Raw genomic sequence first — 57,671 nt, 5'->3', positions numbered from 1 at the left:
GGCTGATGGTCAGGTAGCGGTTGGCGCCCTCGTCCGGCTTGCGCTGCGCGCGCAGCAGCAGCGCGGACATGGGCTGGCCGGACAGGCGGCAGATTTCCAGCGCGCGCTGGATCCGCTGGCTGTCGTTGGGCGCCAGCCGCGCTGCGGTGACGGGGTCCAGCGTGGCCAGTTCGGCATGCAGCGCCGGCCAGCCTTCGCGGGCGGCGCGCGCTTCCAGCTCGGCGCGCAGCGCCGGGTCGGCCTGCGGCAGGTCGTCCAGCCCGTCGCGCAGCGCCTTGTAGTACATCATGGTGCCGCCGGCCAGCAGCGGCACGCGGCCGCGCGCGCGGATCTCGTCGATCAGGCGCAGCGCGTCGGCGCGGAATTCGGCCGCCGAGTACGACTGAGCGGGGTCCAGGATGTCCAGCAGGTGCTGCGGCACGCGCGCCTGCTCGGCGGGCGAGGGCTTGGCGGTGCCGATGTCCATGCCGCGGTAGATCGTGGCCGAATCGACGTTGACGATCTCCATCGGCCAGCGCTCGGCCAGCGCCAGCGTGGACGCGCTCTTGCCGGCCGCGGTCGGGCCGGCCAGGCAGATGACCGGCGGCAGGCCGGATGCGGAAGCAGAAGGCAAGGTTATTGTCCGCGCAGGAAGAGCTTGTCCAGGTCGGACACCGACCATTGCACCCAGGTGGGGCGGCCATGGTTGCACTGGTCCGCGCGTTCGGTGGCTTCCATCTGCCGCAGCAGCCCGTTCATCTCCTCGATGGTGAGCTTGCGGTTGGCGCGCACCGAGCCGTGGCAGGCCATGGTGGACAGCAGCTCGTTGCGCTGTTCGGTCAATAGGCGCGACACGCCCACGCCGCCCAGGTCGCGCAGCACGGCGCGGGCCAGCGTCTCGATGTCGCCGCGCGCCAGCATGGCGGGCACCGAGCGCACCGCGATCGAGGTGGGGCCGGACGGGCGCAGCTCGAAGCCCAGCTCGGCGAGCTGTTCCTCGAATTCCTCGGCGATGGCCACGTCCTTTTCCTGGGCGTGGAACACCACCGGCACCAGCAGGTCCTGGCGCGGCAGGCTGCGCGCGTCCAGCGCCTGCTTGAGCTGTTCGTAGACCACGCGCTCATGGGCCGCGTGCATGTCCACCAGCACCATGCCGCGCTTGTTCTGCGCCAGGATGTAGATGCCGTGGACCTGGGCCAGGGCCATGCCCAGCGGGTGTTCCTCGTCGGCGGGCAGAACGGCCGAGTCGCGCAGCGGCGTCGCGCGCGGCGCGGCCTCTTCGTTCAGCGGGCGGTACAGCGACTGCCAGTCGGCCGCCGGAATGCCGGCGGGTTCGGCGTGCAGGCGGAACGGCACCTGCGTATGCGGCCGCTGCGGCGCGGGCGAGGGGCGCAGGCCGTAGGGCGCGGCGTGGCCGTTGCTGGTGTAGCCGGGGCGCGCGGAGGACGGCTGCGCGCCGCTCTGCGAGGCGTGGCCAGATGCGGGCATGCCGGCTTCGGGCGTGCCGGCTTCGGACGCGCCCGAGGCGGGCGATTGCCACGCGGTCCGGGCGGCATTCGCGTTCGGCGAGGCGGATGCATCCCCTGCGCCGTCCGTGTCCGTGGCGCTTGCGCCGGCGTTCTGCGCCGGCAGCGCGCCGGGTTCCGCGTCATGGGCCTCGGGCGTGACGGCGGACGCGCCGCCGGTCTGTGCCAGCGTCTGGCCGACCGCGTGCGAGACGAAGCGGTGCACGGCGCCGCTGTCACGGAAGCGCACCTCATGCTTGGCGGGATGGACGTTGACGTCTACCGCGGCGGGATCGATGTCCAGGAACAGCACATAGGCCGGCTGGCGGTCGCCGTGCAGCACGTCGGCGTAGGCGGCGCGCAGCGCGTGGCTGACCGTGCGGTCGCGCACGAAGCGGCCGTTGACGTACAGGTATTGCCGGTCTGCGCGCGCGCGGGCCGCGGTCGGGCGGGTGATCATGCCGGCCAGGCTCACGGTGCCGACGGCGTGCGACAGCAGCAGGCCGTGCTCGGCGAACTCCGCGCCCAGCACGTCGCGGATGCGCTGCGGCGGATCGGCGGGCAGCCATTGGCGCTGCGCGCGGTCGTGGTGGAACAGGCGGAACGCGATGTGCGGATGCGCCAGCGCGATGCGTTCCATCGCGTCCACGCAATGCCCGAATTCGGTGGCTTCCGAGCGCAGGAACTTGCGGCGCGCGGGCACCGCGTCGAACAGCTGGCGCACGTCCACGGTGGTGCCGGGCGGACCCGAGGCGGGGCTGACCTGCAGGCTGCCGCCGTCGATCTGCCAGGCGTGCTCGCCGTCGCGCGTGCGCGAGATGATGGACACCTGCGCCACCGAGGCGATCGAGGCCAGCGCCTCGCCGCGGAATCCCATCGACGCCACCGATTCCAGTTCGGTCAGCGAGCGGATCTTGCTGGTGGCGTGGCGCGCCAGCGCCAGCGGCAGTTCCTCGGGCGGGATGCCGCCGCCGTCGTCGGTCACGGCGATGCGGCGGATGCCGCCGCCTTCCAGCCGGACCTCGATGGCGCGTCCGCCGGCGTCGATCGCGTTCTCCAGCACTTCCTTGAGCACGGACGCCGGCCGCTCGATGACCTCGCCGGCCGCGATCTGGCTGATCAGCAGGTCGGGCAGCGCGAGGATGGATCGGCGGTCGGTCGGGGAGTGGGTATCGGGGGTGGCCATGGTGACGATTTTAGCCTCAGGACCGCCTGGGCTATAGTCGGGGACGGATTTCACTACCGCATGGCAGGATGGCGTCGATGCTGGATTTTTTCAATATGGTGCTGCACATCGACCAGACCTTGAGCGTCTGGGTCGATCAGTACGGCACCTGGGTGTACCCGGTGCTGTTCCTGATCGTGTTCGCCGAGACCGGACTGGTGGTGCTGCCCTTCCTGCCCGGCGACTCGCTGCTCTTCATCGCCGGGGCGCTTGGCGCGACGGGCAAGATCGATCCGGTCATGTTGTCGGTGTTGCTGCTGATCGCGGCGGTGACGGGCAACACGTTGAATTACACGATCGGCCGCTACATCGGACCGCGCGTGTTCTCGATGAACCTGCGCTTCCTGGACCGGGGCGCGCTGATGCGCACGCATGCCTTCTATGAAAAGCACGGCGGCAAGACCATCGTGCTGTCGCGCTTCATTCCCGTGGTGCGGACCTTCGCCCCCTTCGTGGCCGGTGTGGCCGAGATGCCGTTCGGGCGTTTCCAGCTGTTCAACATCGCCGGCGCGCTGGCCTGGGTGGTGGGCCTGGTGGCGGCCGGCTACTTCTTCGGCAACATCCCGTTCATCAAGGACCACCTGAACACCATCGTGCTGCTGGGCCTGGCCGCCGCCATCGTGCCGGTGGTCGGCGCGGGCCTGTTCAAGCTGATCCGTTCGCGCCGCCAATAGACGCGCCGCGCAAGAGAAAAGGGCCATGCGCAGTCAGCGCATGGCCCTTTTCTTTTCAGGACGCGGGAATTGGACGTTCCGGTCAGCTCACATCGCCCAGCCTTGCCAGCGGAGGGTTCGCGGTGAAGTAGCGCTGGATCCCCGTCATCATGGCCTGCGCCAGCTTGTCCTGGTGCGAGGCGCTGCGCAGCAGCGCTTCTTCCTGCGGATTGCTGATGAAGGCCGTTTCGACCAGGATGGACGGAATGTCTGGCGCCTTGAGCACGGCGAAGCCGGCCTGTTCGACGCTGTTCTTGTGCAGCCGGTTGATCTTCTTGATCTCGTCCAGGAAGGAATTGCCGACCTTGAGCGAGTCGTTGATCTGCGCGGTGGTGGACAGGTCCAGCAGCACCTTGGCGACCTGGCGGTCATGGCTGCCCAGGTTCACGCCGCCGATCAGGTCGGCCGCGTTTTCCTTGTCGGCCATCCAGCGCGCCTGCGCGCTGGTGGCGCCGCGCTGCGACAGCGCGAACACCGACGAACCGTTGGCGGACGGCTTGATCCAGGCGTCGGCGTGGATGGACACGAACAGGTCGGCGTGCGCGCGGCGCGCCTTCTGCACGCGCACGTGCAGCGGCACGAAGTAGTCGTCGTCGCGCGTCAGGTAGGCGCGCATGTTCGGCTGGCTGTCGATCAGCGTCTTGAGCCGGCGCGCGATGCGCAGCACCACGTCTTTCTCGCGCAGGCCGCTGCTGCCGATCGCGCCCGGATCCTCGCCGCCGTGGCCGGGATCCAGCGCGATGGTGAGCATGCGCTGCTTGCCTCGGCCGGCGGAGACGGGCGGCGGCTTGGGCGTCGGGATCGGCGCGGCGGGCTGCTGGCCGCGCGCCAGCGGCGGCTCGGGCGGCGGGTTGTTCTTGCTGCCCGGGTTGCGCTGGATGTCTTCCAGGATGCGGGCCAGCGGATCGTCGACGTCGGGGCCGCCCTGCTTGTTGATGACGGCGATCAGCGGATCCTGCGCGACCTTGGGATACAGGTCCAGCACCAGGCGGTATTGATAGTCGGCAACGGGCTTGAGCGTGAACACCTGCGGCGCCACGGCCTGTTTCAGGTCGAACACCAGCCGCACCACGTTCGGCCGGTTCTGCGCCACGCGCAGGCTCTGGATATAGGGATCGCCGGGCCGGACCTTGGATACCAGGTCATTGAGGGCCGCATTGATGGTCAGGCCCTCGATGTCGACCACCAGGCGGTGGGGATTTTCCAGCGTGAACTGTTCCGCCTTGAGCTCGCTGTCCAGTTCCAGCGTGACGCGGGTGTATTCGTCGGCCGGCCAGGTGCGCACCGCGAGGATGGTGGCGGCCTGGGCCAGGCGCGGCAATACGGGGAGGACGAGCAGCGCGGCGGCGACGCTGGTCAGGCGGCGTCGGGCGGCGCCTGCCCTGGGCAGGGCGCTGGGGGCGGGGGGACAATCGCGTTCAACCATGTTTGTCCTCGGGCGGTGTACGCGGTCAGGCTGGCGTCGCGTCCTTCGCCGGCGTAGGCGAGGGAAATCTGCAGGTCGGGCGGGGGCAAAAGACCCTCTGCCCGCTCCGGCCATTCGATCAAAACGACCGCATCGTCACGCAGTAAATCCCGGAATCCTGCGTCCAACCATTCGCGCGAATCACTAAATCTATAAAAATCAAGGTGATAGAAGTATAAGTTAGAAACTTTATAGGATTCAAGCAGCGCGTAGCTTGGGCTTTTGATACGGCCCTTGATGCCGCATTCGCGCAACAGCGCCCGGGTGAAGGCGGTCTTGCCCGCGCCCAGGTCGCCCTGCAGGTGGATGGCGCCGCCCGCCGGAGCGCCGGACTGGCCGGAAACCAGCGGCGCGAGCTGCCGCGCCAGCGATTCCGTGGCGGCTTCGTCGGGCAGGTGCAGGGTCAGGCTGCTCAGGGGGACAGGCTTGGGCGCGGACATGGGACGGGGCCAGTGGTGGTAAAAAGCGGTACAGGGATATATCGAATGTCAGCGATTATAGGAATGCGGGTTTCTGCTAACCTATAACGTTATCCATAATTGATTGCTATTCTCAAATGCGTCGGGGCAAATCCGCCCGCGAACGACGCCGCTACGGAGCTGTACGCGCCATGAAGACCCGCATCGAAAAAGATACCTTCGGCCCCATCGAGGTCCCCCAGGACCACCTGTGGGGCGCCCAGACCCAGCGCTCGCTGCATTTCTTCGCGATCTCGACCGAGAAGATGCCCGCGCCGCTGGTCACCGCGATGGCGCAGCTCAAGCGCGCCGCCGCCAAGGTGAACGCCGACCTGGGCGAGCTGGATCCGAAGATCGCCGATGCCATCTCGCGCGCTGCCGACGAAGTGATCGCCGGCAAGTGGCCTGACGAGTTCCCGCTGTCCGTGTGGCAGACCGGCTCGGGCACGCAGAGCAACATGAACATGAACGAGGTGCTGGCCAACCGCGCCTCCGAGCTGCTGGGCGGCGAGCGCGGCGAAGCGCGCAAGGTCCACCCGAACGACCACGTCAATCGCGGCCAGTCGTCCAACGACACCTTCCCCACCGCCATGCACGTGGCCGCCGCCGTCCAGGTCGAGCACCACCTGCTGCCGTCGCTGAAGGCCTTGCGCGCCACGCTGGCCGCCAAGAGCGCCGAGTTCTACGACATCGTCAAGATCGGCCGTACCCATCTGCAGGACGCCACGCCGCTGACGCTGGGCCAGGAAATCTCGGGCTACGTGGCCCAGCTGGACCTGGCCGAGCAGCAGATCCGCGCCACGCTGCCGGGCCTGCACCAGCTCGCCATCGGCGGCACCGCCGTGGGCACGGGCCTGAACGCGCATCCGCAGTTCAGCGCCAAGGTTTCCGCAGACCTGGCGCACGCCACCGGCACGGCCTTCGTGTCGGCGCCCAACAAGTTCCAGGCCCTGGCCTCGCACGAAGCGCTGCTGTTCGCGCACGGCGCGCTGAAGTCGCTGGCCGCCGGCCTGATGAAGATCGCCAACGACGTGCGCTGGCTGGCCAGCGGTCCGCGCTCCGGCCTGGGCGAGATCAGCATTCCCGAGAACGAGCCGGGCAGCTCCATCATGCCGGGCAAGGTCAATCCGACGCAGTGTGAAGCCGTGACCATGCTGGCCGCGCAGGTGCTGGGCAACGACGTCGCCATCAACATCGGCGGCGCCAGCGGCAACTTCGAGCTCAACGTCTTCAAGCCCCTGGTCATCCACAACTTCCTGCAGTCGGTGCGCCTCTTGACCGACGGCATGGCCAGCTTCGACCAGCACTGCGCCCAGGGCATCGAGCCCAACCACGCGCGCATCGCCGAACTGGTCGACCGCTCGCTGATGCTGGTGACCGCGCTGAACCCGCACATCGGCTACGACAAGGCCGCGCAGATCGCCAAGAAGGCGCACAAGGAAGGGCTGTCGCTGAAGGAGTCGGCGCTGGCGCTGGGCTACCTCAACGAGGAACAGTTCGCCCAGTGGGTGGTCCCGGCCGACATGACCAACGCCAAGAAGTCTTGAGGCCCAACCCTTTTAAGGTCTTTTCCCCACCGCCTGTCTGCACAGGCAGGCGGTGGACACATGTGAGCGGGTGAGTCTCATCGACGTAGCCTATGGCGGGGTATCGCTGGGCTTGCGCCTAGACGTGGTCAAAGAGTGCTCGGGCGGCGATATGCGAAGCATCATCCCAGAGTTGGCGACGATATCCACAGCAAGGAGGTGGATGGAGATGACGAGCGTCTTCTTTTTCCATGACACTCATTTTTTGATTCATCAGGATTCGAAAAGTAAAATAAATCACGCCGAGTCAATAACGTGAGTGCGTTTTTTTTCTATTTCGTGAGATGACGGGCCGGGCGCCATGGTAATAATGCCCAGTTTTTCCAGAGCCTGATAGAGCAATTTCATCGGGTCAAGTTCCTTATCTACGGCAGGGGACAGAATTCGCGGAAATGCATGGTGATTGTGATGTAGTGTTGCACCGAGCGTTAAGGGCGACATGAAAACCAAATTGGTTGATCTTCCTTTAGTCCGGAACTTGGACGATCCCACGCAGTGGCACAGCCCATTGACCACAAGTTCAGTGAAAAAGTAACCAACGAACACCCGAAAAGCACCGAAATAGGCAAACCATCTTGTTCCCAATTCAAGGCCTCCAATTGCAAATCCAAAAGAAAACGGGATTGCGAAACCAGCGAAGGAAATCGTGACGAAATGCTTGTCGAACCATCTAAGCATTGGCTCATTGAGCAACTGACCGGCGTAGAACTTCTTTGATGTGAGGGTCCGATCAAATTTCCACCCCATGGATGCCCACCACAATCCAATGGTCAGTACCAGAAACCGGTTGTCGCCGAATTGCCAAGGGGTGTGTGGGTCTTTATTCGCGAGATCAACATGCCGGTGATGCCGCTTGTGGTTTGCCACCCATTGAATTACTGAGTCCTGACACAGAAGCGTGCCCAAGAGTGCGAGAGTCCCTCTGAAGAATCGATGTGTTGTAAACGCCCTGTGCGTAAAGTACATGTGGTAGCCGGTATTGGCACCGAGTGCCGTCGCGACGAAGGCAACCGGCAGAACATATAAGGCGTCCAAGGGCGCGAGAATCAGCTGCTGCACCGCAATCATTGATCCCACTACCACTAGGACGGTCGTCACCATGAAGTAAGCCAGGCGTCGCAGATAAGCTTGGCCACGTAGGACAACCACTTCTCCCTGATCGAATGCGGTGGCGGTCATGAGACAATTTTCCAAAATAAAGTCAGCAAGAACGCGCCGACCGCAATTACCGATAGCGCTGAGGCAAGAATCTGCAAGCTATAGATCAGGGCAACGCTGGTTTGGGTGCGATCGTCGTCCCACGCCTTGTTTAGCCAGCCGCTGAGCGTGCAGGCAAGAAAGAAGCAATAGGCTGCCATGCTGAATGGCGCTAGAGTGTAGGTCGCATTGGCTCCAAGCAGCCTGTCCAGTGCCGTCGACAGTGCGATCAGCGAAATCCCCCCGACACAGGTCGAAAGGTGGGCAACGCGCCACAGCTCGGTTCTCTTCGCATTGCCGCCGCGCTTCGTCAGGCCGTGTGGGACGCCAAGCACTGTTCCAGCGCAAAACAATAGAACCCCCAGGAGCGGGTAGAGTCCGCCCGCTGGCGTAAAGACAGTAATGTTCATGTTGTTACCCACAGCTGCTTCGTTGGCGCGCAAACGAATTGCGAAACGCACGCCACCACACCATCATCCTGCAAGATGCGCATATGGCCCAAGCCCTTGGTGCGAACGATCTGAGCGCCGTCAATGGCAAGGGCAACCCTCTCGCCATCCTTCAGAGGGATGTACTTGTCAGATGCATCGTGAATTAGAAGGCATGGTGTCTTTAAATCAGGCCCGATGGTCTCGAAGGACAGCTCGCTTTCAGGGCACCGATGTAGCGTTTCCATCAAGGGATACATTTTCTCGTGCGACTTTGACGGCAGGCCGATAATCTTCGCGAAACCGCTTACCACGTGGCGCAATGAGAACGGGCATGAAATCAGTACGGCACGTTCGACACTCACACCTTTACGCATGGCAATGGCGACGGCCGCCGCGCCGAAGGAGTGGCCGACAATCCCGTGCAGCGGACCAAACTGCCTGTCCGCATGCGCTACGGCTTCGGAAAACTCTACTAGCGTTGTACGTTTTTTGGCTGACGATCCGTGTGCCGGCCCATCGAAGGTAATGACGCGATATCCCTTTTCGGCTAAGTCCACGGCTATCTTGACCAGTTGACTCCGGCGCCCTTGCCAGCCATGGACGAGCAGAACTGCAGGGCCTTCATTCCCCCACACGGTTGCGGCGAGTTTCTCGCCGTCAAAGTGCAGCGTTTCGCCCTTGCCTAGGGCGAGGCCTGTATTTTCCCAATTGGCTGCTGGAAACCGTCTCGGAGAATAAAACACTGCAACAGCCAAACGACTTGCCACGGCAGAGGAAATTGCGTTGAGCAGCCTGAATAGTAGGCGGAATAACTTTAGTTGCATTAAAAGCTCCGATAAATGCTCGTACATGATCTGAAGATAAAAAGGCGCATTCGGCTCTGCGCTTTCTCGGCCGCGCAAGCGAGCGAGCAATCTGATGCTACGGAAAGCGAGTTCACCGTCCAGATAGCGATGCCTGCGGCAACGACATTAGTTCGATTTTCAAGGGATGGAGCGCTGGCAAGACCAAACAATCCCAGGCCGAGCCCTTTGAGAAGGGCTTCCTTGCGTGTCCAGCAATCCAATATCTGCCGAGGCTCCGCAAGGGTTCGCTCCGCGCCGACCAGCCAGCGCGCTACAGTCTCGGTGGGACGATGCATCTCTAGATCTACGCCGATGCGCGTCCTGTGTGCGAAGGCAATTGCTATGCCACGAACACAATGGGACAGGCTGATATTGAGATGGCAAGCGCCTGCATCACGCAAACTCACGAGCAGCGGCCGCCCCATCGCCGTCTTACGCAGTGCGATTTCGAATCTGCCTATGCCGAGATACTTGGACGCCAGCAATCGCATGCAAAACCGGGATACGATGTATTCGATCCTGGTCTGATGATTCAGGAACGTGCGAGATGCCTTTTGTTCTTCGCGAGAGAGTCCGCACAGGAGGGGGCCAGGGCGTAGCCTCGACGACAGCCATATCACGAACACGTGGATCTCTCCGGCCCGCAATCGCCGGGTCATGGAATGTCGTAGCGCGGTCATTATCGAACGATGATGGGCTTTGCGATCTTGCGCGCTTTGAGGCGCGTGAGATTGACAGTCCCTGTGTGAAATCCCACTACGAAGACGCCGAGGTATTTCTCGTACTTTTTGTAGATGGATTCACCTACCATCGCGATGGCCGCTTCGCGATTCTTGCGCAGGTTGGCGTACCAAGATTGCAGGGTCTTGGCATAGTGCATGCGATCATTGCGTAGCATGACGACTTCAAACAGTCCTTCGCAGGCCGCGAGAATCTCGGATACGCGCGGCAGCTCCGACTCGGGAAAGATATTTTCAACGAATGGGTTGGGATCGTCCTCGTCGTAGTTTTCATAGACGATGCTTTGCAGAGACAGGGCGCAGTCTTCCGTAGAGTTGTCGTGGCACCATCTGAAGAAGTCCCGATACGCGGCGGCCTTGGCAATTTTTGAAAGTCCCACCTTCGCAAAGTGCTCGAAAGCGCCAATCGACACAATGGCATCGTATGGTGTTGCGGGTCGATGATCTCTCCAACTTTCGAGTAACACTGATACGGAGTCTCGCTTCGAATGCGTGACCCAATCAGCTTGTGCCTGGCTTAGGGTCAGGCCCACTGCATTCTTGACGTTGTAGTGCGTCACGGCTCGGTCGAGAAGGGTTCCCCATCCACAGCCCACATCCAGCAGATTGCTTTTGTTGGTTGCCTGCGCTTGCGTCAAGTGAAAGTCGAGCTTTCTCAGCTGAGCCTGCTTCAAGGTATCGCCGGCCTCCCAAAGCGCACATGAATAAGCCATCGTCGAATCAAGCCATAGCGCATAGAAGTCATTGCTGACGTCATAGTGCGCCTGAATGGCCTCTGGAAATGCTCCACCTTCGGCTTTGTCGTGGGGAACGGCGGCAAGATCCTCAGTCATTTGTCACCGTCCTGCCCATGGCCAAGATATGCGCCGCTGCCTGTTCGATTGTGGGATGCTCGTAAAGCAGGGTGGGATCAATGTCGCATTTCAACCAGTCCATGAGATCGCCGCTGAGTGTGACGGCGGATGCGGAGTCGAGGCCGTATTTGCTCAGTACAGCGGTTCGGGATATTTTCTCCTTCTTCATGCCGCGCAATTCGGCGATATACGACACTAGCCATTCTTCGATTTCAGCTTGCGTGGCCTGCGGTGTGGCTGGGGGCGTCGGTATTTCGTGGATAGCCATCGTTTTCCTTGGATCAGTGAGATGAAGAAGCTGCTTTTTTACGAGCTAGCGCTTCAGCATTTGGGTGCTGTACGTCATTGCATAAGCCCAGCACGCGTAGCGTACGGATCACTGCGAAACCTAGATCGAACTCCCACCACTTGTGCCCGAACTTCGCCGAACTAGGATACGCATGGTGATTGTTGTGCCAGCCCTCGCCCATGGTGATGAGAGCAAGCCAAGCGATGTTTCGGCTGTTGTCATCAGTTGAATAGCGGCGGAATCCGAACACATGGTTGAGGGAGTTCAGGCCCCATGTAATCTGATGTACGAATGAGATTCGAAACAACCCAGCCCACAGCAGACCCTCCATTGCGCCCGTCCACCCTCCAGGCGCGATGGCGCCTACCGCAGTCGGGATCGCCAGGCCCAAAAGTACCCAAAGGGTGTAGTAGCGATTCAGTGTCGTCACGACGTGGTCTTGCAATAGGTCTTTGGCAAACATCGGGACATTGGTTATTTCGCCCTTGAGCATCCAGCCGAAGTGTGCGTGCCAAAGACCCTTGATCCGCTCAGGTAAGGTGACGCCGTGCATGCATGGGGAATGACAGTCGTGCTTGGTATCGCTGAATGCATGGTGCCGACGATGGCTGGCCACCCAAAACAGCACCGGTCCTTGCGCGGCCATCATGCCAAGCACTGCGAGTACCGCCTTCGTGGCGGGTGTGGGCTTAAATGATTTATGAGTAAATAGTCGGTGAAAGCCCACCGTGAGTCCTGCGGTCGTCAGCGCATACAGCACCGCAAACATGATCAGGGATGTAGTGCTTACACCGCGCGTAAGCGCCCAATAGACAGCGCCGCACGCACCGATCGCCGGAACGAACATCGTCAAAAAGGCGACCCGCTGTTGCGTCCGTGCCAGTGCAGGATTGATGAGTAAGATCTTTTGCATGATTCCGGTCGGTATTGAATAAATGGGGGAATCGCCTACATCGGTAGTGGTATAAGCTTTTGCGTCACATACAGCTGCTTGCATGCGAAGCGGCTGATTTTTCCGCTGCTGGTACGCGCTAGGCTTCCGGCTTTGACGGGAACGAAGGCGCCAACGCCAATGCCGTGGCGCTGTAGCACGAGGCGAGATACCTCGTCCCGTATTGCGATGAGATTCAACGTGCGAAGGGAACGTGAACTTACCTCCTGCACAAGCACCAGTTGTTCGGTCGCTGGGCCTGCCACGCTGAAGGCGACAGCGCCCTCCTGAGCAAGAATGGGCTCCGCACTCCGCATGGTCGCTTCGATATCCTCAGGGAAGAGATTCTTGCCGTGGATGATGATCAGATCGCTTAGTCGCCCGGTGATAAACAACTCTCCATTCAACTGGAAGCCGAGATCCCCTGTGCGTACGCCGTTAGGCGAGCCAGGTCGGAACGCCCGGTCGCTCTTCCCCCAATATCCGTTTGCAACGCTTGGACTGGCAACGAATATTTCTCCGATTTCTCCTTCCAGGCAGCACGCTTCGGAATCGGTGCGCAAAATATCAACGCGTGCGCCTTTTGTAGATGGGCCGCATGAAACCAGTTTCCCTCCCGCTAGCACGTTGACGCCATGCGTGGTGAGCTGCGGGTCGGAAGACTCTATGATCAAAGGTTCCCTATTTTTCCGCGCCGCGGAAACAATTAATGTCGCCTCCGCCAAGCCATAACAAGGGACAAACGCCGTGCGACGGAAGCCCGCATGTGCAAAGGCCGCACTGAAGGCATTCAGCGTGCTTGCCCTGACGGGTTCTGCCCCATTGAATGCAAGATCCCAAGAGCTCAAATCGATATGCGGTTCGAGGCTCGTGGCCTTCTTGACGCAGAGGTCGTAGGCGAAGTTAGGACCTCCGCTGGTAGTCGCCCGGTACTTGTGAATGGCCTGCAACCATCGTAGCGGTCGCTGAATAAATGAAATGGGAGATAGTAATGTCACTGGAAAGCCCGCAAATAGCGGTTGCAATATCCCGCCAATCAGACCCATGTCGTGATAGTGAGGCAGCCAGATGACGCCAGAACTCTCACATGTATGTCCGAACGCCACTTCAATTTGCCGCAAATTGGCAAAGATATTGGCGTTGCACAGCACCACACCTTTCGGTTTGGACGTACTCCCGGAGGTGTATTGCAAAACCGCGACATCTGGTTCGGAGACAACTAGGGACTGAACGATTCGGGCGCAGTCGAAGTTGCCGTCGGTGGCCGCAATGGCACCTTGGTATGCATCCGGTAGTAGTGCGCTTATATGCCCGAGAAAACCCGTCTCGGTGAAGATTGCTGCAGGCTCGCAATCTTTAAGGACGTGGTCGAGCCGATGCGCTGTATCGTTGGGTTTCGGGATGGGCAAGGGCACTGCCACCACGTTCGCCAACAGGCACGCAAAGAAGGCCTGAATGAACTGGAGCCCGGCCGGGTACAGGAGCACGACACGCTGACCAGGCGAAATGTGCTTTCTGATGATGGCAGCCAAATCATGTGCGTTGGTCGCGAGTTGACCGTACGTCAGGCAGCGTTCCTCTACGTCACTTTGAAGATATCTGTACCCAAGTTGGTTGGCGCTTTCGCGCACTCTCTGCTCCAAAAGCCGCGTGAAGTTCATGCGAACTCCATGCTCGGGTCAGAGCGGTTTTCAGAGAGTAGGGGCGCGAGAAGGCCAATGAGCACGCCGTTGCGGAAATCGGTGCCGCCAAATATATGCAATTTGACGCGTCCATAGCAGGCACTATTATCGCTGGGCCCAACGCCTAGGTGTCGCTTTGCCATGCAGTCGGGCTCCATAAAAAACGCGGTTAAGTATGGAATGACGGCAGATTGCCTGATATTCGAAAATTGGGTGCTGCTCGTCAGGTGGTGTGGGTGAAATTCAAAATTTCTATGTCTATGATTATTTTTGCTTTGTTCTATTTGTGTTGCCTATATATGCTCGTCCTCCGGAAGCGGGGGCTCAGAGTCATTCGGCTGTTTGTAAATAAAATCTCATAAGGATTGTGAATTTTGTCTATGGTGATGGTGAGGTTGGTCACCCACTTCGGGTAGGGGGTGTGGTGTTTGTTTTTTGGAACGCTGTATTGACATTCGATAAAAATAGATTTTCTGGTGATCGCTAATTCTGTGTTTATGCGAAAGATGGTAATAATTTGCTGGATTCTGTGCGGGCGGTGCGGCTGATTTGTGGCGCGAGTTTATAAGGCCTTGAAATCATCGCTTGCCGTGGCAAGTGATAAGCCATTTTTCATTTTGGGGGTGTTGAAGCCACAGAGAGTTTAGGCGCTATATGAGCTATTATTTTTACTGGGAGTTTTTCGCTTTACAAGGCCTATCTGAAAAAATCAGATTATTCCCAATGCTCCGTGACGGGTTTCGGTTGTTGCGGGAGGAGCCTTGGTTGGTCGCCTGGTCTCGGCCAAAAAGGTCTCAGCGTTTATTGTTCGGCTGAGCGGCTTTGCCTTGCAAGCGCTATGAGTATTGATGAGCAATCGGATCGTTGGGTGATGCGGTAATGCTGGTTTCTCAGAGAAAGCCTCGAAACAATCCAAGTTAATCAAGATGTCTCTGAAAAATAGACAATTAGAGATCAAGCAAGTAGATGGCTGTCCGAAGGTAAGCAGATGAGCCAATCGAACTTCTCGGCAGCGGAATGCGTCGTCGGCCTTGAACAATCACAGTAAGACAAGCCGTAGGCCGTTGCGTGATAGCTACCAGGCCCGCAGTGGCGGTAGCAGCACCGGCAAGAGGAGCGCCCGGAACAAGGTGCAAGAAAACCGTAGCCGGCGTAGTTGCAGGCGGATTTGGTGGACGGTCCTGTGCGGTACCGAGTGGATCGCATCGTCCAGCGCACCCAGTTCCTACCGAGCTTGCCGTCGGCCTTTATGTGCCTGATCGTTGGTTCGATAGGACCGCGCCGTTTGATCCATACCGGATCCAGCACAGGAGGGGCTTACCGCAATTACTGCGTCAGCATCAGCCACAGCGGAATGGTCAGCGCCGAGGCCAGCGTGCCCAGCGACAGCAGCAGGGCCACCATGCGCCCGTCGCCGCCCATGCGCATGGCCAGCACATAGGCGGCCGATGCCGTGGGCAGCGCGCCGAACAGCAGCAGCATGCGCGATTCCAACGGCGGCATGCCCAGCAGATGGGCCACCAGCAAGGCCACCAGCGGCAGCGCGGCCAGCTTCACGGCCAGCATCCAGGCGATCAACGCGCCATAGCCCTTGCCGCCTTCCCAGGCCAGGCTGGCGCCCACGCACAGGATGCCCAGGGCGATGGCCGCCGCGCCCAGCCGCGCCAGCACCGTGTCGACCGGACCGGGCAGCTGCAGGCCCGCCAGGTTGCAGGCCAGGCCGGCCAGCGTCGAGACCACCAGCGGATTGCGCGCCAGCTCGCGCAGCAGGTTGGCGCCGCTGTGGCGCGCCAGGCCATAGACCGCGACCACGTTGGCCATGGGCACGGCGAAGCCGATGATCAGCGCCATGATGGTCTGCCCCTGCGCGCCGCCGATGCTGGCCGACAGCGCCAGGCCGATGTAGGTGTTGAAGCGGTAGCCGCATTGCGCCGCGGACGCCAGCCCGATCGAGGTGGGCCGCAGCACGGGGCCAGCCAGCCACGACAGCGCGACGCCGGCGGCGATCATGGCGGCCGTGGCCTGCAGCAGCAGGGCGGCGTTGCCGGCGCTGATGGGGGTGCGCAGGATCGCCTGGAACAACAGCGCGGGGAACAGCACGAAGTAGACGAGGCGCTCGGCGCCGGCGAAGAATTCGCGCGAGAAGCCGAGCTTGTGGCGCAGTGCCCAGCCCAGCGCGACCAGCATGAAATCGGGTAAAACCAGCAGTGCGACCGACATGGGGAATGGCTGTTTTTCGTTGCGCCAGCAGGGGATTTTCTGCCTAGGCGGGTGTAAGCATTTGCTGCTATTCTCCGACATTCTGGCGGGCGCGTGTTCCACCAGCAACTCATAATCAGCGCCGCACAACGCGGCGGCGCGTATAACTAAGCGCCCCCATCGCCAATCGTCGTCCGTCCACAGACGGCCGGCCCGCTACACAATCCGCACACACGCGGATTCGCTATCTTGGAGGAAACACACCAATGAATAAAGCTCGCACCCTGGCCGTGGCCATCGCGCTGGCCACCGGCGCCGCCGGCACGCTGGGCGTCTCGGCCGCGCACGCCGCCGACAAGTATCCCGGCAAGGCCATCCGCGTCATCGTCCCGTTCGCCCCGGGCGGTTCCACCGACATCATTGCGCGCCTCGTGACGCAGCGCATGAGCCAGGAACTGGGCCAGCCCATGGTCGTGGAAAACAAGGGCGGCGCTGGCGGCGCCATCGGCGCATCCGAGGCCGCGCGCGCCGAGCCCGACGGCTACACGCTGTCGATCGCCACCGTGTCGACCATGGCCGTGAACCCGGCCTGCCGTCCGAACGACCTGCCCTACGATCCGATCAAGGACTTCCAGCCGGTCACCAACTTCGCCAACACGGCCAACGTGGTCGCCGTGAACCCGAAGTTCCCGGCCAAGGACTTCAAGGGCTTCCTGGAAGAGCTGAAGAAGAATCCCGGCAAGTATTCCTACGGCAGCTCGGGCACCTGCGGCGTGCTGCACCTGATGGGCGAATCGTTCAAGATGGCCACGGGCACCGACATCGTGCACGTGCCGTACAAGGGCTCGGGCCCGGCCGTGGCCGACGCCGTCGGCGGCCAGATCGAAATCATCTTCGACAACCTGCCGTCCTCCATGCCGCAGATCCAGGCGGGCAAGCTGCGCGCCATGGCCATCGCGTGGCCGGGCAACATCGATGCCATCAAGGACGTGCCGACCTTCAAGGACGCCGGCTTCCCGGTGCTGAACCAGCCGGTCTGGTACGGCCTGCTGGCGCCCAAGGGCACGCCGATGGAAGTCGTGAACAAGCTGCGCGACGCCGCGGTCGTGGCGCTGAAGGACCCGAAGGTCATCAAGGCGCTGGACGACCAGGGCTCGGCGCCGTCGGGCAACACGCCGGAAGAATTCGCCAAGGAAATCAAGGAACAGTACGACTGGGCGAAGGACGTCGTGAAGAAGCAGAACATCAAGCTGGATTGATGGCTTGAAGCAGGGGCCGGCCGGGCCGGTCCCTGGTTTGCGCGGGCGCCTTCGGGCGCCCGTTTTCATTGTGGCGCGGCCCTGGCGCCGCAACAGTGGCGGCCCGTGGTCAGGCCTCGGTCAGGCGCGCCAGCAACGCGTCGCAGGCCGTGCGCAACCGTTCGATCAGGTCGCGGTGCAGGGCAGACACCGGGTCCTGGTTGCGCATCATGATGCTGATGGGCACGCGCAGCGCGGGTTCCAGGCGGCGCAGGTGCATGCCCGGCCGCAGCAGCGCCCGGGCGGTGATGGCGTCGACGATCGCATCGCCGCAGCCGGCCTCCACCAGTGCGCAGGCCACGTAGTGCGTCTTCACCTGGATCGCGGGGTTCACCTCCACGCCCTGCGCGTCCAGCGCCATCTGCAGCAGCGCGCCAGAGGCGTCGCGCGCGTCCAGCACGATCAGCGGGTGGTCCGGCGGCAGGTCGGCCAGGCGCAGCGGACCCGATCCCGGATCCAGGCTCAGGTGCACCAGTTCGGTCTGGCCCAGGCCGGTGCGGGTCAGGCCGGGATAGTCATTGGTGTCGAAGGTGACGATGGCGTCCAGCTCGCGCGTCAGCAGCCCCTGGACCAGCTCGGCGCTATGGTAGGTGTGCAGGTCGAAGGTGACGCCGGGATGCGCGTCGCGGCTGGCGCGTACCACGCCGGGCAGCAGGCCCAGCCCCAGCGCCGGCGCGCTGCCCAGCCGCAGATGGCCGTGCGGCCGGTCGCGCAGGCTGGCCGCCAGCCGGCGCACGCTGTTCAGGTCTTGGTTCAGCCGCGCCACTTCGGGCGTCAGGATCTCGGCCTCGCGCGTGGCCACCAGCCTGCCCTTGACGCGCTCGAACAGCTTGAAGCCCAGCTGGGCCTCGGCATGCGCCAGCAGCTTGCTGGCGGCGGGCTGGGAAATGTGCAGCGCGGCCGCGGCCTCGGTCAGGGAGCCGGTGCGGCGGATGGCTTCGAAAATCTCGATGTGACGCAGGCGCATGGCGCAAAAAGCGGGAAGAGCGGGCAGTGCCGGAACCGGGATTCTATGCCGGATGCCTGCGGGGCGCCCCGGCCGCGCCATTGGCGGATTTGAATATCATTGGGGGCTGCCCCGCCCACCGTTACCCGCCGGAGTCCGCCATGCCCTTGTCCGTTCGCGCCGTTCTTGCCGCCGTCCTGATCGCCGCCGGCGCGTCATCCGCGCCCGCCGCGTGGGCGCGCGGCCCGCAGGCGGCGGACCGAAATCCCGAGGCCGCGACGGGCTATGCCGAACGCGCGCTGGTGCGCGCGCCGCATTTCATGATGGTGTCGGCCAATCCCTGGGCCACGCGCGCGGGCGACGAAATGCTGCGGGCCGGCGGCAGTGCGGTGGACGCGGCGATTGCCGCGCAGCTGGTGCTGAACCTGGTCGAGCCGCAGTCCTCCGGCATCGGCGGCGGCGCTTTCCTGGTGCTGTACTCGGCGCGGCAACAGCGCGTCCTGACCTACGATGCCCGCGAAACCGCGCCGGCGGCCGCGCGCCAGGATCGCTTCCTGGATGCCGAAGGCAAGCCGCTGCCCTTCGCGCAGGCCGTCAACAACGGCATGGCGGTGGCCACGCCGGGGCTGCTGCGCGGACTGGAGCTGGCGCACAAAGAGCATGGCAAGCTGCCCTGGGCGGACCTGTTCGCGCCCGCCATCCGCCTGGCCGAGCAAGGCTTTCCGGTATCGCCGCGCCTGCATGCGCTCCTGGCCGGCAACAAGGCGCTGCCGAAACAGCCGGCGGCGGCCGCCTATTTCTATGCGCCCGACGGCCAGCCCTGGCCGGTGGGGCATGTGCTGAAGAATCCCGAGTTCGCCCAGACGCTGCGCGAGATCGCGGCGCGCGGTGCCGACGCCTTCTACCGTGGCGCGATCGCGCGCGACATCGTCGCGGCCGTGCACGGCCATGCCAAGCCCGGCGACCTGAGCCTGGACGATCTGGCGGGCTATCAGGCCAAGCGCCGCGAGCCGGTCTGCGGCGCGTACCGGGGCTACGAGCTATGCGGCATGGCGCCGCCCAGCAGCGGCCCGCTGGCGGTGTTGCAGATGCTGGGCGAGCTGGAGCAGTACCCCATGTCCCGCTACGCGCCCAATAGCGCGCAGGCCGTGCACTACTTCGCGGAGGCCGGCAGGCTGGCCTTCGCGGACCGTGATTTCTACGTGGCGGATCCCGACTTTGTGAAGGTGCCGGTGCGCGCGCTGCTCGATCCCGCCTATCTGCGCGCGCGCGGCGCGCTGATCCAGCCGGACCGCAGCATGAAGGTCGCGCTGCCCGGCGACCCCGAGGGCAAGCTGCTGGGCCTGGGCCGCGACGCGGCGCTGGAACAGCCGTCCACCAGCCATCTGGTGGCGGTCGACGCGCGCGGCGACGCGATCAGCATGACCACCACCATCGAGAACGAGTTCGGCAGCAAGATCTTCGTGCGCGGCTTCCTGCTCAACAACGAGATGACCGATTTCTCGTCGTCGTTCAAGGATCCCGAGGGCCGGCTCGTGGCCAACCGCATCGAACCGGGCAAGCGCCCGCGCAGCGCCATGGCGCCCATGATCGTGCTGCGCGACGGCAAGCCTTACATGGTGGTCGGCTCGCCGGGCGGCAGCGCCATCATCAACTACGTGGCCAAGACGCTGGTGGGCGTGCTGGACTGGGGCCTGGACATCCAGGCCGCGATCTCGCTGCCCAACATGGGCAGCCGCAACAAGGACACCGAGCTGGAAAAGGGCACGGCGCTGGAAGCCCTGGCGCCCGCGCTGGAAGCGATGGGGCATCCGCTGCGCATCACCGAGTTTCCCAGCGGCATCCACGGCATCGTGATCGGACCGGACGGCTTGCAGGGCGGCGCGGACCCGCGCCGCGAAGGCCTGGCGCAGGGCGGTTAGGCGCGCCGCGCCGCTAGCCGGCCTCTGGTTCCAGGCCGCCCAGCGCCGGCGGCAGCCGACGCAGCCTGGCGGGCGTGCGCGATAGCTTGATCGGCGAGCCCACACCCCGGTAGTCGCCCTGTTCCAGCAGCATGCCGCGATGGCGGGTATGCGGATGGGCCAGGGCCTGGTCCACGGTCTGCACGGCGGCGGCGGGCACGCCCGCGCGCAGCAGCCGGTCCGCCAGCGTAGCGGCCTCGTGCGCGGCCAGCAGCGCCGACAGGGCATCGCGCAAGGCCTGGCGGTTGGCCAGCCGGTCGGCGTTGGCCGCGTAGCGCGGGTCCCGCGCCAGTTCGGGCGCGCCCAGCGTGGCGGCCAGCTGCGCGAACTGGCGGTTGTTGCCCACGGCCAGGAAGATCGGGCCGCTGGCGGGGGGCAGCGTTTCATAGGGCGCGATGTTGGGATGCGCATTGCCGCTGCGGGCCGGCGTCTTGCCGCTGTAGAAATAGTTGGGCGCGTGTGGGTGCAGCAGCGACAGCGCGCAGTCGTACAGCGTGATGTCCAGGAACTGCCCCAGGCCGCTGCGCGCGCGCTCGTTCAGCGCCAGCAGCACCGCCACGGCCGCGTTCAGGCCGGTGACCATGTCCACCACGGGTAGGCCGACGCGGGTGGCTTCGCCATCGGCCTCGCCATTCACGCTCATCAGGCCGCACATGGCCTGGGCACAGGCGTCGTAGCCCGGCAGGCCGCCCAGCGGCCCGTCGGCGCCGAAGCCGCTGACGCGGCAATGGATCAGCTTCGGGAATGCCTGGCTCAGCGTCTCGTAGCCCAAGCCCCATTTCTCCAGCGTGCCGGGCTTGAAGTTCTCGACCAGCACGTCGGCGTCGGCCAGCAGCGCGCGCAGCAGCTCCTGGCCCGCCGGCAGCGACAGATCCAGCGCCATGCCGCGCTTGTTGCGGTTCACGCCGATGAAGTAGGACGCCGTCTCGCCCAGGAACGGCGGTCCCCAGCCCCGCGTCTCGTCGCCGCCAGGCGGCTCGATCTTGAGCACGTCGGCGCCGTGGTCGGCAAGAATCTGCGTGCAATACGGACCGCCCAGCACGCGGGACAGGTCGATCACCTTGCAGCCGGCAAGCGCGCCGGCGTCGGAAAGCTTGGGGAACATAGGTACTCGCTGGTTCGTGGTCAGTGTTGCTTCCCTGGGGAGCAGATGCGCCATGCGCCTGCCGCCACACCCCCGGCGCTCCACGGCTGTCCCAAGAGCGGGGCAGCGCGGATCCGGCTCCGCCGGTCCGCAGCTGCGCCCCCTGGGGGGAAGCGCGCAGCGCTCGGGGGGCCTCAATCTATCGAAACGTTGGCGCTCTTGATCAGCGCGCGCCATTTGGGCACTTCCTCGGCGATGAAGCCCGTCAGCGCGGCCGGGCTCTGGTCCTGCGCCGGAACGATGCCCTGGCTGTGCAGCGCCTGCTTCACGTCGGGATCCGCCAGCGCCGCGCGGAACGCCTGGTTGAGCTGGTCCACGGTCGCGGCCGGCGTGTCCTTGGGCGCGACGATGCCGAAGAACACGCTGACGTCATAGCCTTTCAGCCCCTGCTCCGAAATGGTGGGCAGGTCGGGCAGCGCGTCCGAGCGCTGCGCGCTGGCCAGGCCGATGGCGCGCAGCTTGCCGGCCTTGATGTGGGGCAGCGCGGTCAGGATGTCGGTGAAGGACATGGATACCTGGCCGCCGAGCAGGTCGTTCAGCGCGGGGCCGGTGCCCTTGTACGGGATATGCATGATCTGCGTGCCGGCCATCTGGTTGAACAGGATGCCGGCCAGGTGCGAGGACGCGCCGTTGCCCGACGAGGCGTAGCTGAGCTTGTCCGGGTGCTGCTTGGCGTAGGCGATCAGCTCCTGCACGTTGGTCGCGGGCACCGAGGGATGGACCACCAGGATGTTGGGCAGGTGGCCGATGCGGATGACGGGCGCAAAACTCTTCTCGGGGTCATAGCCCTGGTTCTTGTACAGGCTGACGTTGATCGCCAGCGGGCCGGAGGTGCCGAACAGGATGGTGTAGCCGTCGGGCTTGGCGTGGGCCACGTATTCCGAGCCGATGTTGCCGCCGGCGCCGGCGCGGTTCTCGACGATGACGTTCTGGTTCAGCGGCTGCCTGAGTTTTTCGGCCAGGCGGCGCGCCATCGCGTCGGTCGGGCCGCCGGGCGGGAAGGGCACGACCAGCGTGACGGGACGCGAGGGGTAGGCGTCGGCGGCGGACGCTGGCGCGACGGCGGTGAGCGTGGCGGTGGCCAGCAGCAGCGGGATGAGCAGGCGTTTCATGGTTGTCTCCATTGTGGTGGCGCGCCGGCTGTGTCGCCGGCGTCGTGGGTGCGCGGTGCTAGAGCGCGTATTGCAGGATGGCGGTGCAGTCGGCGCTTTCGTTCGCGGGCGCCGCATACGGGTCGCGCGCGGCCAGGCGATGCCGCAACACCAGGTCGGCCAGGACCGCGCGCGTTTCCAGTCCGGGCTCGCGGGCTTCCCGGCGCAGGGCCGCGATGGACACGGCGTGATACAGCAGCGTCGCCGCCTGCCGCGCCAGTTCATCGCGGTTGCCCTCGGCCGCCATGGCGGCGAAGGCGAAGCTGCGCTCGATGGCGTCCTGTTGCGTGGCGGCCAGCGCGTCCGCGCAAGGCACGCCTTCGGCCAGCAGCTGAGCGACGTGGCGGCGCAGGGCCGGCAGCGAGTTTTCGCGGTTGATGGCGCGCAGCACGTCCAGCGCGACGATGTTGCTGGTGCCTTCCCAGATCGAGCCCAGGTGCGCGTCGCGCACCAGGCGCGGCTCGGTCCATTCCTCGATGTAGCCGCAGCCGCCGCGCACCTCCATCGCGTCGCCGGTGACCTTGCGGGCGTCGCGGCAGGCGCGGAACTTGATCAGCGGCGTCAGGATGCGCGCCAGCGCCGGGTCCGCGCGGCCCTGGTCGGCCTCGGCCAGCGCCCGCGCCGTCTGGAACATCACGCTGCGGGCCTGTTCGGCCCAGACCGTCATCTTGGCCAGCTGGCGGCGCATCAGCGGCATGTCGATCAGGCGCTGGCCGAAGGCGCGGCGCTGCTGCGAGAAGTAGACCGCCTCGGTGACGGCGCGGCGCATCAGGCCGGCCGCGCGCATGCCGTTGGACAGGCGCGAGTTGTTGATCATGTCGGCCATCTGCTTGAAGCCACGGCCGTGCTCGCCCACCAGCCAGGCGGTGGCGCCTTCCAGGCGGATCTCGCCGCTGGCCATGGAGCGGGTGCCGAGCTTGTCCTTCAACCGCAGGATGCGATAGCGGTTGTGGCTGCCATCGTCCAGCTCGCGCGGCAGCAGGAACAGCGACACGCCCTTCAGGCCGGGCTGCGCCTCGCTGCGCGCCAGCACCATGGCGAAGCCGGCGTCGGGGTTGGAGCAGAACCACTTGTCGCCGCTAAGGCGCCAGCTGCCGTCCGGCCGCGCCTCTGCCACGACCTCGGTGGCGCTGACATCGGAGCCCGCGCCCTGCTCGGTCATGAACATGGCGCCCTGGCGCAGGCTGTCGAAGTCCAGGCTGGTGACCTGCGGCAGCACCTTTTCGACGAGTTCCGGCGCGCCGAACTTGCGCAGCGTGCGCGCCAGCGAGTCGGTCATGCTGACCGGGCAGCACAGGCCGAACTCGGCCTGCACGAACAGATGGCTGAGCGCGTATTTGGCCGCGGCCGGCATGGGCTCGGGCCAGCCCAGCGCGCCGCCGCGATGCGACAGCGCGGCCAGGCCGAATTCGCTGTAGGCCAGGCGCTCCAGCTCGACGTAGGCCGGGTGCTTGTCGATGCGGGATTCGTCGGCGCCGGCGCGGTTGCGCACCGACAGCGTGGGTGGGTGCCTGTCGGCGTCGGCGGCCAGCTCGTCCATGCGGCCGCCGGCCAGCGCGCCCAGCCGGTCCAGGTGCGGCAGCAGGTGCGCGTGTAGCGCCGGGGGCAGATACAGGCGGCTGAGCGCGGCCGCGTAGGGGTCGGCGCGGAACAGGTTCAGGCCGCGCGAATCGGGCACGGGCGTGGCGGCGGTCGGCGGGGCAAGCATGGCGGCGTCCATGGGGCGGTCCTGGGCTGCGGAGGGATGCTGCATGGTGCGCGGCTGGATTAATCTATGCAAATACTTGATTTGTCTGGATTGATCCAAAAAAAATATCGATGACGGGAGACGAGCGATGGACCTCGAACCGCGCCTCTTGCGCTATTTCATCGCCGTGGCCGAGGAGCGGCATTTCGGCCGCGCGGCGGCGCGGCTGCACATTTCCCAGCCCCCGCTCAGCTACGCCATCCGCCAGCTGGAGCAGGGCGTGGGCGCGCGCCTGCTGGAACGCACCAGCCGCCAGGTGGCGCTGACCGAGGCGGGCAAGGTGCTGTACCGCGAGGCCCAGGCGCTGCTGCGGCAGGCCGAGGACGTGCGCGTGCTGGTGCGGCGCGTCGACGCCGGACTGCGCGGGCGGCTGCGCATCGGCTTCGTCGGTTCGATGCTGTACCGCGGCCTGCCGGCGCTGCTGGCGGCCATGCGGGCCGAGCTACCGGACGTGGAGCACGTGCTGGCCGAGCTGAATTCCCATGACCAGATCGAGGCCGTGCATCGCGGCGAGCTGGACCTGGGCTTCATCCACGCCAACCCGCTGCCCGAGGGCGTGCAGGCTCAGGACCTGGTGGCCGAGCCCTTCGTCGTCTGCCTGCCCGTCGGCCATGCGCTGGCGCGGCGCGGCAGCCTGGCGCTGGCCGAGCTGGCCGGCGAGGACTTCGTGTTCTTCGCGCGCGCGGCCTCGCCCAGCTACTACGAGACGGTGCTGTCGCTATGCGTGACGGCCGGTTTCACGCCGCTGGTGCGGCACGAGGTGCGCCACTGGCTGAGCGTGGCCGCGCTGGTGTCGCAGGGACTGGGGGTGGCGATCGTGCCGGCCTGCCTGTCGCGCAGCGGTCTGGCCGGCACGCGCTTCATCGGCTTCGAGCACGAGGCGCGCTCGGTCAGCCAGGCGATCTGGCCGGCCGAGGGCCGCACGCCGTTGCAGGAAAGCGCGATGCGGCTGGTGATGGCGCGCATGCCGACGCTGCGGCCTGAACCGGGCTAGAAAGCCCGCTGCCGGCCCGACGGGCCGGCCGGATCCGCGCGATCAGCGGAAGACGACGGTCTTGTTGCGGTTCAGCAGGATGCGGTGTTCGACATGGCTGCGCACCGCGCGCGACAGCACCAGCGATTCGATGTCGCTGCCCACCTGGGTCAGATCGGCGGCCGTCATAGTGTGGTCCACGCGTTCGATGTCCTGGTCGATGATGGGGCCTTCGTCCAGGTCCGACGTCACGTAGTGGGCCGTCGCGCCGATGATCTTCACGCCGCGCGCGTGCGCCTGGTGATAGGGGCGCGCGCCCTTGAAGCTGGGCAGGAAGCTGTGGTGGATGTTGATGGCGCGGCCGTTCAGCGCGCGGCACATGTCCGCCGACAGGATCTGCATGTAGCGGGCCAGCACCACCAGGTCGATGTGCTCGCGGGCCGCCAGGTCCAGCACCTGCTGCTCTTGCTGCGCCTTGGTGTCGGGCGTGACGGGCAGGTGGTGGAAGGGGATGCCGTAGGTGGCCGCCAGCGGCGCGTAGTCGTTGTGGTTGGAGACGATGGCCGCGACCTCGGCGCGCAGCTGGCCGCTGTGCACGCGGAACAGCAGGTCGTTCAGGCAGTGGCCCTGCTTGCTGACCATGATCAGCAGGCGCGCCTTGCGGCGGGCGTCGTGCAGTTGCAGGTCCATGCCGAACTCGGCCGACAGCGTGTCCAGGCGCGCGCGCAGCGCATCGGGCTGGATATCCGACGGCAGGTCGAAGTGCACGCGCAGGAAGAAGCGGCCGGTTTCGTCGTCGCCGAATTGCTGGGAATCCAGGATGTTGCAGCCCAGTTCGAACAACAAACCGCTGACGCGATACACGATGCCCGTGCGGTCGGGGCAGGACAGGGTCAGGATGTAGTCGTTGTGCTGCATGGTCTGGAGGATGCGTGGATGGAAGGGAGGTCGGGTCAGGCGGCGGCCAGGCGCGCCAGGGTTTCGTCGGCCAGGGCCAGGCTGGACGTCAGGCCGGGGGATTCTATGCCGAACAGATTGACCAGGCCGGGCACGCCGTGGTCGGCGGGACCGGCGATCATGAAATCGGCGGCCGGCTCGTGCGGGCCGGAGATCTTCGGGCGGATGCCAGTGTAGCCGGGCGCCAGCGCGTGGTCGGGCAGGGCGGGCCAGTAGCTGCGCACCGCCTCGTAGAACACATCGGCGCGGGCCGGGTCCAGGGTGTAGTCCTCGCTGTCGACCCATTCGGTGTCGGGGCCGAACTTGGCCTGGCCGCCCAGGTCCAGCGTCAGGTGCACGCCCAGGCCGGCGTGTTGCGGCACGGGGTAGATCAGCCGCGAGAACGGCGCGCGGCCGGACAGCGTGAAATAGCTGCCCTTGCACAGGTAGCTGGCGGGGATGCTGGCGGCGGGCATGCCGTCGATGCGGCGCGCCAGCGCCGGCGCCTGCAGGCCGGCCGCGTTGATCAGCGTGTTGCAGCTCAGGCGCATCGCGTCGGCGCCGCCGAATTGCAGCTCGAAGCCGCCCTCGGGACGCACGCGCCCGGATTCCAGCGGCGTGTGGAACACGCATTGCGCGCCGGCGTTCTCGGCGTCGCCCTGGTAGGACAGCATCAGGGCATGGCTGTCGACGATGCCCGTGGAGGGCGACAGCAGCGCGGCGGTGCAGCGCAGCGCCGGTTCCAGCCGCATGGCCTCTTCGCCGGAGATGTATTGCAGGTCGTCCACGCCATTGGCGCGCGCGCGCCGGGCGATGTCTTCCAGCTGGGCCGCCTGGGCCGTGTCGGCGGCCACGATCAGCTTGCCCAGGCGCTTGTGCGGCACGCCGCGCTCGGCGCAATAGGCGTAGAGCAGATGCTTGCCGCGCACGCACAGCCGGGCCTTCAGGCTGCCGGCCGGGTAATAGATGCCGGCGTGTATGACTTCGGAGTTGCGCGAGCTGGTGCCGGTGCCGATGGCCTCGGTGGTCTCGGCCACCAGCACCTCGCGTCCGCGCAGCGCCAGCGCCCGCGCGATCGCCAGGCCGACCACGCCCGCGCCGATCACGACGCAGTCGATGTCGGCGCTCATCGGCGGGCTCCGGCGGCGGACGATGCCTGTGCGCAAGGGCGGCGGAGCGTCATGGCGTTTTCCTGGCGGCATGGGCGCCGGCGGGGGTGAGGTCGAAGCCGCCGGCATGGAAGACCAGCGGCGGTTCGCCGCTGTGGCCGCAGCGCTCGACTTCGCCGACCATGATGACGTGGTCGCCTTCGACGTAGCGGCTGCGGTTGTGGCATTCGAACCAGGCGGCGCAGCCACCGTCCAGCATCGGCGTGCCGCCCGGCGCCCGCGCCACGGTCAGGCCATTGAAGCGGTCGGGCGTCCTGCCGGTGGCGAAGCGGCGCGCCAGCGCGATCTGGTGGGCGCTCAGCACATTGACGACGTAGCGATCGCAGCGCTCGAAGGCTTCCCGCGACGACGAGCCGCCAGACAGGCTCCACAGCACCAGCGGCGGATTCAGCGACACCGAATTGAAGGAGCTGACCGTCAGCCCGATGGGCGCGCCATCGGCGTCGGCGGCGGTGACCACCGTCACGCCGGTGGCGTAGCGTCCCAGCGCGGTGCGGAAGAAGGTGGCGTCGAAGTCAGGCTTGGAAACAGTCATGTAAGTTCACGGCGGCGCCACCCTTATCGGGGCAGCGCAGATCCGGCTCCGCCGGTCCGCAGCTGCGCCCCCTTGGGGGGAAGCGCGCAGCGCTCGGGGGGGCTCTACGGCGATAGGCGTTCGATCTTCCAGCCGGCGCCGTCGGGGACGTAGCGCAGGCGGTCGTGCAGGCGCGACGGGCGGCCTTGCCAGAATTCGAACGCGGTGGGTTTCAGGCGGTAGCCGCCCCAGTGCGGCGGGCGCGGCGGCTGGTCGCCATAGCGGGCGCGGAATTCCTGCTCGCGGGCCTCCAGTTCTTCGCGCGTGATGGGCTGGCTCTGGCGCGAGGCCCAGGCGCCGATCCGCGAGCCGGCGGGCCGGCTGTGGTAATAGGCGTCGGATTCATCGGCCGCGACCCTTTCCACCACGCCCTCGATGCGCACCTGGCGTTCCAGCGGCTGCCAGAAGAACAGCAGGCAGGCGCGCGGCTCGGCCAGCAGGTCCGTGCCCTTGCGCGATTCGTAGTTGGTGAAGAAGGTGAAGCCCTGCTCATCGTAGCCCTTGATCAGGACGATGCGCGCGCTGGGCTGGCCGCTGGCGTCGACCGTGGCCAGCGTCATGGCATTGGGTTCGGGCACCTTGGCGGCCTGGGCCTCGTCGAACCAGCGGGAAAACTGTTCCAGCGGCGAAGCGCTGGCCTGGCTTTCCAGCAAGACGTTTTTTTCGTAGCTTTGACGCAGATCGGAGACGGACATGGGGCTTTGATTCAGCGTTGATGACAGGGAGTTTATACCGCCGGGACGAGCGCTCCCCTATTGACCCTGCGCAGGGCTTGCTCATATCGGGCGGAGGTTGCAGCCAGCCTGTCCGGCGCCTGTTGCCGGAATGCGTCGCGCCGGGGTGTCCGGCCCGCCGTCAGGCCGTCTCGGGCAGCGCGTGGCTGTCGGCTTCCAGGCGGCGGGCGATGGCGTCCAGCCGGGAATCATGGATGCCCGCCGCGCGCAGCGCCTGGGCGGTCTGCACCACGTACTCGGTGCAAGGGCCGTAGCGGCCGGAGGCCCGGCGCACGATGGCCAGCAGTTCCGGCTCGGGCAGGGCGCGGATGTAGGCCGGGTTGTCGCGGTTCATGATGAAGACCAGGGCGCGGACCTGTCCGGCTTCGGTGCTGCAATTGATCCAGCGCGGCAGATAGGCGCCGGTGGACATCTCGCGGTCCCACAGCGCCGGGAAATAGTCGGGCACCTGGCCGCCAGCCAGCCGGTAGACCACGCCGCGGCAGGAGCCGCCGCGGTCCAGGCCGAACACCAGGCCGGGGCATTCCGGCGTGCCCCGGTTGACCCGGGACCACAGGCATAGCGCCCGGTGATGGCCGTGCAGCGTGGCCAGCCGCCGTTCCTCGAAGGCGAAATCCGGGCGCCAGATCAGCGAGCCGTAGCCATAGACCCACACGTCCTCGCCCTTGCGCCAGTGGCGCAACGTCTCGTCCAGCGAGGCCTGGCGTTCTTCGCTGGTCCAGAGCCGGAAAGGCAGGCTGGCGCCGGAAACGCCGGCGTCTTGGGGGGCGGGGGACTGCATTACGGTTTGGCGTCGGTTTCGAGCGGCGGATTGCGGTTCGCCCAGCCTCCCGCCATCAGGGCCACCGAATAGGCCCAGAACAGCGGCGCGACGCCGATCACCGAGCCGAGCGCGCCGAACGTGAGCGGCAGCGACACCTGGGATCCGTTGATCAGCGCCATGCGCAGGCCCACGGCTTCGGCCGCGCGGCCGGGCGGGGAGTGCTGGTGCAGCAATGCAAGCATACTCGGTTGGCAGCATCCCAGCGCAAGCCCCAGAATGAACGACAGCACGATCAGCACGCTAACGTCGCTGAACAGCGGGTAAAGCATGAAGTCCACGGCCGCCGTGGCCATGGCGGCGCGCACCAGGGTCCAGGAACGGACCCGGCGCTGGATCAGCGGCAATACCAACCGGATGACGAATGTTGCCGCCGCGAACGACGCCAATATGATGCCGATGGTGGTGGCCGACAGGCCGATCGCCACGCCGAAGATCGGCACCACGAACAGATGCGTGTCCCAGGCGCCGGACAGGATGGTGTTGACCATCAGGATGCGGCGCAGGGCCGGCACCGCCAGCAGCTCGGTCACCCTGCGGCGCTCGGCCTCCTTGGCGCCGGCCAGCAGCTGGGAATTGATCGCGGCGAGCTGGCGCCGCAGCAGGTACAGGCCGCCGGCCGACAGCAGCGGGCCCAGCGTCAGCAGCCCGAAGGCCAGCCGCGTGCCCAGATGGTCGATCGCCAGCCCCGCGATCAGCGGCCCGGAAAAGCCCGAGCCGGCCAGCGCCAGCGACATCAGGGAGAAGTTGCGCAGCCGTTGCGTCGGTTCCGCGTGGCCGAGCAGGTCCTGGGTGGCGACCTGGTGCAGCATGAAGCCGATGCCGATCGAACAGGATGCGATCAGCAGCGCCGCCTGCGTCTGCGAAATGAAGGGCAGCGCCGTGCCGACGGCAACCAGCGCCGTGCCGATGACCAGCGGGCGCTGCACGCCGACCCGGTCCACCCAGCGGCCGGCGCGCACCGAGAACAGCATGGGCAGCACGGCGAACACTGCCACCAGCGTGCCGACCTTGAAGGTCGACAGGCCCATTTGCAGCGCGGTCAGGGACACGGTGATGCGCCCGCCGGTCAAGGCCACATGGTTCATCATGGCCAGCAGGCAAAGCAGCGCCGCCCCGGAAAATTCCGGGGAACCAGGCTTGGAGGAGGGGGATCGATGAGAGGTAGACACGGCGTAACTTGGTTTCATTCTGTCGGCATCGTCGCGCTATGTCGAGGCGCGAATGTTTTGCGCTGCCGCAAATACTTTGTCAGATGCGTAACAAGATAGGCGCCATCTAGCGGCCAAGTCGCGCCGTTAGGCGGCAGGTGCGCGCAAGATGGCGGCACGTTCGCGGCAAGGCCGTGGGCCGCGGGGCCGCTGGGCGCGCCGTTCTGGCTGTATCGTTCTCGCAACGGAACAATCCGGCGAGGCCGGCGGCCCCGCAAAACGGGCCGGGCGGGCGGCTTTACCGATCTTCACCCTTTTGAGACACATTGCCGGTTCTTTGGATGCTTGATGTGTTTAGGATGTGGGGGACATAAGGAAACCAGGATCAATGAACCGCAACGCCCACGCATCATCCGCCCCGCGCACCGCATGCGCCCGCCGCTCCCTGCCGGGGCGCGCCCTCCGTTCCGGGACGGCGGCAATATGAAGATGAAGCAGCCTCGCAGCAAGCTCGCGCGCTACGGCCTGATCGCCGGCGTCCTCCTGGTCCTGGCCTATGGCTTCCATGCCGCCTTCCTGTCGTCTCCCCCGCCGCCGACCTTCGCGTCCGCCGAGGTCACCCGCGCCGACCTGGAGGACAGCGTGCTGGCCAGCGGCACCATCGACGCCATCGAGCGCGTCAGCGTCGGCGCCCAGGTGTCCGGCCAGCTCAAGTCGCTGAAGGTGGCGCTGGGCGATCGCGTCCAGAAGGGCCAGCTGGTCGCCGAGATCGACGACATGACCCAGCAGAACGAGCTGCGCAACAAGCAGGCCGCGCTGGAAATGCGCCGCGCCGCCCGCACGGCCAAGATCGCCACGCTGAAACAGTCCGAGCTGGCCTACCGTCGCCAGCGCCAGATGCTGGCGGCCGATGCCAGTTCGCGCGAGTCTTTCGAGACGGCCGAGGCCACGCTGGCCGTGACCCGCGCCGAGATCGCCTCGCTGGACGCCCAGATCGTGCAGGCCGAGGTCGACGTGGACATCGCCAAGGTCAACCTGGGCTATACGCGCATCGTCTCGCCCATCGACGGCGTGGTGGTGGCCGTGATCACCAAGCAGGGACAGACCGTCAACTCCATACAGAGCGCGCCCACGATCATCAAGGTCGCCAACGTGGCCACCATGACCATCAAGGCGCAGATCTCCGAGGCCGACGTCACCCGCGTCAAGCCCGGCCTGCCGGTGTACTTCACCATCCTGGGCGAGCCGGACGAGCGCTATCACGCCACGCTGCGCGCGGTGGAGCCGGCGCCGGACTCGATCCAGAAGGACGAGACGACGGCGTCACTGACGTCCGCCTCCGGCAGCGCGACCAGCGCGGCGATCTACTACAACGGCCTGTTCGACGTGCCCAATCCCGACGAGCGGCTGCGCATCTCCATGACGGCGCAGGTCTTCATCGTGCGCGGCGAGGCCAAGGACGCCATCGTGGTGCCGTCCTCGGCGCTGGGCAAGCGCGGCCAGGACGGGCGCTACGCCGTGCGGGTGGTCGGCAAGGACAACAAGACCGAGGAGCGCCAGGTGCGCATCGGCATGAACAACAATGTGCGCGCCGAGGTGCTGGAAGGGCTGCAACCCGGCGAGCGCGTGGTGACGGTCGATTCGGTCGCGGCGGCCGATCCGGCGGCCGCGGGCCATTGATCATGGGCAGTCCCCTGATTTCCCTGTCTGGCGTGCGCCGGGAGTTCCCGGCGGGCGAGCAGACCATCGCGGTGCTCAAGAACGTCGACCTGACCATCGAGGCAGGCGAGATGGTGGCCATCGTCGGCGCGTCCGGATCGGGCAAGTCCACGCTGATGAACATCCTGGGCTGCCTGGACCGCCCCACCAGCGGCGACTACCGCGTGAGCGGGCGCAGCACCGGCGAACTCGACCCCGACGAGCTGGCCGAATTGCGCCGCGAGCACTTCGGCTTCATCTTCCAGCGCTACCACCTGCTGGCGGACCTGAGCGCGACGGGCAACGTGGAAGTGCCGGCGGTCTACGCCGGCAAGCGGCGCGAGGCGCGCCACCAGCGCGCCGGCGAACTGCTCGGGCGCCTGGGCCTGGGCGACCGTACCGATCACCGCCCCGGCCAGCTGTCGGGCGGCCAGCAGCAGCGCGTCAGCATCGCGCGGGCGCTGATGAACGGCGGCGAGATCATCCTGGCCGACGAGCCGACCGGCGCGCTGGACACGCACACCGGCCAGGAAGTGCTGCGCATCCTGGAAGAGCTGAACGCCGCCGGCCACACCATCATCCTGGTCACGCACGACATGAACGTGGCCCGCCATGCCCAGCGCATCATCGAGATCAGCGACGGCGAGATCGTGTCCGACCGCCGCAATCCCGATGCGCCGCGGCGCGAGGCCGAGCGCGAGGCGCCGGCGGCCATGCCGCGCCGGCCCGGCTGGCAGGCCTACCTGGATCGCTGCGGCGAAGCGCTGCGCATGGCGCTGCTGGCCATGAACGCGCACCGGCTGCGCACCTCGCTGACCATGCTGGGCATCATCATCGGCATCGCCGCCGTGGTGTCGGTGGTGGCGCTGGGCGAGGGCTCGCGACGCAAGATCATGGACGACATCGCCGAGATCGGCACCAACACCGTCGAGGTTTTCCCCGGCAAGGACTTCGGCGACGAGAAGGCGGCGCAGATCCATACCCTGCTGCCGTCGGACGCCGACGCGCTGGCGCGGGAAAGCTACGTCGACAGCGTGACTCCGGAAGTCGGCACCACCAACACGGTGCGCTATCGCAACGTCTCGGTCAACGGCTCGATCCAGGGCGTGGGCGAGCAGTTCTTCCGCGTGCGCGCGTTCAAGCTGGCCCAGGGCAAGTTCTTCGACGAGACCGCCGTGGCGCGCCGCGCCCAGGAGGTCGTGATCGACGACAGCACCCGCCGCAAGCTGTTCGGCTCGCACACGGACCCGATCGGGCAGGTGATCTTCCTGGGCTCGATGCCGGCGCGCGTGATCGGCGTGACGCAGAAGAAGGACACGGTCTTCGGCAGCAACGAGACGCTGAACGTCTGGATTCCCTACACCACGGCGCTGTCGCGCGTGCTGGGCCAGCGCCATCTGCGCAGCATCACGGTGCGGGTCAAGGACGACGTGCCGCCGGTCGCCGCCGAGAAGGCCATCGTGCAGGTGCTGACGCGCCGGCACGTGACCAAGGATTTCTTCGTGTTCAACACGGACGCCGTGCGCAAGACCATCGAGCGCACCACGGCGACCATGACGCTGCTGGTGTCCATGATCGCGCTGATTTCGCTGATGGTCGGCGGTATCGGCGTCATGAACATCATGCTGGTGTCGGTCACCGAGCGCACCCGCGAGATCGGCGTGCGCATGGCGGTCGGCGCGCGGCGCGGCGACATCATGCAGCAGTTCCTGATCGAGGCCGTGCTGGTCTGCCTGATCGGCGGCATGGTCGGCATCGCGCTGTCGCTGGGGCTGGGCGTGCTGGTATCCAAGGCCACGGGCGGCTCGTTCCGCATGATCTATTCCTCGGCGTCGATGGTGGCGGCATTCACCTGCTCCACCCTGATCGGCGTGTTGTTCGGTTATCTGCCGGCGCGCAACGCGGCGCGCCTGGACCCCGTAGAGGCCTTGGCCCGGGAATGAGGACGATGAGAGTTTCCATGATGCACAAACCGGCAGCGCTGGCGCTGCTGCTGGCCCTGTCGGGTTGCGGCGGCCTGCTGCGCACCGACTACCAGCGGCCCGAGGTTCGGGAGCCGGCGGCCTGGAAGCAGGCCTCGGCCGCGCCGGTCGCCGGCGCGCTGGCCGAGGGCGGCGCCTGGTGGCGCAACTTCAACGATCCCGAACTGAACCGGTTGGTCGAGCTGGCGCTGGCGCGCAACAACGACCTGGCGATCGCTGCCATCAAGCTGCAGCGCGCGCAGTACCTGGCCGGCCTGGCCGACGACAAGCTGATTCCGCAGCCGGGGCTGACCGCCACCAACGCCCGCTCGCGCAACCTGCGCGGCGATCGCAGCAGCAGCAGCAAGTACGGCGTCGAGCTCAATGTCCAGTATGAAGTGGACCTGTGGGGCAAGCTGTCGCGCCAGAGCGATGCGGCCCAGTGGGAAGCGCTGGCGACCGAGCAGGACCGCCAGAGCGCGGCGCTGTCCCTGGTCGGCACCACCGCCACCCTGTACTGGCAGACCGGCTTCATCAATCAGCGCATCGCCACCAGCCTGGAGAGCATCGCGGCCGCGCGCAAGACGCAGGAGCTGGTGCGCGCCCAGTACGCGGCGGGCGGCGCCTCGGCGCTGGAAGTGGCCGAGGCCGAGCAGACCGTGGCCAGCCAGGTCGCGGCCCATGCCGTGCTGGTGCAACAACGGGTGGAGTATGTCAATGCGCTGGCCATTCTGTTCGACGGTCCGCCGGACCGGACGATGAGCGATCCGCCGCGCCTGCCGCAAGCGCCCTTGCCGATGGCGCGCGCCGGCGTGCCGGCTGAACTGCTGGGACGCCGGCCCGACCTGCGCGCGTCCGAGTTGCGGCTGCGCCAGGCCCTGTCCAATGTGGACGCGGCCCGCGCCAGCTTCTATCCCTCGCTGTCGCTGACCGGGACGCTGGGCGGTTCCAGCGACGCGCTGGGCACGGTGCTGCAGAATCCGGTGGCCTCGCTGGCCGGCAGCCTGACCCTGCCGTTCCTGCAATGGAACCAGCGCCAGTTGAACCTGAAGATCTCCCGCGCCGATTTCGACGAACGCGTGGTGGGTTTTCGCAAGTCGCTGTATCAGGCGATGGCGGATGTGGAAAACGCCCTGTCCAACCGCAGCCAGCTGCGTCAGCGCGGCGAGCAGCTCGACGCCGCGCTGAACGCCGCGCGCGAGGCCGAGCGCCTGTACGAGGTGCGCTATCGCGCGGGCTCGGTGGCCTTGCGGGCCTGGCTGGACGCCCAGGAGCGGCGCCGGACGGCGGAAATCGCCCGCGACGAGAACCGGCTGGACCGGCTGGTCAACCAGGTCAAGGTGTACCAGGCGCTGGGCGGCGACGACGCGCCGGCGGCGGATGCCGCCGTTGCGCCTGTTTCTTCCACGACGGCGCCGGCGCCGGGCGGCTAGCGCGACGCGGAGCCGGCGGCAGGGCGCTGGCCTGCCCTAAAATACCGCCCATGAACACGCCGCAATTTCCCGCCGCCTGCGATATCGAACAGGCCGACGCCGACCGCCGCTTCGGCGGCCTTTCCCGCCTGTACGGGCCGGACGCGCCAGCCCGCCTGCGCGGCGCCCACGTCGCCGTGGCCGGCCTGGGCGGCGTCGGCTCGTGGACGGTGGAGGCGCTGGCGCGCTGCGGCGTCGGCGCGCTGACGCTGATCGACCTGGACCACATCGCCGAATCCAACGTCAACCGGCAGATCCATGCGCTGACGCAGACGCTGGGACAGTCCAAGGTCCAGGCCATGGCCGAGCGGGTCCAGGCCATCAACCCGCAATGCGCGCTGACCCTGGTCGACGATTTCGTTTCGCCCGAGAACGTGGCGCAGGTGCTGCCCGGCCCCTATACCGTCATCATCGATTGCACCGACCAGGCCGCGGCGAAGATCGCCATGATCCTGCACGCGCGCGCGCTGGGCGCGCCCATGTTGCTGTGCGGCGGCGCGGGCGGCAAGACCGATCCGCTGGCGCTGCGCGCCGGCGACCTGTCGGCGGCGGTGAACGATGCGCTGCTGTCCAAGCTGCGCAACAAGCTGCGCAAGGAACACGGCTTTCCGCGCGCCTCCGACCGCAACGGCAAGGCGCTCAAGCGGGTGCCGAAGATGGGCGTGCATGCGCTGTGGTTCGACCAGCCCGCCATCCTGCCCGACGCCTGGACCCGTCCGACCGAGGGCGAGGACGCCGTGGGCGCAGCCGGCCAGGCCGTCGCGCCGCAGGGCCTGTCCTGCGCCGGCTACGGCTCGGTGGTCACGGTGACGGCGGCCATGGGCATGGCCGCCGCCAACGAGGCGCTGCGCCTGGCGCTGAGCGCGCCGGCGTCGGCGTCGGCGTAGCCTACAAGGCCACGAACACGAACCCGTCCTCGATCCGGACGGGGTAGGTGGCCAGGTTTTCCCTCAGCGGTGAACACAGCGCGCGGCCGTCGCGCACGTCGAAGCGGCCCTGGTGCAGCGGGCATTCGATCTCGTGGCCCATGAGAAAGCCGTCGCACAGCCTGGCATTGCCGTGCGTACAGAGGTTGGCGGTGGCGTAGACCTCGCCGTCCACGCCGTACAGCGCGATTTCCCTGCCGCCGGCCGTCACGGCGATGACGTCATCGTCCGGCACGTCGGCCCGCGCGAGGGCCCTGGTCCATTCCGTGCTCATGCGTTCAGGCTCCTGGTCAGATCGGATAGATGAGGGAATTCGGAATCAGCTCGCTGTCGAAGATGCACAGGCGCGATTCGAACTTCAGGCCGTCCGGCGTGCGCCGGATCACATCCTCGTAGCGTCCCACGTTGTAGACCGTGGTCAGCTGGTTCGGCTTGGTGCGGAACACGGCATAGCTGGCTTCGGACGCGATGCGCACGGCATCCACCGACAGCACGCGCGGCGCGCCGACCACATGGCGCTGGTAGTACGGGTCATGGAAGATGGTGTCGGTCGCGCCGTAGACGCGGTCCTTGAGCATGCCGCGGCTCTCGAAGGACATCGTCGCCAGCGGAAAACCCCGTTCGTGATTCTCGCGCGGCATCACTTTGTAGACGCAGTCCTCGACAAAGAAGTCGGGCCACTTGTCCCATTCCCCCGCGTCCAGCGCGGCCGCATAGTCGGCATAAAGCTGGCCGATCTGCCAGTACAAGCCAAATTCAATCATGTTCAGTCATCCCCGGCGCAAAGCGCCACATGGCAAGAAGAAGCGCACCTCGCTCAAGAAGAAACGCGCCCCGTTCAGGCAATACCGTCCTCATCCGGGCAGCGCGGATCCGGCTCCGCCGGTCCGCAGCTGCGCCCCTGGGGGAAGCGCGCAGCGCTCGGGGGGGCCATAACTTTTCGCCAGTACTGGTACATGCCGCGTATCAGCGTCTCGGTGACCATGTGTTCGGTGTTCTCGGCGGTCTTGCCGCCCAGCTCCGCCACGCTGCGGTGCCAGGGTTTCTGCGCGAAGCCGGCCTGCGAGAACTCGATCACCTCGCCGTCGTCGGCCGACACGAAGCCCGCGGGGCCGAACAGATTGGCCTGGCGCAGGCGTCGCCGCGTCATTTCCGGACTGTCGTCGGCGAAGCCGAAATGCGTCCAGACGAAATCGAAGGCGTCATGGCCGACGGGCTGGATGTGGCGGGTCGACAGTGAATTGACCTGCTGCTGGATGATGACGCTGGGGAACAGCGTCATCAGCACGGCGGTCGGCCCGTTCCACCAGGGCTCGGGCACGATGTCCAGGAAGCGGTCGTCGTTCAGCGACATCTGTTCCTTGAAGCTCGACACGCCGCTGGTGACGCTGCCCTTGCCGCCCTGGCCGCGCGTGGAGATCATCGCGGCGTGGCGAAAGTGCCGGTCCATCTTCAGTTCCGAGCGGTTGTCGGCGCGCCACAGGCCGAAGGTGACGAACCAGGTGTGCAGCAGGCCGGGGTGATAGGGATCCTTGATGTTCTCCTGCATCAGCTTCCAGTTGCCCGGGATGCGCTGGCGGCTGTAGCCGTGGATCACCAGCTCGCGGCCGTCGAAGACGCGGTCGAAGTAATGCAGGATGTCGGGCCCCAGGTAGTCCTCCAGCGGCTCGACCTCGTGGTCGAACGAGGCGAACACCACGCCGTTGCGGCAGGCCACCGCCAGCTTGGTCAGGCCGTGTTCCTCGGGCTTGAAATCCGGCGGCATGCCGCCGTTGACCTTGCCGTCCTGCTTGACGCCGCGCCGGAACGGCACGCCGATCAGGTTGCCCTGCAGGTCATAGTTCCATTGGTGATACGGACAGACGAACTCGCTGCGGTTGCCGTGGCGCTCGCGGCAGAACTGCACGCCGCGATGCGCGCAGACGTTCTCCACCACGCGCACCCGTCCATCCTGGTCGCGCAGCAGGATGACCGAGCGCTCGCCCACGGCGGTGCGCTTGAAATCGCCGGGCTTGGGGATCTCGGCTTCCAGGCCGACATAGCTCCAGTGGCCGTGATAGAAGAAGCGTTCCAGCTCGCGCTGGTGCAGGGCAGCGTCGGTATAGACGCCGAAGGGAATGCGGTGGGCTCCTTCTGCGGGCCAGGACGGCGACGCGCCGGCCGGCGCGTCGCCGCTCGGACAGGCGGCGGCCTCGGGGCTGGCGGGGATGGCGGCGCTCATGGGCGCCTCCGGCCGTTGGGCGCGGCGATGGATGGCGTGGACATGCTTGTCTCCAGGTTGTCGCCGGCCATGGCGCGGCCGGGCGGCGCCGGCGCGTCGTGGTCGCCGGCTTGTTATCCGGGAATGATCCGGCAGTCTGGCAAATTAATAAATAGAATCTGGAAAATTAAACAGATCACCAGAATAAATATTGGTGGAGACAAGCGCATGGACCTGAAAGACCTGGACCTGAACCTGCTGGTCGTCTTCAACGAGCTGCAGAAGCACGGCCGGGTGGCGGCCGTGGCGCAAAGCCTGGGCATCTCGCAACCCGGCGTCAGCAACGCGCTGGGCCGGCTGCGCAAGCTGCTGGGCGACGAGCTGTTCCTGCGCACCGCGCGCGGCATGGTGCCCACGCCCTACGCGCAATCGCTGGCCCAGCCCATCGCCGACGCGCTGGGCGCGCTGCACAGCACGCTGAACGCGCGCGCGTCGTTCGACCCGCGCGGCAGCGAGCGCGGCTTCGTGATCGGCGTCAACGACGTGGGCGAATCCTATTTCCTGCCCAGGCTGATGCGCACGCTGGAAGGCATGGCGCCGGGCGTCACCATCCGCACGGTGCGCACCACCTCGATGGACGTGAAGGACGAGATGGAGCGCGGCCGGGTGGACCTGGCGATGGGCTTCCTGCCGGCCTTGAAGGCTGGCTTCTTCCAGCGCCGGCTGTTTCGCCAGCCCTATGTCTGCATCTTTCGCCAGGATCATCCGCTGGCGCGCTCGGGCGTGTCGATCCGCCAGTTCCGCGCCGCCGAGCACGTGGCCATCGTGTCGGAGGGCACCGGCCATGGCGTGGTGGACGAGGTCATCGAGCGGGCTGGCATCCGGCGGCGGTTGCGGCTGACGGTGCCGCATTTCATGGCGGTGGGGCCGGTGCTGCAGGCCACCGACATGATCGCCGTCGTGCCCCGGCGCTTCGCCGACTGCGCCTGCAAGCCCTTCGGGCTGGCCACCGCGCCCTGTCCCGTGAAGATCCCGGAGTCGGTCATCAATGTGTTCTGGCACGCGCGCAATCACCGGGATCCGGCCAATCAGTGGTTGCGGCAGGTGGTGGTGGACGAGTTCGCTGACCAGGGCGGCGCTTGATTCCGGGGACGGCGGATCGGGCCTTGCGGCAAGCGGCGGCGGGCATGCCGGCCCATCTCGACAATATTATTAATTATCTCGACATTAATAAGAGCAATCGAGAAGCTTATTAACAAGGTTGCGACGAATACGCTGGAAGGGAGTATTCGGTCCCTCTGTCTGGAATACCGTCTTTCCAGGCGAAAGCCGGCGTTGGAAGGGATTTTCGGATCCGGACTACGAGGGATTGTCCTACGACCAAAGTCTGATGCCGCCCGCTGGGAATGCTGCTATCGTGCGACCGCCACCCCTCGTGGCTGTACGAAAGACTGATGCGCGGCCGGATTATGGAAAACAAGTCGTGAAATTAATTTCATCACGAATTTCAATATATATCGAATTTGTGTCCATATAAATTGAATTGATTTCAGGCTTGGGGTTTTCCATGGAACGCAGGGTAAACACCGGCTGGGATTCGAGTAATCCTGAAAATACCCGGTGCTATGCTCCGCTCCCGGAATTCGCAGTATTGGTATTCAGCCTTCCGCACGAATCTGATCCGCCGTCGGCTGCCATGGCACATGCACGGCGCCGTATGGCCTTGTCGCTTCCGTCTTGATTCCATGTCCGCCCAATCGTCCGTCTTCGACTTCGTGCTGCGCCAGCCCGTACTGTTGGTCGGGGCGGAGCCACAGGCACGGACCCGGCTCGAGGGCATCCTGATGCAATTCGGCTACGAGCTGGCATCGCTGTGTTCCGCCGGGTCGCTGGCCGAGGCCAGGACCAGCTTCTCCCGCCAGCCCGTGTCCGTGGCGTTGGTGGACCTGGACCTGCCCGACGGCAGCGGCGTGGATCTCATCGCCGAAATGTATGCGGCCAACCCTGACATGACGATCGTGGTGGTGTCGGCCTGGCGCCTCGAGGATGACGTCCTAGCCGCGCTGCGCGCGGGCGCGTCGGGCTATGTGTTCAAGGAGCGCGACGACATCGAGGTCGGCGCCGCCATCCGCAGCGCGCTGAGCGGCGGCGCGCCGCTGGATCCCTTCGTGACGCGCCGCCTGATCCAGGAATTCCGCGGTCCGCCAGCGGAACTGCCCGATGCGGCGGGGCCCCTGAGCCCGCGCGAGAGCCAGATCCTGAGCCTGGTGGCCGCGGGCCTGGGCAACCGCGAAATCGCCGAACAACTGTATCTGTCACGCTACACCGTCGAGCGCCACATCAAGCACATCTATCGCAAGTTGCTGGTGTCGTCCCGCACGAAAGCCGTGCATGCCGCGCGGGCGCGTGGCTGGCTGAGCTGAACCCGGTCCGTATCGGGGGTTCGGACTGGTCCGACGCGAAATACCCAATTTCAGGCATAGACGGCTGGCGACACGATTCGGTCTAATTGTTTCGAAATCTCAGGGCGACCGGCGCGCGCTGGAAATGCCCGCCAATGCACCCAAACCCGCGAATATCCAGGGTTTCCCGAGAGTTGCGCGACAGCCGCTGCGCGCATGTCAACGAAAAGACGAGTAACAGTTTTACAGGGGGTTTACCAAATGTCCGCAACCGCTTTTTACGAACGCGCCGTGGCGCTGGACCGTGCCGCGCACCAAGACACGAAGATCCAGATCCAGCCGGATCACTATGCCTTCGCCCGCGACACCAACGCGCTGCCCATCGCCGCCAGCGAGTTCGCCGACGCCGGCCGCCACTATCCCATCGTCTTCGTGGGCGACGAGCACAACAACTTCCACGTCGCCGTGTTGCTGGGCCTGGAAGACCGCTCCAATCTCTTCGTGACGGCGGATGGCATGTGGCAGGCGGACACCTATGTGCCGGCCTTCGCGCGCCGCTATCCCTTCGTGCTGGGCACCACGTCCGAGGCAGAGCGCCTGGCGGTGTGCATCGACGAGTCCTATCCCGGCATCAACGGCATCGAGGGCGTGGCGCTGTTCGAGGACGGCAAGGAAACCGGCTACCTGACGCAGATGATGGAATTCCTGCGCGTCTTCCAGGGCGAGATGGAGCTGACCAAGCAGATGGCGCAGCGCCTGAACGAGCTGGGCCTGCTGACGGCCAAGACCATCACCATCTCGCAGGCCGACGGCGAACGCTACCTGAGCGGTTTCTGGGTCGTGGACGACCAGAAGTTCACGGGCCTGGATGACGTGCGCGTGGTCGAGCTGCAGCGCGCCGGCATCCTGCGCCTGATCGAACTGCACCGCGCCTCGCTCGGCAACGTGCCGCGCCTGGCGGCGATGCTGGACGACCAGCGGCGCCAGCGCGCCCAGCAGCAGGAGGACGTCTCGTCCTCCACCGACGCCGCGCCGCGGCAAGCGGCGGCCTGAGCCTGGCGGCTGGCATGACGACCGCGACGCTGACACCGGCGCCGGGCGCCGGCGACGAACAGGTGCACATTCCCCTGCATACCTTGCGGGGGGAGCGCCGCCTCTGGGCGGACCGCCTGTTGTCGCTGTTCAAGGACAAGCAGATCGACGGCGTGGAATGGTCGATGAAGTTCTCGGCCGCCGGCCTGGTCGGCAACCGCTTCCTGCTCGGCGTGCGCCGCGAGCACTGGCGCCAGCTCGATTTCTCGACGCTGTCGCGCCAGCTGGCCATCCCGCAGTCCCTGTGGCTGCGGGTGATGCAGGACATGGAGCAGGCGCGCGCCATGTTCTTCGCCTACGAGCCTGACATCGGCGACGGCGGCACCTATCGCATCTACCTGGAATTCATGCCCGCGCCCGAGGCGCTGCGCCAGCACGGCGTGCTGCCGCTGGGCTGCGGCTACAAGTGGCATCCGGAAGATGAGAGCGTGGCGGCCGTGACCGCCTATCGCATGCGGCACCTCGACACCCGTGCCGCCTTCGACGGGCACCTGCAAGCCTATCTGGAGCGGCTGGCCCTGCCGGTGCTCCGAGGAACGGCCCGGGACATCATCGCCCGCGCCGCCGAGACCGCCGATCCGGCGGGCTTCATGTTCCTGGAAGTGGACGAGGCCGACACCCGGCGCGACTCCTTCACCGTGACATTTCGCGGCGCGCATCTGCCGCTGCGCGATTTCATTCCCGATCTGCTGCGCCTGGCCGGCAGCCTCGCCTTGCCCGAGAGCGAGGTGCTGGCCCTGCTCGTGCCCGACGAGCCGCGCAGCCTCTATAGCCTGGCGGCCGGCACGGCGCGGGACGGACATGAGTTCCTTACTGTTTACTATGACTGATCTCCATCGATACGCCATGCGCCGCCGGCGCTGGATGACGCCGGCCGCCCTGGCCGCCGTGCTGGGGCTGACGGCCTGCGCCGCGCGCGCGCCGCAGCAGACCGAAGCCACGCCCGCGCAGATACAGACCGACGCGGGCCTGCTGCGCACCGAGCCGGTGGGGCCGCAGGAGCGCGACCACGCGCTGCCCGCGCCCAGCGCCCGCATGGACCAGGTCGCGCCCTTGCCGGCGCCGCGCTTCGACGACAAGACGCAACTGCCGGCGCCCGCCGCGTACCGGGCCGACGAGATGCCGGCCTACAACGCCGCCGAGCTGCCCGCGCAGGCGGATCCCATGACGCTGGACCAGGTCTACATGGTGGCGCTGCAGAACGATCCGCAGCTGCGCGGCGCCTACCAGGAACTGCAGGCGGTGGGCTATGGCGTGATGGCGGCCCGCGCCGGGCTGCTGCCCAGCGTGACGGGCGAGGCCAACCGCTCGCGCGTCAAGCAGAACGTGATCAACAGCCAGAACGCCGTCTACCAGACCGGCCAGGCCAACTGGAACGAGAACGGCTGGGCGCTGACCCTGACCCAGCCCATCCTCGACCTGGGCGCCTTCCACAAGTGGCGCCAGTCGCAGGAAGCCGAGCGCAAGGAAGTGGCCAGCTACGCCTATGCCCAGCAGGACCTGATGCTGCGCACGGCCACCGCCTACCTGAGCATCCTGGCCGCCCAGGACCAGATCGAGCTGACCGAGGCCGAGCGCAACACCACCCAGAAGCAGATGGAGCTGGTGCGGGCGCGCTACCGCAGCGGCCAGGAAACCGAGGTGGGCGTGAGCGAGGTGCAGGCCCGCCTGGACCTGCAGGAAGCCAACACGCTGCTGGCCCGCCACGACTACCTGGACAAGCAGCAGGGCCTGCAGGAAATCATCGGCTACGGCAACGTCAGGCTGCACCGCGTGCGCAAGGACCTGCCCATGGCCGTGCCGCAGCCCAACGACGTGCAGGTCTGGCTGCGCACGGCGCTGGAACAGAACTGGTCGATCCGCGCGGCCTCGGCCGCCGTGGCCGTGGCCGAGAAGGAAGTGTCGGTGCAGCGCGCCGGCTACTACCCGAGCATGGCGCTGCGCGCCTCGACCGGCCGCAACGAGACCGGCGGCAGCCTGTTCGGCGGCGGCAGCACCGTGGGCGACACCCGCGTCACGCTGAACCTGAGCGTGCCCATCTTCCAGAGCGGCTACACCTACGGCATGAGCCATGCGGCCGCCAGCCGGCTGGGCGCGGCCTCGTCCGAACTCAGCCTGGCGCGCCGCAAGGTGCAGCGCCAGGTGTTCTCCTCGTTCCAGAACATCGTCATCGGCATGGACCGCATCAAGGCGCTGGACAGCTCGGTGCAGTCGTTCGAGCTGGCGCTCAGGCAGAAGGAAGAAGGCTTCAGGGCCGGCCTGAACGATGTCGTCAGCGTGCTGGACGCGACGCGCAATCTCTACAACGCCAAGCGGCAGCAGGCCGAGGCGGGATACAACTTCGTGCTGGACGGGCTGAAGCTCAAGCAGGCGGCGGGAACCTTGAACGCGGCGGACATCGCGGCGATCAGCCAGCAGATCCTGTAGTCCTGCCTGGCGGCATGAACAACAGACAGGGCCATCCCGGCGGGATGGCCATTTCCGATCTAGGCCGGAACGGATCCGGCGACATTGAACATCGGGTAGCGATATGAGCATCAAGAAACTGGCGCGCAAACTCTGGACCGGCCGTTCCTCCCGCGAGGTGCAGCAATCCCTGTTCCGGCGGCGGCCGCTGTTCGAGGCGCTGGAGCGCCGCTACCTGATGTCGGCCGAACTGGTGCCGCCGCCTCCGCCGCCGGCCGGCGAGCAGGCGCCGGTGACAATGCCCGCCCAGCCCGGGCAGGCCGGCGCGCAGGCCAAGAAGACCAGCGCGCCGGGCGCGCATCCCTACCTGGTCGAGCGCGCCGCCTTCCAGAAGCAGGGCGTGCTGGGCGAGCAGATCTCGCTGGATCAGTATGCCAAGGCCAACGCCGCGCGCCAGGGCGACGCCAAGGCCTGGCTGCCGGGCCAGGCGGCCGGCCAGCCCGCGCCCCTGACCGCCATCGAGGGCTACACCACGCAGTCCGAGCGCACGCCGGTGCGCCAGATCATCTTCGTGGATCCGTCCATCGACAACGCCGAACAGATGGTCCAGGGGCTGTACAGCCTGGTCAGCGGCAAGACCGAAGGCCTGGGCGGGCTGGCCCGGCCCACGGGCGAGGGCCCGCAACTGCAGGTGCTGCGCAGCCATGACACCGAGATCATCGTGCTGGACGGCCGCTATGACGGCGTCGACCAGATCACCCGCATCCTGGGGCAGCACAAGGACCTGGCGGCCGTGCAGATCATGAGCCACGGCAGCGCGGGCTCGCTCACGCTGGGCTCGGCGACGCTGGGCCAGGGCCAGCTCGATTCCTACAAGGACCAGCTGCGCGCCTGGGGCGACGCGATGGCCGAACAGGGCGACATCCTGCTCTATGGCTGCAACGTGGCAGCCGGCAAGGGCGGCGTGGCCTTCGTGGACAGCCTGTCCGCCATCACGCGCGCCGACGTGGCCGCGGCCACGCATACCGTCGGCAGCGCCGCGCTGGGCGGCGACTGGGTGCTGGACTACCGTCACGGCGCCATCGAGGCCACCACGCTGACCGTGGCGCGCTGGGATGGCGTGATGGCGACCTCCACCGGCGTGCAGACCGGCGGCTCCACGCTGGTCGGCGTGGCGACCAACGACAAGCTGGTGGCCTACGGCAGCGGCAACACCTTCGTGTTCAACAACAGTTCCACCGCCGCGACCACGACCATCGAACTGCGCCAGGGCATGAAGCAGGAGAACGGTGTCTGGGTGCGCAACCAGGACGACGGCAACGACAACAACACGCTGGACTTCTCGGCGATCAAGGGCAACGTCACCGCCATCATCAGCAACAACGACAGCTACCAGATCCGCTACACCACGGTCGACGCCAACAACAACTGGACCGAACGCACGGTCAACGTGGTGTTCAAGTCGGCCGACGGCAGCCAGAGCCTGAAGATCGGCGAAAAGACCTTCAACCTGGTCGGCACCTCGCAGAACGGCAAGACCTTGCTGGACTACAGCGGCTACGCGACCGGCGTGACGGTGGACCTGTCCGGTCCCACGGCGAGCGGCAATGGCGAAGCCGTGCCGCCGCCGCCGCCGACCGGATTCGGCTACGTGCGGGCGATCAGCGCGGTGAAGGGCTCGGCCCAAGGCGGCAACCGCATCACCGTGGTGGGCGACACCACCGTCACCATCAGCAACGCGCAGGACATCATCAAGGGCAGCGGCGGCGGCAACACCTACATCGTCGGCGCCGGCATCAGCGGATTCACCCTGACCCAGCAGGCTGGCCAAAGCGGCAACACACTGGACCTCTCCCAATTCGGCGCCGACATCACCGCCCGCGTGCAGACCCAGGGCGGCGTGAGCGTCTACCTGGGCGCCGGCGTGGCGCGCGACGGCACCATCAACAGCCTCGCGGGCGCCACGGCGCTCGTCAGCAATCTCGATATCCAGATCTTCGTCGGCGTGGCGGGCAAGACCACGCTGGACTACTCGGCCTACGAAGACAACGTCAGCGTCAACCTGAACTACCAGGACGAGGCCACCGCCCTGTACGACGCCAGCGGCCTGAGCGGCGTGCTGAACATCGCCAACGTGATCGGCGCGGGCGGCAAGTACGGCAACGACATCGTCGGCAGCCTGGGCGACAACATCATCACCGTGGCCAACAGCCGCGGCGTCAACCGCATCAGCGGCGGCGGCGGCAACGACATCGTCTACGGCAACGGCAACCTGAACGGTGGCACCACCGAATACATCGGCGGCGTGGAAAGCGACGCGACGCTGACGGGCGACAGGACCACGGCGGTGCTGACCAACACGCCGCCGGGCGCGACGGCGGCCACCCGGGTCGATCTGCACGGCGTGGGCGCCGTGACGCTGCAGGACTATCGCACCATCGACAGCGCGGCGGCGCCGGGCAGCGCCTATCACGCCGCCACCCTTGTCACGCTGGACGGCTCGGGCTATTCGGGCGACCTGACCCTGATCGGCAGCGCCGGCGCCAACGTGCTGCGCGGCGGCCTGGGCAACAACACGTTCACCGGCTATCAAGGGAACAACGATCTCTGGGCTCAGGCGGGCGCGCTGAGCAACAAGCTGTCCGAGAACGGCAGCTGGAACTTCGTCCTGACCAACACGGGCCTGCAGGCCACCCATGTGGACGACGGCCTGGGCACCAATGGCGGCGCCGGCGCGGTCCTGAGCAACACGCTGCATGGCACGTTCACGGACGCCATGCTGAACGGCGGCCTGAACGCCACCCTGATCGATGCCTCGGCCTTCTCGGGCAACACCGTGCTGGTGAGCGGCATGATGGCCGGCGGCGTGATCAAGGCCGGCAACGGCGCCAACCGCCAGCACCAGATCATCCTGCTGGGCGGCGTCTACGACATCACCGGCGGCACCGGCCTGAACGCCAGCACCGAGCTGGTGGCCATGGCCGATGGCCTGACGGGCGCGACGGCGGCCGAGCTGAAGGCCGATGCCGACGCCCGCAAGGGCGCGGGCTGGCTGGCCCTGCGCACCAGCAATGCCAGCGCGGGCTGGGACGGCTGGATCCAGCGCGGCGCCACCGACATCACCGGATCGAAGTTCCGCAACATCACGTCCGCCAAGGTGGTGGGCGGGGACTACAGCAACTGGATCGACACCTCTGAATTCAGGGGGCGGGTCAGCATCGACGGCAGCGCCGGCCGGGCGAACACCTTCATCATCGGCAACGCCTACGTCAGCGACGTCATCGGCTCGGCCGGCGACAACACCATCCGCGTCGCCACGGGCGCCAACAGCCTGACCGTCACCAACGGCCGTCTGACCTTCGCCGCGAGCGGCGGGCAGACGCTGGTCTCGACCTTCACCAACGTCAACGATTTCGCCATCACCGTGCAGGACGATGGCCGCGTCGTCGACACCACCGGCTTCACCGGCGTCACCACCAAGACCTATCTCAGCGACCTGAAGAGCGGCTACCAGGCCAGCAACGGTCCCGCGCTGAGCCTGCTCTTCCCCGCAGCCGGCAACGCCCGCGTGGACGTGGGCCTGGAAGGCATACGCACCATCCAGGACCTGATCGACGCGATCAAGGCCAGCGTGATGGTGGACGCCGCCGGCGCGCCGCTGCGCGTCGCCGTGGAAGGCCCCAATGCCGGCAAGCTGCTGGCCGCCTCCGACACCAGCACGCGCTGGGATTATCTGTACGCGCTGGACGCCAGCCTCAACGCCCAGGGACAGCTGGAAATCCGCTATAGCCAGGATGCGCTGAACGCCGGCCTGTCGGGCGCCTACACGCTGCTGCCCGGCATGCAGGCGCAGCTCAACGCCGACGGCACCACGTCCAGTTCCACGGTGGCCGTGTCGCAGGCCGCCTGGCAGCTGGGCCTGATCGCGCAAGGCGCGCTGCAGCGCGGTTCCGACGCCAACGGCGTGCTGCGCGGCGACGCGCTGGCCGTTGGCCACCGCACCGAGTTCACGCTGGCTGGCGGCAATGCCCTGGTGCGCTCGGGCGGCGGCGACAACACCTATATCGTCAACTACGGCATGGGCGCCAGCGATACGGGCGAAGGCAACCGTATCCAGACGCAGGCCGGAACCGGCACCCATCACCTGGTGGTCAATACGAAGCAGAGCGTGGTGCTGGCGTCCGGCGCCGGCGCGACGGACAGCGTTTATTACCTGAATGGCTCGACCCAGTTGGGCAAGGTGCTGTTCACCGCGGGCGCCATGAACGACGCCGCGCTGTACGCCCGCAACGCAACCGGATCGGTGACGCTGGACGCCACGGCCTGGAACGCGCCCGTCACGCTGGCCAGCCACGGCGGCTTCAACATCCTGAAGGGCAACACCAGCAACGTCAGCTTCGTGGTGCAGCAGCCGGCCGTCACCGGCGGCGCGCAGGTCGTCTTGTCGCTGGCGCAGGCCGGCGGCAGCAACAACACGGTGCAGATCTTCAAGTACGCCGCCGAGGCGACCGGCTCGGCCCCGGCCGTCTCGACCTCGCTGTCCGAACTGCTGCAGGCCAACGGCGCGCTGGTTGGCGTCAAGATGGACGCCAACACCGACAACGTCGGCTACGTGCTGGACCTGGGCGACAAGGGCGTGGTCGACATCGACCCCGGCAAGGCCGCCGCCGGGCGCAACGTGACCGTCAAGGGCGGGACCTACACGGTCGAGCATGACATCACCGTCGACAACCAGCATACGCTGCGCCTGGAAGGCCAGCAGATCACGATCGGCAAGGACACGGGCGCCAACATCCTGCTGACGGCCGGCGCCATCCAGGTGGTGGCGCAGAGCTATCGCCCGTGGCGCAGCACGGTCGCGCAGATCTACACGGTCGAGGCAGCCATCACGGTCCGGAACGCCACGCTCTGGGCGACCAACGCCAACGGCGGCGGCATCAGCCTGGACGCCAAGCTGGACAGCGCCCTGTACAAGCAGCCCGACAACGGTCCGGCAGCCAGCGGCATCTGGGGCAAGATCACCGGCGGCGCGAGCAAGGCGCTGGAGGCGGTGAAGGCCTTCACTGACACGGCCGGCGCCATGGCCGCCTGGGCCGGCATCAAGTACAGCACGTCCATCAATGTCGGCAGCAATGCCAGGCTGGTGTCCAACAGCGACATCTCGGTCAAGGCCAGCAACACCGTCAAGGTGGAGCTGAGCCCGCTGGTGGCCAAGATCGCCGGCATCGCGGTCGGCGTGCTGGAGAGCTATTCCCGCGTGACCATCGACGGCAGGCTGGTGGCGGCCAAGAGCATCACCGTGCGGGCCGACAGCGACCAGTCGCTGATCATCTCGTTGACGCCGGGCCAGATCGGCGCCGTGCCGGCCGTGATCGGCGTGGGCGTGAGCGTGGTGCTGAGCGACGCCTCCGTGCGCATCGGCAGCGGCGCCAGGCTGGAGACGGGGCAGCGCGCCACTGACAATCCCTATACCTACGTCGCCAGCGGCGTGGGCGGCGACGTGACCGTCGCGGCCCAGACCAAGCACAAGGTCGGCATCAGCATTTCGGTCTCGGGCAGCATGGCCGAGAGCGACGACACCAAGGTCGTGCCGCCGGCGTCGGGCAGCACCTCCACCGGCCCCGCGCAGGAGTCGGGGCAGTACGACGCCAAGTACGCCAAGGTCGGCGCGGCGGTGGGCTTCGCCTACAGCCGGGTCAACACCGAAGTCTTCATGGACGGCACGATCGTCGCGGGCGACGCGGGCAAGGTGCTGGTGCAGGCGCTGACGCTGGACGGCGGCAGCGCGATCTCGGTCAAGACCATCCTGGGCGGGCGCGCCGCCACGGGCGGCGACTACGCGGGCAAGGTGCAGTACGAGGCCAAGTCGGCCGTCACCAGCAAGATCACCACGCCGATTTCCGGCGCGGTGACCAAGGGCCTGGGCACCGGCACGCAGTATGTGAAATCCTTCTTCGGCGCGCTGGTCCAGGACAGCAACAGCCGGACCTTCAAGGAGAAGCTGCGCGACGTCAAGGCCAAGAAGGACGCGCAGAAGATCGTCGACTACGACAAGGATATCCAGAAGGAGATCGACAATCCGTCGACCGAGTTCCAGGTCGGCGCCGCGCTGGGCATGGCGATCAACAACTTCAGCACCACGGTGCGCATCGGCGATGGCCAGAACGCCGCGCAGATCACGACCGCGGGCGGCGCCGTGCAGGTCGAGGCGCGCAGCAACTACAACACCAAGCTCACCGTGATGAGCGGCGTCGACGACAAGGTCGTCGCTGACAAGCAGGCCTTCCTGAAAAAGAAGAACGACGTCACCACCGACCAGGTCAAGCGCAACGTGGGCCCGGACGGCTCCGACCTGGGCGCGGCGGCGGCGGTGCTGATCCGCATCGACGACATCAAGACCACGGCGAACGTGGCGGCCAACGCCAGCATTTCGACCAAGGGCGGCGCCGTCGCCGTGTCGGCGCAGAGCCTGAACCAGATCGACCCGAACAAGCTCTGGCTGGTCAACCTGTACGCGCCGTTCGACGGCATCGAGGCCAAGTGGAAGGCGGCCGACGGCACCTCGGCCAAGATGGGCGTGGCGACCGGCGCGGCCAAGGCCTTCCTGACCAATCTCCAGGCCACGCTGACCAGCACGGGCGGCATCTCGTCCAGCTTCAGCAGCTGGGCCAGCGCGACCGCCAAGAGCAAGAAGCTGGCGCTGTCGGGCGCTTTCGCCATCGACGTGCAGTCCACCCAGACCCGGACCACCGTGGCGGGCCTGATCGACACGCGCGGCGGCGCGGGCGGCGCGGCTGGCAACGTCGACATCAAGGCGCTGAATTCGACCCAGCGCATGAACCTGGTGGGCAACATCATCCTGCCGTCGATGTCGATCGGCGGGGAAAAATCGCTGAAGCAGGCGCCCGACCGCGAAAAGACGCAGGGCCGGCTGGCCTACGGCAAGGATCTGGCCAAGGGCTTCCTCACGCCCAAGGTGGACGGCTTCGACTACGGCAGCCAATCCAAGGATGGCTCGGCCATCGGCGTGTCGGTCTATGTCAACGTGGCGACCCACGACACCCAGGCCGTCGTCGCCGACACGGCCAGGATCTACTCGAAGGACTTGAACGTCGAGGCCGGCAACGAGCTGGTGTCGGTGACGCTGGGCGCGTCGGGCGGACAGGCCAAGACGGTGGCCGTGAACGGCGTGGTGCTGGTCAACGTGACCAGCGCCACCACCGTCGCCCAGGTGGCGCGCGGCGCCACCGTGGCGGCCACGGGCACGGCGTCGATCCAGGCGCACGACGCGACCTGGGTCGGCACCGTGGCCGGCGCCGCCGCCGGCTCCCAGACCGTGGGCGTGGGCATGAGCGTGGCCATCAATGACGTCAACCGCGATACCCAGGCCCTGATCGGCCAGCGGCGCGACGACGCCACGCCGGTGGCGGGCGCCGCCGGTTCGTTCTCGGCGGGCAAGCTGCTCATCGGCAGCGAGAACAAGGGCTTCATCGGCAATCTGGCCGTCTCCGGCTCGCGCGTTTCCAGCCCGGTGGCGGGCGCGGGCGACGGCACCGGCGCGGGCAGCGGCGGCACCTCCGGCGGCGGCACCGACGTGCTGGGCACCAAGGCGCCGGCCAGCCAGGGCGGCGCGACGCCGGGCAAGGACAGCGCGGCGCCGGATCCCGACGAGCTGCTGTCGCTGTCGGACATCCTGAAGGAACTGAGCAACTCGACCTCGACGCTGACGCAGGACAGCGGCTCGGGCTCGGGTTCGGGCGGCGGCGGCAGCCAGCAACAGTCCAAGGCGGGCGTGGCGATATCCGGCGCGGTCGCCGTGAACATGGTCAACGACTTCGCCCAGGCCTACATCAACGCGGCCGGCCTGACGATCACGATCGGCGGCGACGCCACCATCAGCGCGACCAACGGCACCCATGCGCTGGCGCTGTCCGGCGCCGTGGCGCTGGCGCAGTCCGACAATGCCAAGACCAACGTCGGCATCGCCGGCGCCTACAGCATGAACGGGCTGGGCGGCGAGGCGCGCGCCGAGGTGGCCCTGGTGGGCAGCCTGCTGGTGGCCGGCGACCTGGCCCTGTCGGCCCGCCGCACGGGCGTGGCGGTGACGCTGGCGGCCGGCATGGCCGGCGCCAAGGGCCAGAAGGGCGTGGCCCTGGCCGGCTCGGCCGCGGTGACCACGGCCAGCTACAAGAACATTGCCCTGCTGGGCAACGCGAACAAGATCACCGCGCGCGACGTCAAGGTCGAGGCGCGCGACAGCAGCGTGCTGGCCACCGTGGCAGGCGCCGGCGCGGTCAGCGACGGCAAGGCAGGCGTGGGCGCGGCGGTGGCCGTGAACATCAGCAACACCCGGGTCGAGGCCGGCATCCGCCAGGCCATCGAACTGCTGTATACCGGCAAGCTCGACGTGTCGGCCGAGTCCAGCCAGGTGGCGGTGGGCTTCGCCGGCGCGCTGGGCATGGCGCGCGACGGCGCGGGCGTGGGCGGCTCGGTGACGGTCAATGTGGTGAGCAACCGCATCGAGAGCTATATCCTGAACAGCCAGGTCCGCTACGACGGCGCGGACAGCAGCGGCCACGACATCAAGGTCAGCGCGCTGGACAAGACCACGCTGATCGCCATCACCGGCGCCGCTGGCGTGGGCAAGAAGGCCGGCGTGGGCATCGCCATCAGCTACAACGAGATCGGCAACGCGGTGCTGGCCGGCATCCAGGGCTCGGTGGTGAACAACAAGGGCGGCTCGGTCAGCGTGACCGCCGAGGACAACTCGGCCCTGGGCGGCGGCGCGGTGGGCGTCGGCGTGGGCATGGGCGAGGCCATGTTCGCGGGCGCGGGCTCGATCCAGGTCAACCGCGTGCATTCGGCGGTGGCGGCCTATGTGCTGCCGCGCTATGTCAACAACGCGGCCGTGGCCGGCAGCAGCGCCATCACGGCCAACGCGCTGACGGTCAAGGCCACCGAGAACAACACGCTGGTGGCCGTGACCGGCGGCGTGGCGGTGACGCTGGGCGGATCCGTGGCCGTGGGGGCCTCGGTGAGCGTCAACGAATTCAGCTCGCGCACCAGCGCGCTGATCGAGAACAGCGCGATCGATGTGCAGGGCAAGCTGGACGTGTCGGCGCATTCCTCGCCGCTGATGGTGTCGGTGGGCGCGGCGGGCGCGCTGTCCAAGAAGTTCGCGCTGGCCGGCGCGGTCAACGTCAACATGATGCGGGGCGCCACCGAGGCGCGCATCTCGAACAGTACCGTCAAGGCGGGCCAGGCGGCCGGCTTCTCGGGGCAGGCCGTGCGCGTCAATGCCTCGGATGCGTCGGCGCTGTACGCCATCACGGTGGCGGGCGCGGTGGCGACCGAGGGCGCGGCCGTGGGCCTGGCCGTGGCCGTCAACATCATGGGCGGCAATACCGCCTTCGACCGCAACCTGCTGAGCTTCGACAGCAAGCAGCTGGCCGATTCGGGCGCGCAGGTGCAGATCGCCGAGGTGGCCGGCAACGGCTCGCCGGCGACCAATCCCAAGGTGACCGCGGCCATCGTGGCCAGCGACGTGCGCGTCACTCGCGGCGACATCAACGTGTACGCCGGCCTGGTGGATCCGCTGGCGGCGGGCGGCAACGCCCAGCTGAACGGCGGCAGCGTGCTGGCGGTGAACGACGGCGCCATCACGGTGAACCAGGGCGGCAGCTCGCTGACCTTCACCGGCGCGGCCGCCGAGATCATCAACGGCAAGGACACGACCGGCAACGCCGGCATGAGCGCGCCGCAAGGCAGCTCCGGCAAGGAGTTCTCGGGCTGGCAGACCGGCGATGGCATCTACCTGAGCTCCGGCGCCGGCAACATCACGCTGGCCGACGGCAGCAGCCTGCGCGGCGACCGCATCTACTACATCATCCGGCGCGCGGCGCCGGACGGCAAGGCCATCATCCAGCTGGCCGACACCCAGGAAGACGCGCTGCGCGGCAAGGCGCTGGCGTTCGGCGCGGTGAGCAACATCGCGGGCATCCGCTTCGCCCACGTGCGCATGCAGGAGGCCACGCGCGTCAACCTGCAGCCGTACCACGGCGCGGACGCGACGGTGGGGGTGGACAGCGCCAACAACCGGCTGGTGGTCAACGCCCCGTTCGATGGCGTGCAGGAAGGCTCGGCCATCGTCTACAGCGGTTCGCTGGCCAACGGCCAGATCGAGAACGTGCTGGCCAACCGCATCCTGCGCCAGGGCCAGGACGTGCTCAAGGTCGGTGTGACCTACTACGTGGTCAATCTGGACCGGTCCGTCAGCGGCCAGGTGTCGTTCCAGCTGCGCGACGGCCAGGGCAATCTGGTGAACTTCAGCGGCGCCACGACCGCCGGCGCGCCGCAGCGCTTCAGCGTGGACAATCCCGCCGGCGCGTTGCTCAACGCCAATGGCAGCCTGACGCTGCCCAAGGCGCATGGCCTGGCGACGGGCGACAAGGTGGTGGTCAACCTGGGCGCCCAGGGCGTGCTGACCGGGCTGGCCGACAACCACGTCTATGTGGTCGAGGTGATCGACAGCAACACGCTGCGCTTCAAGCAGGTCGACGGCAGCGCCGTGACGCTGGCCCAGCTGGGCTATGTGTCCGAATTCAACGCCGCCACGGGTCGCTACCAGTACTACCTGGCCGATGCCTCGGGCAACAAGCTGCTCGACGGCCAGGGTAAGCCCAGCGCCGTCAATCCGGATGCCATGATCGGCATCACGCGGGTCAAGCTCGACCAGCAGACCTCGCAGTCCACCACCACGACCAAGCCCGACGGCACCCAGCAGACCGTCATCAGCCAGGGCCCGGCCCAGGACGCGACGCTGAGCGCCGCCTCGGGCAACGCGCGCAATCCGGCCGAGAACAGCCTGGGCCTGGCCACCGACGGCGGATTGGCCACCGGCGACCTGGTGGTCTACCAAAGCCAGGGCACGGCCATCGCCGGCCTGGTGGACGGCCAGCGTTATTACGTCATCAATGTGTCCGAGAACGGCAGCTACCGCTATCAGCTGGCCAGCTCGCTGCAGAACGCCAAGGACGGCATCGCCATCCAGCTGGGCGCGACCAGCGGCTCGGGCGGCGTCACGCTGCGCAAGGTGGTCGACAAGCTCGACAGCGGCGGCGGCATGATTTCGCTGGACATCGGCGCGCTGACGCAGGGCCATGGCCTGACCAACAGCATGCTCAGCATCACCGTGGCCGGCGCGGGCGGCAAGTCCTTGGGCGGCGCGGGCGCCATCGGCGTGAATCTGTCGCGCACCGAAGTGCAGGCGGTCATCGACAACAGCGGCGCGGCCGCCGGCACGCAGCTGCGCGCCGATGCCGGACGCGTCTCGGTCTCGGCCCAGGACAGCAGTCGCATCGTCACGGCCACGGGCGCGCTGGGCATCTCCACCACGCAGGGCGCCTCGGCGGCCATCGGCGCCTCGGTCGGCGTGGCCGACATGCAGAACGGCGTGCGCGCCCTCATCCGCGGCGCGCAGGTGACGGCGCAGGCCGTGCAGGTGAGCGCGGAAGAACGCGCCAGCATCTACAACGTCTCCGTCGGCCTGGCCGGCGGCGCCGGCGTGGCCGTGAGCGGCTCGCTGGCGGTCAACACCATCCAGAACACGGTGTACGCGGGCATCACGGACGGATCGACGATCACGGCCACCACGGGCGACATCCGCATCACCGCCCGCGACACGGCCAGCATCTCGGCGCTGGCCGGCAACGTGTCCGTGTCCGTCGGCGGCCGCGTGGCGGCCGGCATGGCCTTCGCGGTCAACCGGGTGTTCGACACCGTCTACGCGGGCGCGGTGGGATCGGCGCTGTCCGCCGCGGGCGACATCGTGGTCCAGGCGACCTTCGCCCGGCCCGACGACATGCCGCCGGGACTGGACGCCCAGATCTCCACCATGGCGGTCAGCGGCGCGGTCGCGGCCGGCGGCTCGGGCGCCAACGTGGGCTTCGGCGGCTCGGCGGTGCTGAACTGGATCGCCAACACCATCACGGCCGAGATCGCCGGCACCGCCAGCGGCCAGGCCGTGACGGCGGGCGGCGACCTGCTGGTCCAGGCGCGCGACGCCTCCACCATCAACAGCCTGGCCGGCGCGGTGGCGCTGGGCCTGGGCAGCCAGGGCGCCAGCGTCGCCGTGGGCGCCAGCCTGTCGTACAACTACGTGGGCGGCGCGCCGCTGGGCATCTCGCGCTCGCATTCCGTGAAGGCGCTGATCCGCGACACCGAAGGCCTGGTGAGCGGCGGACACGTGCAGGTGTCCTCGCGCTTCGAGGGCGCGATCAACAACATCACCGTCGCCGGCAGCGTGGCCGTGGGCACCGTGGCGGTGGCGGTGGGCGGCTCCGTGTCCATCAACCGGGTCAACAGCCGCAACGAGGCAGGCATCCGCAATGCCCGCCAGATCGAATCGCGCGCGACCGGCGGCTCGCTGGCGGGCGTGGCGGTGCAGGCGCGCGACGACGGCTATGTGCTGGCCGTGGCCGGCGGGCTGGGCGTGGCGGTGTCGCCGGGCAGCGGCGCGGGCATCGCGGCCGGGGTCGCGGCGACCGACAACCGGATCGGCAACCAGACGCTGGCCTACATCGACGGCACCAGCGAGACCAATGCGGGCTCCACCACCCTGGTGCGCACGCAGACCGGCATCTCGGTCGACGCGGTCAACAATTCGCGCATCGTCTCCGTCTCCATCGGCGTGGCGGCGGCGGTGGCCGCGGGGCAGGGCTTTGCCGGCGCGGGCGCCGGCGCCGGCTGCACCCTGACCCTGCCGCTGGCCGCCGGCACCGGCTACGCCGGCTGGCGCGAGGCGCTGCGCGCC

41 protein-coding genes (1 of these 41 running past the window's edge) are annotated in these 57,671 nt (G+C 66.8%); 15 read left to right on the top strand and 26 right to left on the bottom strand.

Annotation, left to right across the window (positions count from 1 at the left end; genetic code table 11):
- Positions 1-613 carry the 5' portion of a tRNA (adenosine(37)-N6)-dimethylallyltransferase MiaA gene (gene miaA, locus KDH83_RS00940; RefSeq protein ID WP_212312205.1) on the bottom strand. It extends 353 nt beyond the left edge of the window, so 613 of the gene's 966 nt are visible here — the first part of the coding sequence; the start codon lies at positions 611-613; its stop codon lies beyond the left edge, outside the window.
- A gap of 2 nt (positions 614-615) precedes the next feature.
- Positions 616-2,670 carry a DNA mismatch repair endonuclease MutL gene (mutL, locus tag KDH83_RS00935; protein WP_212312203.1) on the bottom strand — a complete coding sequence of 685 codons (2,055 nt, stop codon included), beginning with the start codon at positions 2,668-2,670 and terminating at the stop codon, positions 616-618.
- Between the two features lie 77 nt (positions 2,671-2,747).
- Here mutL and KDH83_RS00930 point away from each other — a divergent pair, with 77 nt between their 5' ends.
- Entirely contained in the window at positions 2,748-3,383 is a 636-nt protein-coding gene (locus tag KDH83_RS00930; protein ID WP_212312201.1) for a VTT domain-containing protein, read from the top strand.
- Between the two features lie 82 nt (positions 3,384-3,465).
- Here the strand turns inward: KDH83_RS00930 and KDH83_RS00925 are convergent, their stop codons facing one another.
- Positions 3,466-4,848, bottom strand: a complete 1,383-nt coding sequence (locus KDH83_RS00925; protein WP_212312199.1) for an N-acetylmuramoyl-L-alanine amidase — start codon at positions 4,846-4,848, stop codon at positions 3,466-3,468.
- Positions 4,779-5,327: a tRNA (adenosine(37)-N6)-threonylcarbamoyltransferase complex ATPase subunit type 1 TsaE gene (gene tsaE / locus KDH83_RS00920; protein WP_212312196.1), complete on the bottom strand. Its 549-nt coding sequence runs from the start codon at positions 5,325-5,327 to the stop codon at positions 4,779-4,781. Before tsaE ends, KDH83_RS00925 begins: the two co-directional genes overlap by 70 nt.
- Before the next feature lie 170 nt (positions 5,328-5,497).
- On the opposite strand from tsaE, the gene fumC reads away from it, so the two are divergent.
- A complete protein-coding gene (fumC, locus tag KDH83_RS00915; protein WP_212312194.1) occupies positions 5,498-6,892 on the top strand; it encodes a class II fumarate hydratase in 1,395 nt (464 codons plus the stop codon).
- 276 nt (positions 6,893-7,168) lie between these two features.
- On the opposite strand, the gene KDH83_RS00910 is transcribed toward fumC, so the two are convergent.
- From KDH83_RS00910 to KDH83_RS00870, 9 genes are all read right to left on the bottom strand, one after another.
- A complete protein-coding gene (locus KDH83_RS00910; RefSeq protein ID WP_212312192.1) occupies positions 7,169-8,110 on the bottom strand; it encodes a fatty acid desaturase in 942 nt (313 codons plus the stop codon).
- Positions 8,107-8,538: a hypothetical protein gene (locus KDH83_RS00905; RefSeq protein WP_212312190.1), complete on the bottom strand. Its 432-nt coding sequence runs from the start codon at positions 8,536-8,538 to the stop codon at positions 8,107-8,109. Before KDH83_RS00905 ends, KDH83_RS00910 begins: the two co-directional genes overlap by 4 nt.
- Positions 8,535-9,383 carry an alpha/beta hydrolase gene (locus tag KDH83_RS00900; protein WP_212312189.1) on the bottom strand — a complete coding sequence of 283 codons (849 nt, stop codon included), beginning with the start codon at positions 9,381-9,383 and terminating at the stop codon, positions 8,535-8,537. Before KDH83_RS00900 ends, KDH83_RS00905 begins: the two co-directional genes overlap by 4 nt.
- Complete coding sequence (locus KDH83_RS00895; protein WP_212312188.1) at positions 9,383-9,895, bottom strand: 4'-phosphopantetheinyl transferase superfamily protein; 513 nt, start codon at positions 9,893-9,895, stop codon at positions 9,383-9,385. The genes KDH83_RS00900 and KDH83_RS00895 overlap by 1 nt, the downstream gene beginning before the upstream one ends.
- A gap of 188 nt (positions 9,896-10,083) precedes the next feature.
- A complete protein-coding gene (locus tag KDH83_RS00890; protein ID WP_212312187.1) occupies positions 10,084-10,977 on the bottom strand; it encodes a cyclopropane-fatty-acyl-phospholipid synthase family protein in 894 nt (297 codons plus the stop codon).
- Positions 10,970-11,266 carry an acyl carrier protein gene (locus KDH83_RS00885; RefSeq protein ID WP_212312186.1) on the bottom strand — a complete coding sequence of 99 codons (297 nt, stop codon included), beginning with the start codon at positions 11,264-11,266 and terminating at the stop codon, positions 10,970-10,972. Before KDH83_RS00885 ends, KDH83_RS00890 begins: the two co-directional genes overlap by 8 nt.
- A gap of 13 nt (positions 11,267-11,279) precedes the next feature.
- Positions 11,280-12,200, bottom strand: a complete 921-nt coding sequence (locus KDH83_RS00880) for a fatty acid desaturase (protein WP_212312185.1) — start codon at positions 12,198-12,200, stop codon at positions 11,280-11,282.
- A 35-nt stretch (positions 12,201-12,235) separates the two neighbouring features.
- Positions 12,236-13,879: a fatty acyl-AMP ligase gene (locus KDH83_RS00875; RefSeq protein ID WP_212312183.1), complete on the bottom strand. Its 1,644-nt coding sequence runs from the start codon at positions 13,877-13,879 to the stop codon at positions 12,236-12,238.
- A 1,347-nt stretch (positions 13,880-15,226) separates the two neighbouring features.
- On the bottom strand, positions 15,227-16,120 hold the full coding sequence (locus tag KDH83_RS00870; RefSeq protein ID WP_212312181.1) for an AEC family transporter: 894 nt from the start codon (positions 16,118-16,120) through the stop codon (positions 15,227-15,229).
- 245 nt (positions 16,121-16,365) lie between these two features.
- Between KDH83_RS00870 and KDH83_RS00865 the strand changes: the two genes are divergently transcribed.
- On the top strand, positions 16,366-17,358 hold the full coding sequence (locus KDH83_RS00865; RefSeq protein ID WP_212312179.1) for a tripartite tricarboxylate transporter substrate binding protein BugE: 993 nt from the start codon (positions 16,366-16,368) through the stop codon (positions 17,356-17,358).
- Between the two features lie 109 nt (positions 17,359-17,467).
- Here the strand turns inward: KDH83_RS00865 and KDH83_RS00860 are convergent, their stop codons facing one another.
- On the bottom strand, positions 17,468-18,364 hold the full coding sequence (locus tag KDH83_RS00860; RefSeq protein ID WP_212312178.1) for a LysR substrate-binding domain-containing protein: 897 nt from the start codon (positions 18,362-18,364) through the stop codon (positions 17,468-17,470).
- A gap of 140 nt (positions 18,365-18,504) precedes the next feature.
- Here KDH83_RS00860 and ggt point away from each other — a divergent pair, with 140 nt between their 5' ends.
- Complete coding sequence (gene ggt, locus KDH83_RS00855) at positions 18,505-20,265, top strand: gamma-glutamyltransferase (protein WP_212312177.1); 1,761 nt, start codon at positions 18,505-18,507, stop codon at positions 20,263-20,265.
- Positions 20,266-20,278: 13 nt separating this feature from the next.
- Here the strand turns inward: ggt and KDH83_RS00850 are convergent, their stop codons facing one another.
- The 3 genes from KDH83_RS00850 to KDH83_RS00840 form a co-directional block, all read right to left on the bottom strand.
- Positions 20,279-21,409: a CoA transferase gene (locus KDH83_RS00850; protein ID WP_212312176.1), complete on the bottom strand. Its 1,131-nt coding sequence runs from the start codon at positions 21,407-21,409 to the stop codon at positions 20,279-20,281.
- A gap of 173 nt (positions 21,410-21,582) precedes the next feature.
- Complete coding sequence (locus tag KDH83_RS00845; RefSeq protein ID WP_212312175.1) at positions 21,583-22,560, bottom strand: tripartite tricarboxylate transporter substrate binding protein; 978 nt, start codon at positions 22,558-22,560, stop codon at positions 21,583-21,585.
- Between the two features lie 58 nt (positions 22,561-22,618).
- Positions 22,619-24,319: an acyl-CoA dehydrogenase family protein gene (locus KDH83_RS00840; RefSeq protein ID WP_212312297.1), complete on the bottom strand. Its 1,701-nt coding sequence runs from the start codon at positions 24,317-24,319 to the stop codon at positions 22,619-22,621.
- A 115-nt stretch (positions 24,320-24,434) separates the two neighbouring features.
- Here KDH83_RS00840 and KDH83_RS00835 point away from each other — a divergent pair, with 115 nt between their 5' ends.
- Entirely contained in the window at positions 24,435-25,340 is a 906-nt protein-coding gene (locus KDH83_RS00835) for a LysR family transcriptional regulator (RefSeq protein WP_212312174.1), read from the top strand.
- 42 nt (positions 25,341-25,382) lie between these two features.
- On the opposite strand, the gene purU is transcribed toward KDH83_RS00835, so the two are convergent.
- The 6 genes from purU to KDH83_RS00805 all read right to left on the bottom strand — a co-directional run bounded on the left by purU (position 25,383) and on the right by KDH83_RS00805 (position 30,643).
- On the bottom strand, positions 25,383-26,237 hold the full coding sequence (gene purU, locus KDH83_RS00830; protein ID WP_103272592.1) for a formyltetrahydrofolate deformylase: 855 nt from the start codon (positions 26,235-26,237) through the stop codon (positions 25,383-25,385).
- Positions 26,238-26,272: 35 nt separating this feature from the next.
- Positions 26,273-27,385, bottom strand: coding sequence for an NAD(P)/FAD-dependent oxidoreductase (locus KDH83_RS00825; protein WP_212312173.1), 1,113 nt, complete (start codon positions 27,383-27,385; stop codon positions 26,273-26,275).
- A gap of 49 nt (positions 27,386-27,434) precedes the next feature.
- Positions 27,435-27,959, bottom strand: coding sequence for a flavin reductase family protein (locus tag KDH83_RS00820; protein ID WP_212312171.1), 525 nt, complete (start codon positions 27,957-27,959; stop codon positions 27,435-27,437).
- Positions 27,960-28,063: 104 nt separating this feature from the next.
- On the bottom strand, positions 28,064-28,693 hold the full coding sequence (gene pdxH, locus KDH83_RS00815) for a pyridoxamine 5'-phosphate oxidase (protein ID WP_212312170.1): 630 nt from the start codon (positions 28,691-28,693) through the stop codon (positions 28,064-28,066).
- 160 nt (positions 28,694-28,853) lie between these two features.
- On the bottom strand, positions 28,854-29,513 hold the full coding sequence (locus tag KDH83_RS00810) for a gamma-glutamylcyclotransferase (protein ID WP_212312169.1): 660 nt from the start codon (positions 29,511-29,513) through the stop codon (positions 28,854-28,856).
- Positions 29,513-30,643, bottom strand: a complete 1,131-nt coding sequence (locus tag KDH83_RS00805) for an MFS transporter (RefSeq protein WP_249204735.1) — start codon at positions 30,641-30,643, stop codon at positions 29,513-29,515. The genes KDH83_RS00810 and KDH83_RS00805 overlap by 1 nt, the downstream gene beginning before the upstream one ends.
- 549 nt (positions 30,644-31,192) lie before the next feature.
- On the opposite strand from KDH83_RS00805, the gene KDH83_RS00800 reads away from it, so the two are divergent.
- Genes KDH83_RS00800 through KDH83_RS00785 form a run of 4 tightly spaced genes read left to right on the top strand, consistent with a single transcriptional unit; the run spans position 31,193 to position 36,721 of the window.
- Entirely contained in the window at positions 31,193-32,383 is a 1,191-nt protein-coding gene (locus tag KDH83_RS00800) for an efflux RND transporter periplasmic adaptor subunit (RefSeq protein WP_212312167.1), read from the top strand.
- A gap of 2 nt (positions 32,384-32,385) precedes the next feature.
- Positions 32,386-34,344, top strand: a complete 1,959-nt coding sequence (locus KDH83_RS00795; protein WP_212312166.1) for a MacB family efflux pump subunit — start codon at positions 32,386-32,388, stop codon at positions 34,342-34,344.
- 17 nt (positions 34,345-34,361) lie between these two features.
- Complete coding sequence (locus tag KDH83_RS00790) at positions 34,362-35,795, top strand: efflux transporter outer membrane subunit (RefSeq protein ID WP_249204734.1); 1,434 nt, start codon at positions 34,362-34,364, stop codon at positions 35,793-35,795.
- Between the two features lie 41 nt (positions 35,796-35,836).
- Positions 35,837-36,721, top strand: a complete 885-nt coding sequence (locus tag KDH83_RS00785; RefSeq protein WP_212312295.1) for a tRNA threonylcarbamoyladenosine dehydratase — start codon at positions 35,837-35,839, stop codon at positions 36,719-36,721.
- Between the two features lies 1 nt (position 36,722).
- Here KDH83_RS00785 and KDH83_RS00780 read toward each other — a convergent pair whose 3' ends face one another.
- From KDH83_RS00780 to KDH83_RS00770, 3 genes are all read right to left on the bottom strand, one after another.
- A complete protein-coding gene (locus KDH83_RS00780) occupies positions 36,723-37,034 on the bottom strand; it encodes a non-heme iron oxygenase ferredoxin subunit (protein ID WP_212312163.1) in 312 nt (103 codons plus the stop codon).
- A 16-nt stretch (positions 37,035-37,050) separates the two neighbouring features.
- The gene (locus KDH83_RS00775; RefSeq protein ID WP_212312161.1) at positions 37,051-37,524 is read right to left on the bottom strand and encodes an aromatic-ring-hydroxylating dioxygenase subunit beta; all 474 of its coding nucleotides are present in this window, start codon (positions 37,522-37,524) and stop codon (positions 37,051-37,053) included.
- A gap of 74 nt (positions 37,525-37,598) precedes the next feature.
- Entirely contained in the window at positions 37,599-38,981 is a 1,383-nt protein-coding gene (locus tag KDH83_RS00770) for an aromatic ring-hydroxylating dioxygenase subunit alpha (protein ID WP_249204732.1), read from the bottom strand.
- Between the two features lie 207 nt (positions 38,982-39,188).
- Between KDH83_RS00770 and KDH83_RS00765 the strand changes: the two genes are divergently transcribed.
- The 6 genes from KDH83_RS00765 to KDH83_RS00740 all read left to right on the top strand — a co-directional run.
- The gene (locus KDH83_RS00765) at positions 39,189-40,103 is read left to right on the top strand and encodes a LysR family transcriptional regulator (protein WP_212312159.1); all 915 of its coding nucleotides are present in this window, start codon (positions 39,189-39,191) and stop codon (positions 40,101-40,103) included.
- A gap of 602 nt (positions 40,104-40,705) precedes the next feature.
- Positions 40,706-41,383 (top strand): response regulator transcription factor, encoded by a 678-nt coding sequence (locus KDH83_RS00760; RefSeq protein WP_212312157.1) that lies wholly within the window; start codon positions 40,706-40,708, stop codon positions 41,381-41,383.
- Between the two features lie 240 nt (positions 41,384-41,623).
- A complete protein-coding gene (locus tag KDH83_RS00755) occupies positions 41,624-42,415 on the top strand; it encodes a SapC family protein (protein WP_212312156.1) in 792 nt (263 codons plus the stop codon).
- A 14-nt stretch (positions 42,416-42,429) separates the two neighbouring features.
- Positions 42,430-43,284 carry a hypothetical protein gene (locus tag KDH83_RS00750; RefSeq protein WP_212312155.1) on the top strand — a complete coding sequence of 285 codons (855 nt, stop codon included), beginning with the start codon at positions 42,430-42,432 and terminating at the stop codon, positions 43,282-43,284.
- A 16-nt stretch (positions 43,285-43,300) separates the two neighbouring features.
- Positions 43,301-44,881, top strand: a complete 1,581-nt coding sequence (locus KDH83_RS00745) for a TolC family outer membrane protein (protein ID WP_249204730.1) — start codon at positions 43,301-43,303, stop codon at positions 44,879-44,881.
- 103 nt (positions 44,882-44,984) lie between these two features.
- Positions 44,985-57,671: DUF4347 domain-containing protein (locus KDH83_RS00740; protein WP_212312153.1), on the top strand; the 12,687-nt coding region annotated here is incomplete at its 3' end.

The organism is Achromobacter sp. Marseille-Q0513, assembly GCF_018195695.1.
In the GTDB taxonomy this organism is placed as follows: domain Bacteria; phylum Pseudomonadota; class Gammaproteobacteria; order Burkholderiales; family Burkholderiaceae_B; genus Achromobacter.
This window is presented reverse-complemented; position numbering and strand designations above follow the sequence as displayed.

Bases quoted from the DNA above. Each gene is read 5' to 3' on its own strand.
- mutL (WP_212312203.1), bottom strand. From the start codon at position 2,670: ATGGCCACCCCCGATACCCACTCCCCGACCGACCGCCGATCCATCCTC.
- KDH83_RS00930 (WP_212312201.1), top strand. From the start codon at position 2,748: ATGCTGGATTTTTTCAATATGGTGCTGCACATCGACCAGACCTTGAGC.
- KDH83_RS00925 (WP_212312199.1), bottom strand. From the start codon at position 4,848: ATGGTTGAACGCGATTGTCCCCCCGCCCCCAGCGCCCTGCCCAGGGCA.
- tsaE (WP_212312196.1), bottom strand. From the start codon at position 5,327: ATGTCCGCGCCCAAGCCTGTCCCCCTGAGCAGCCTGACCCTGCACCTG.
- fumC (WP_212312194.1), top strand. From the start codon at position 5,498: ATGAAGACCCGCATCGAAAAAGATACCTTCGGCCCCATCGAGGTCCCC.
- KDH83_RS00910 (WP_212312192.1), bottom strand. From the start codon at position 8,110: ATGACCGCCACCGCATTCGATCAGGGAGAAGTGGTTGTCCTACGTGGC.
- KDH83_RS00905 (WP_212312190.1), bottom strand. From the start codon at position 8,538: ATGAACATTACTGTCTTTACGCCAGCGGGCGGACTCTACCCGCTCCTG.
- KDH83_RS00900 (WP_212312189.1), bottom strand. From the start codon at position 9,383: ATGCAACTAAAGTTATTCCGCCTACTATTCAGGCTGCTCAACGCAATT.
- KDH83_RS00895 (WP_212312188.1), bottom strand. From the start codon at position 9,895: ATGCGATTGCTGGCGTCCAAGTATCTCGGCATAGGCAGATTCGAAATC.
- KDH83_RS00890 (WP_212312187.1), bottom strand. From the start codon at position 10,977: ATGACTGAGGATCTTGCCGCCGTTCCCCACGACAAAGCCGAAGGTGGA.
- KDH83_RS00885 (WP_212312186.1), bottom strand. From the start codon at position 11,266: ATGGCTATCCACGAAATACCGACGCCCCCAGCCACACCGCAGGCCACG.
- KDH83_RS00880 (WP_212312185.1), bottom strand. From the start codon at position 12,200: ATGCAAAAGATCTTACTCATCAATCCTGCACTGGCACGGACGCAACAG.
- KDH83_RS00875 (WP_212312183.1), bottom strand. From the start codon at position 13,879: ATGAACTTCACGCGGCTTTTGGAGCAGAGAGTGCGCGAAAGCGCCAAC.
- KDH83_RS00870 (WP_212312181.1), bottom strand. From the start codon at position 16,120: ATGTCGGTCGCACTGCTGGTTTTACCCGATTTCATGCTGGTCGCGCTG.
- KDH83_RS00865 (WP_212312179.1), top strand. From the start codon at position 16,366: ATGAATAAAGCTCGCACCCTGGCCGTGGCCATCGCGCTGGCCACCGGC.
- KDH83_RS00860 (WP_212312178.1), bottom strand. From the start codon at position 18,364: ATGCGCCTGCGTCACATCGAGATTTTCGAAGCCATCCGCCGCACCGGC.
- ggt (WP_212312177.1), top strand. From the start codon at position 18,505: ATGCCCTTGTCCGTTCGCGCCGTTCTTGCCGCCGTCCTGATCGCCGCC.
- KDH83_RS00850 (WP_212312176.1), bottom strand. From the start codon at position 21,409: ATGTTCCCCAAGCTTTCCGACGCCGGCGCGCTTGCCGGCTGCAAGGTG.
- KDH83_RS00845 (WP_212312175.1), bottom strand. From the start codon at position 22,560: ATGAAACGCCTGCTCATCCCGCTGCTGCTGGCCACCGCCACGCTCACC.
- KDH83_RS00840 (WP_212312297.1), bottom strand. From the start codon at position 24,319: ATGGACGCCGCCATGCTTGCCCCGCCGACCGCCGCCACGCCCGTGCCC.
- KDH83_RS00835 (WP_212312174.1), top strand. From the start codon at position 24,435: ATGGACCTCGAACCGCGCCTCTTGCGCTATTTCATCGCCGTGGCCGAG.
- purU (WP_103272592.1), bottom strand. From the start codon at position 26,237: ATGCAGCACAACGACTACATCCTGACCCTGTCCTGCCCCGACCGCACG.
- KDH83_RS00825 (WP_212312173.1), bottom strand. From the start codon at position 27,385: ATGAGCGCCGACATCGACTGCGTCGTGATCGGCGCGGGCGTGGTCGGC.
- KDH83_RS00820 (WP_212312171.1), bottom strand. From the start codon at position 27,959: ATGACTGTTTCCAAGCCTGACTTCGACGCCACCTTCTTCCGCACCGCG.
- pdxH (WP_212312170.1), bottom strand. From the start codon at position 28,693: ATGTCCGTCTCCGATCTGCGTCAAAGCTACGAAAAAAACGTCTTGCTG.
- KDH83_RS00810 (WP_212312169.1), bottom strand. From the start codon at position 29,513: ATGCAGTCCCCCGCCCCCCAAGACGCCGGCGTTTCCGGCGCCAGCCTG.
- KDH83_RS00805 (WP_249204735.1), bottom strand. From the start codon at position 30,643: ATGATGAACCATGTGGCCTTGACCGGCGGGCGCATCACCGTGTCCCTG.
- KDH83_RS00800 (WP_212312167.1), top strand. From the start codon at position 31,193: ATGAAGCAGCCTCGCAGCAAGCTCGCGCGCTACGGCCTGATCGCCGGC.
- KDH83_RS00795 (WP_212312166.1), top strand. From the start codon at position 32,386: ATGGGCAGTCCCCTGATTTCCCTGTCTGGCGTGCGCCGGGAGTTCCCG.
- KDH83_RS00790 (WP_249204734.1), top strand. From the start codon at position 34,362: ATGATGCACAAACCGGCAGCGCTGGCGCTGCTGCTGGCCCTGTCGGGT.
- KDH83_RS00780 (WP_212312163.1), bottom strand. From the start codon at position 37,034: ATGAGCACGGAATGGACCAGGGCCCTCGCGCGGGCCGACGTGCCGGAC.
- KDH83_RS00775 (WP_212312161.1), bottom strand. From the start codon at position 37,524: ATGATTGAATTTGGCTTGTACTGGCAGATCGGCCAGCTTTATGCCGAC.
- KDH83_RS00770 (WP_249204732.1), bottom strand. From the start codon at position 38,981: ATGAGCGCCGCCATCCCCGCCAGCCCCGAGGCCGCCGCCTGTCCGAGC.
- KDH83_RS00765 (WP_212312159.1), top strand. From the start codon at position 39,189: ATGGACCTGAAAGACCTGGACCTGAACCTGCTGGTCGTCTTCAACGAG.
- KDH83_RS00760 (WP_212312157.1), top strand. From the start codon at position 40,706: ATGTCCGCCCAATCGTCCGTCTTCGACTTCGTGCTGCGCCAGCCCGTA.
- KDH83_RS00755 (WP_212312156.1), top strand. From the start codon at position 41,624: ATGTCCGCAACCGCTTTTTACGAACGCGCCGTGGCGCTGGACCGTGCC.
- KDH83_RS00750 (WP_212312155.1), top strand. From the start codon at position 42,430: ATGACGACCGCGACGCTGACACCGGCGCCGGGCGCCGGCGACGAACAG.
- KDH83_RS00745 (WP_249204730.1), top strand. From the start codon at position 43,301: ATGCGCCGCCGGCGCTGGATGACGCCGGCCGCCCTGGCCGCCGTGCTG.